Source organism: Pedobacter sp. ASV1-7, assembly GCF_040203335.1.
Lineage (GTDB): Bacteria > Bacteroidota > Bacteroidia > Sphingobacteriales > Sphingobacteriaceae > Pedobacter.
This window is the reverse complement of the sequence record NZ_JBEHBV010000006.1, coordinates 173,015-230,685: the sequence shown is the minus strand read 5'-3', so window position 1 is coordinate 230,685 and position 57,671 is coordinate 173,015. Positions and strand designations below refer to the sequence as shown.

The window sequence follows — 57,671 nt, the reverse complement described above, 5'->3', positions numbered from 1 at the left end:
TTAGATGGAGCTTGGTTTAGAGCATTCGAATATAAGCGTTGGGAGTACTGGGGATCTAATGCCGATGCAGGATGGGGTGTTTGGGGTACTTTAAGCGGATGGACACAGAGCTGGATTGTTGCTACACAGGTATTAACAACTCAAAACCAGAGCTTTTGGGAGCTGACTAAAAAATCGGAAGTAAAGAATTATATGCAACCGACAGTAGATTTAATGTTTAACACTAAAAAATAATATAAGCGTGCAATCAACTCTAGAAAATTATATTCAGCAGTATCGTAGTAACTTGCTGGAAGACGTTATACCTTTTTGGTTAAAAAATTCGTTTGATGAAGAATTTGGAGGTTTTTTTACCTGTTTAGATAGGACAGGTAAGGTTTATGATACTGATAAATTTGCCTGGTTACAGAATCGCCAGATCTGGTGCTTCTCTATGTTGTATAATCAGGTTGAAAAAAAACAGGAATGGTTAGACTTTGCTATTCAGGGAGCAGAGTTTATGAAAGTGCATGGCCGCGATAAAGAGGGAAATTGGTATTTCGCTTTAACAAGAACGGGTACGCCGCTCATTCAACCACACAGCATATTCTCTGACTGTTTTGCCAGTATGGCCTATGCACAATTGTATACGGCTACTGGTAATAAGGAATATGCTAAGATTGCTGTAGATACTTTTCACAACATTCTGAAAAAGCAGGAGAACAGCAAAGGAATTTACAATAAAAGTTATCCAGGTACAAGGCCTATGCAAGGGTTCTCTCTGCCTATGATATTATCTAACCTTGTATTAGAACTGGAAACGCTATTGGATCCTGAATTGGTGGAACGCACTATGAAAAATGCCGTAAACTCGGTTATGGAAGTGTTTTATCAACCGGAACTAGGACTGATTCTGGAAAATGTTTCAGATAAAGGTGAGTTTGTTGACTGCTTTGAAGGAAGGGTGGTAAATCCGGGACACGGATTGGAAGCTATGTGGTTTATCATGGACTTAGGCAATAAAATGTCAGACCCACAACTGATTCGTAAAGCGGTAGATATTTCATTGAATATTCTGGAGTATGGTTGGGATAAAGAGTATCAGGGTATTTTATACTTTAAAGACGTAAAAGATGCACCGCCATTGCAATTGGAATGGGATCAGAAATTATGGTGGGTGCATGTAGAAACTATGGTTTGTATGCTAAAAGGCTATATGTACACTGGCGACCAGCGTTGCTGGGATTGGTTCGAAAAGGTGCATGCCTATAGCTGGAGTCATTTTGCAGATTCGGAATATGGAGAGTGGTTTGGTTACCTGAACAGGAGGGGAGAAGTTTTATCACCTGCAAAAGGAGGTAAATGGAAAGGATGTTTTCATGTGCCACGCGGTTTATATCAATGCTGGAAAGTATTGGAAACAATTAAAGAAAAACAAAGCACCTTAACTGTATAAAAATGGCAGGTTTTAGTTCACAGAATGTAGTGGTTGAAGAAACAATATCAGCTACAACGAGCACTAAGCAGAGTTATGTTCCGGCCCTGATTTCACTGGGTGTACTCTATTTCATGATGGGTTTTATAACCTGTTTAAATGATACCCTTGTGCCCTTTTTTAAAAATAGCTTTACCTTAAATTACTCCCAATCATCATTGGTGCAGTTTTACTTTTTTCTTACTTATGGAATAGCCTCCATTCCGGCGGGTAAAATTGTTGAACGGATTGGTTATAAGAATGGAATGGTAACTGGTTTTTGTATTGCAGCTTTAGGGGCATTATTATTTTTTCCTGCATCTATATTGCACGAGTATTATATATTTCTGGCAGCGCTTTTTGTACTTGCTCTTGGAATAGTTATGCTGCAGGTTGCAGCTAACCCGTATATTACCGTTTTAGGGCCAGCAAAAACAGCCTCATCAAGGTTTACATTAATACAGGGTATAGGTTCCTTAGGCACTACCGTTGCACCTATTTTTGGGGCTCATTATATTCTATCAGGCTTAACAGAACAACAGGCTTCTTCATCAGATGCAGTGAAGTATCCTTATCTGGGGATAACTGCATTACTATTGATTATCGCAGGAACAGTTTATGTCTTGAAACTCCCGCAAATCAAGGGTGGATCAGCTGAAGCAGCGGAACAGGATATTGATCAAAATAGAGGTGTGCTTTCTTTCAGAAACTTAAAGCTGGGGATAGTTGCTCTTTTCTTTTATGTAGGAGCAGAAGTTTCAATAGGTACTTTTTTAACCAATTATATAGCAGATACCTTATCAATAAGTGAAGCAGCAGCTAATACTTATGTCGCATTTTATTGGGGAAGTATGATTGTTGGGCGTTTGTTCGGTGCGGTGATTCTCAATTATCTTAAACCCTCAAGTGTGCTTACTTTTTGTGGTATAGCAGCCATGGGATTGATTGCTATTTCACTCAGTACAGGTGGAAGCATAGCTGTCTGGTCAATGATTGGGGTAGGGTTGTTTAATTCTGTAATGTTTGCAGTTATTTTTTCTCTTGCTGTAAATGGAGTAGGAAAGTATACCACGAGAGCATCTGGGTATTTATCAACTGCCATTGCAGGTGGGGCTATCATATCTTATTCCCAAGGGCTACTCATAGATCATTACAACTGGACCATTGCTTTTACACTTCCTTTATTGTGCTATTTATACATTGTTTTTTATGGAATAAACGGATATAAAACAAATAAATAACGCTCAAAAATTAATTAATAAAACCAAATATTAACAAATCAAATCTGTATGCTTAAACAAATTCTACTCAAATTCAGGTGGAAGATGCTGTTACTGCTATTTATGAGCAGTATGGCTTCTTTCAGTGTTAATGCTCAAAATGTACTATTTAAGGGAAAAGTAGTAGATGCTAAAGGCGAGTCAATACCAGGGGTAAGTGTCCAGGTTAAGGATACGAAGATAGTAGCAATAACTAACTCCGATGGTAGATTCGAACTTTCTGCTGGTAAATCAAATGTGATCCTGGTTTTTAAGTTTATTGGATTTAAAACTAAAGAGCTTAATGCCAGTAATGCTACAGCATTAAATGTAGTGCTTGAAGAGTCCAATGAACAATTGGGAGAGGTTGTGGTGATTGGTTATGGTACACAGAAGAAAGTAACACTTACAGGTTCTGTTTCTGTAATTGATGGGAAGTCATTAACGAACAGACAAGTGGGCTCAGCCTCATTAGCGCTACAGGGTGCTGCCCCGGGTGTAACCATCAGACAGCAGTCAGGGGTTCCAGGTGGTGATGCTGGAACAATCAGTATCAGAGGGATAGGTTCCATTAATGCAGGAGCTAATCCATTGGTATTGGTAGATAACGTAGAGATGAGTCTGGATGCAATTGATCCTAATAGTATAGAAACTATCTCTGTATTGAAGGATGCTGCAGCTTCAGCTGTTTATGGTTCAAGGGCTGCAAACGGGGTGATTTTGGTAACCACTAAAAGAGGGGCTGAAGGTGTGAAGGTGAGTTATTCTGGTTATATTGCTAAGCAAAAACCTTCAGATTTACCTGTAAAGGTAAATGCACTTGATCACATGAAGCTTTGGGATGTTGCACAGTTAAATAGTGGTTTGCCTCCGGCATTTACAAATCAAATTGCCGATTACGAAAAATTTGGTGCTGATAATTTTGCAAGGTTTGATACCGACTGGAAAAAGCTGGTATTAACTAACAATGGAATGATGCAGAATCATAATGTGAATGTATCTGCAGGAACGGAGCGGATTAAAATGTTTGCATCAGGTGGGTTCTTAGATCAGAATGGTTTAACTGCAAATACTAATTTTAAACGAACTGATCTGCGTTTTAATACTGATGTAACTTTAACAAAGAATCTGTCTGCTTCGATGGATCTGGTTATGAATAAATCAGAACGAGTATGGCCAGGTAATAACTCTGCAACAGGAATTATCAGGTACATGTTGGGGTTACCTGCAATAGCACCAGGTCGCTTTGATGGTGGAGAATGGGGCGAGGGCTGGTCAAATACAAATCCTGCAGCCCAAGCTGAAGATGGTGGATTTGATAAGCTGATAAAGGATTCAAGAATACTTAGTGGAACCCTAACCTACAAGCCTATTGAGGGATTAGAATTACTTGCTACTTATAGTACGAATAAATCTGAAGATCACACGCGGAAGTTGCAGGGACAATACGATATTTATGTAGCTGATGTTGCCAATAAAAAGTTGAATTTTGCTCGGAAATGGCCAGCATTCAATGCTCTTTTTGATAATAGGTCAGAGTTTACGAACAATCTTTTCAGAACACAGGCTACTTATTCAAAGGATTTAGGTGATCATCAGATCAAAATTTTAGGAGGTTTTACAACCGAGACTTTTGATATAAGTAATGTAAATGCATTCAGACAAAATCTGATTTCTGAGGATTTACCTTATCTGGATATGGGAGATGCTATCGGCCAGACTTTAGGCGGAGGTGCCGGTGAGTTAAATATGGCTTCGGCATATAGCAGGATTAATTACAACTATAAGGAGAAATATCTATTGGAAGTGAATGGTCGTTTTGATGCTTCATCCCGTTTTATTAAAGAAAACCAATGGTCACTATTCCCTTCGGTATCTGCAGGATGGAGAATTTCAAATGAAGGGTTCTGGAAAGGAATTGCGGATAAAATAAATGAAGCTAAAATAAGAGTATCCTATGGTATGCTTGGTAATCAAGACCTTAGAAGAAATAATGTGGCTGATTATTACCCAACAAGTGCTACTTATAATGGAGGCTATCCTTACTATTTCGGCAATGCAATTAACACAGGATATGCTATTCAAAATGCTGTAAATCCTTTCATTCAATGGGAAACTTCAAAAGTATTAGATATCGGCTTAGACCTTGCGTTCTTGAAAAATAAACTGACAGTTACTGCAGATTATTTTAGAAGAGACATCAGTCATATGCTTATGGAGGATGTAATTCCAAACTATGTAGGTTTAGGGGCTCCTTTTATTAATGTTGGAACCATGCGTAACACCGGATGGGAATTGGGGATAACATGGAAAGATAAAATTAATGATTTTAGTTATCATGTTACAGGTAATATTTCCGATGTGAAAAATAAGATGATGGATTTGAAAGGCAAGCAGTATATACCTGCTGCAGGAGGATTTATTACAAAAGAAGGCTCTGCTTATAATTCTTATTATGGCTATGTTGCTGAAGGTTTGTTTCAATCTGATGCAGAAGTTGCAGCCGGTCCATTTCACTTTGCTAATACAAAAGCAGGAGATATAAGGTATAAAGATATTAGTGGCCCAAATGGTGTGCCTGATAATAAAATAGATGGATTTGACCGTACAGTATTAGGAAATTATTTTCCACGCTATGAATACAGTTTAAACCTGGGAGCAAATTATAAAGGATTTGATTTTACAGCGTTCTTGCAAGGAGTTGGTAAAATGGACAATTACTTATCTGGAACAGGATCTCAGCCATTTTATTCAGCAAGTTTTCAGGGTTCAATTTATGAACACCAAAAGGATTATTGGAGTCCGGAAAATCCAGGAGCGGCCTATCCACGTTTAACAGCAAATAGTAATACTAATAATTATGTAAGCTCTTCATTTTGGATGCGTTCTGGTGCTTATCTGCGATTAAAGAATGTGGTTGTAGGCTATACCTTACCTAAAACCATTACAGATAAAGTAAAGATTGGTTCTGCAAGGTTGTATGTGAGTGGTCAAAATCTGATTACCTGGAGCAATTATTTCCCAGGATTTGATCCAGAACAAAGGGATACTGCTGGAGAGTTCTATCCAATTATGAAAACATATACTGTTGGTTTAAATGTAAATTTTTAAGCGCATGAAAAAAATTAAATATATATCCGCACTTGTAGTCGCTTTAATTGGATTTACAGGCTGTCAGAAATTTCTTGATACAGATCCATTAGCGGCTCCAGCTACCACCACTTTTTTAAAGAATGAAAAAGAAATAAATGCTTCTCTTACTGCAATTTATAAATCCGTAAATTGGGACTTTGGATTGGTGCCTTATCAGTCGGCCACTGATGCCTGGGCTGATCTGGCTATACTAAGAGCAAATGATTTAGGCGAGGGTACTTTTGATACCTATAATGCACACCCGGCCAATTTATGGAAAAATGCTTATTTACAGATACAACGTGCAAATACACTGTTAGTAGGTATGCAAGCTGCAAAAGCTGATGTGCCGGCAGGATCCTTTAACAGGATGGAGGCTGAAGCCAGAGTGCTTAGAGCATGGGCCTATCATTATCTGGTATTTATGTTTGGTGATGCTCCTTTAATTACAAAACCCTTAGAGTTGGCGGAATTTAAAACTCAGAAACGTGCACCAAAAGCAGATATCATTGCCTTTATTTATAAAGAACTGGATGAAGCTGCTGCAGTTTTAAGCTGGGCTCCGGCTGAGCGTGGTCGTGTTAGCAGAGCAGTGGCTTTGGGACTGAAAGCAAGAACAGCATTGAACAATAAAGAATATGGTTTAGCAGCAACTGCGGCTAAATCTGTAATTGATAATTCGGGCCTTTCATTAAACCCTAAGTTCCAGGATTTGTTTACCAGAAGCGGACAGAAGCCAAATGCTGGCGGAGAAATCATGTTCGAAATTCTATATACCGATGCTGATGTAAACTCACGTACCAATTTGCCTTTAGGAAATGCTTCCAGAGCAGCGGGTGGGCAATCAGGCCGTTTCCCGGCACAACGTTTGGTAGATATGTTTGAAGCAACAGACGGAAAACGTATCGATGAATCGGCAGTGTATAATCCGCAAAAACCAAGAGAAAAACGTGACCTTAGGTTAAAGTATACTGTGGCTCTACCAGGGGATACAGTTTCTATGAACCTGGTTACTTTCATCTATGACATTTATAGCAATAAAACGAAGTTTTTAAAAGCCGATGGCACCTGGAAAGAGGAGACGAATGCAGATTTTGATAACGCATTTGGTCCTGCAAAAAGTGGTGTAGGTTATTTGTGGACTAAGTACACCATGACTGATGAAAATGCTTTCCAGTCGAAAGTAAGCTTCATTTTAATGAGATATGCTGAGGTCTTATTAACCTATGCTGAGGCTAAAATAGAAGACAATCAGATTGATAATACGGTTATAAATGCAATTAACCTGGTTCGTGCCAGAGCTAAACAACCAGCCGTACCTACAGCAATTGAAAACGATCAGCATGAATTACGTAAATTGATCAGAAGAGAACGGACTGTTGAACTTGCTGTGGAAGGTTTCAGATGGTTTGATATCCGCAGATGGGGTATTGCGGATCTGGTTATGCCAGGTCAGGTAATCGGTATTTCAAAAACAGCTACAGGTTTACCTCCAGTACCAAACTACAAGAAAACAGCGGTACATGATCTAAATAGTATTCCTGATTATACCGGACAGATCAGTCAAAGGTATGTGAGGGAAACCCGTTTTTGGTTCCCGAAATTGAATTTACTTCCTGTTCCACAGGGCGAGAGAGATATTAACCCCGGACTTAGTCAGAATCCGGATTGGTAATTTTAAAATAGATTAAGATAATTGATAATGAAGCGTAGAAATTTTTTAAGCCTCCTTGGTGTTTCGGCAACTGCCGGTGTAATTGGAGTTCCAACAACAGCTTTGGCTGAAGTGGAAAAGACAACTCTAAAAAATGGTGATGAGCAGCTAAAAGCTGATGTAGTGATAGCAGGTGGAGGCCTGGGTGGATTTGCAGCTGCAATGTCATCGCTTAGAAATAAGCAGACGGTAGTTTTAACTGAAGAAACAGATTGGATTGGTGGTCAGTTAACCCAACAAGGGGTACCACCGGATGAGCATGGTTGGATTGAAACACATGGCGCAACGCAAATGTATCGTGATTTCAGAAATGCCATCAGAGAGTATTATAAAAAGAACTATCCTTTAGTAGATTCAGCGAAGAATAATCCTTTGCTGAATCCAGGGGATGGATCTGTATCTAAATTATGCCATGAGCCAAGGGTAGCACTAGCCATAATGAATGATATGCTTGCTCCTTATATCAGCTCTGGTAAATTGGTTTTATTAACAGAACATAAGATTACCAAGGCAGCAGTCAATGGAGTAAAAGTACAATCGTTAACGGCAAAATCTATACGTACTGGTCGTTTGATTACACTTACAGCTCCCTATTTTGTAGATGCTACTGAAATGGGTGATATATTGCCATTGACAGGTACAGAACATATCACAGGTACGGAATCTAAAAAGCAAACCAATGAGCTACATGCGCCAGAGGTTGCTAATCCAAATAACAATCAGGCATTTACAGTTTGCTTTGCTATTGATTATGTTCCTGGTGGAAATTATGTAATTGATAAACCGAAAGATTACGATTTCTGGAGTAATCATGTTCCAAAATTGACCCCACCATGGGCAGGTAAATTATTGGAATTACATTATTCAGATCCTAAAACTTTGAAACCTAAACGACTTGGATTTAATCCTGATGGAAGTAAAACAGGGGCAATGTTGAACTTATGGAATTACCGTAAGATCATCAATAAAGATAATTTTGTTACTGGTACTTATACAGGTGACATCACCATCGTAAACTGGCCACAGAATGATTACATGTTGGGTAATTTAATTGGTGCTTCTGAAAAGGAGTTCAATAAGCATGTTAATGGAGCAAAGCAGTTGAGCTTATCATTATTGTACTGGCTGCAAACTGAAGCTCCACGTGAAGATGGGGGCAAAGGTTATCCTGGAGTAAGGCTGCGTAAGGATATTATGGGTACTGAGGATGGATTAGCTAAATATCCATATATCCGCGAATCAAGAAGGATAAAAGCGATGTTTACCATTTTGGAAGAACATGTGGGCAAGCAAAATAGGGCGATGGTAGCTAAACCTACTGAAAAGAATATTGCAGCTCCTTTTTATGACAGTGTAGGAACGGGCTATTACCATATCGATCTGCATCCAAGTTGTGATCAGGTAAACTATGTAGATTTTGATTCACTCAGATTTCAAATTCCATTAGGTGCTTTGCTACCCGTAAGAATGGAAAACATTCTACCTGCAAATAAGAACATTGGTACTACACACATTACCAATGGTTGTTACAGATTACATCCGGTTGAATGGAGCATAGGTGAGGCAGTGGGCCTGCTGATCCGTTTTGCCAGAGAGAAAAATGTAATACCAAGAGAAGTAAGAAATAATAAACAGTTGCTAAGTGGTTTTCAGGATTATGTTAGGTCACAAGGGATTGAAACAGCGTGGCCTAAATGAGAAATACAATAAATAAAATGATTTGTGTGGTTTTGTTTGTAACCAGCTTTACTTCGGTAAGGCTGGTTCAGGCACAGTCGGCAAATATTGAAGGTAAGTTTACCAACCTTGGGGTACAATTAACTTCTGCCAATTTACAGGCAAATTTGTTTGTGCAAGGGGCTGATGGTAAGGAATATGCTTATGCAGTAGTTAGAGGGAAACCTGGTCATCTAATAGGTTACGATATGGAATTGAAAACTGTGGTGGCCGACATAGAAATTAAAACAGCCGATGGTGCTATGGATATGGCGGCATCAACTGATCATTGGTTATACATTGGAGCCTCTAACGGGCATTTATATCGCACAAGACCAGGTAGTCAGCAAATTGAAGATCTGGGTCGTGCTTTGCCGGAAACTGCTGAAATTATGGAAATGACCGCTGGTAGCGATGGGGAGGTTTTTGGTGGTACTTATCCTACAGGGAAAGTGTTTCGTTATCATCCAAAAGATGGTTTCTCGGATGTTGGAAAGGGTAGAATGATAGCCAGTGAAAACTATGTAAGAAGCATTGCTTACCAGCATAAAACGGGTACAGTATATGCTGGTGTTGGTTCTCACGCTCATCTGGTAGCAGTTGATGTTAAAACTGGTAAGAAAGAAGAAATGCTTCCGGAGAAGTATTGGAACCAGGAGTTTATTTATTACATGGGCGTAGCAGAAGGATTGGATGGTGGCGACAGATTACTTGCCTGGTTAACGAGTACCAAGGAACGTAAAACATTGGTTTATAACTTGTCGACCCGTAAAATTGAACAAATCATAGAATCACTTGACGCCAATGCAATCGTTAAATCCTTAAATTCTAACCAGGTTTATTTTACATCCATGGGTAAATTGTATAAAAATGACCTGACTAAAATCGGGGAGAAATCTGTACTTCTGGGTAGCTGTAATGAAGCTAAAGATATGAGATGGGGCAAAGATGGTCGTTTACATATCCTTACTAAATACGGGGAAATAAGAAAGTATGATCCGCAAACCAGTCAATTTATTGAAGATAAGATAAAGGTTAGTCCGCAACCTTATGGTATTCAAACAATGATAACAGGTCCAGACGGTAAAATTTGGTCTAGTGGTTATCTATTTGGTGGTAATGCCGTTTATGACCCGGTAACGATGAAATCAAAACAGTATGGCGGACTTGGTCAGGCCGAAGGAATGGTTAATTATAAGAATAGCATTTATTTTGGGATTTATCCGAAGGCCAGATTCTATGAATACGATACCGATAAAGCATGGGATGCAAAAGGAATAAACCCTCGTATGGTCGGAGCTGCAGATGAGCAGGACAGGCCTTTTGCAACTGCTGCATTAACCGATAAGGAACAAGTATATTTTGGCACTATTTCAGGCTACGGTAAACTTGGTGGTGCCTTGGTTTCATACGATGTGAAGTCAGGTAAAGTCGAAACTTTTAAAGATGTGGTAAAAGATCATTCGGTAGCCAGTTTGTATTATGACAAGAGAACTGTATGGGCTGGGACAACCATATTTGGAGGTTTAGGTGCAGTGCCTACTCAAAAGGAAGCTAAATTGTTTGCCTGGGATCCGGATAAAAAATCTAAGCTTTTTGAATTTGTTCCTGTGCCGGGAACAATGGCTATCACCTGTTTAACAAATGGTCCGGATGGTAAAATATGGGGGCTAGCTGACGGAGTGATATTTATATTTAATCCAAAGAGCCGTAAAGTAGAAAAAACACATAAGCTTTTTGATATTCCGAAAAACCCAACACACATCTGGAGAGTTGGATTCCTGACGCTTCATCCTTCTGGCATAATTTACGGTACCGCTAACGGTGACTTTTTTAGCGTGCATCCCAAGACCATGAAAGTAACTGTGTTGAAAAAAGGAGTTGGATTACTTGCAGTGGATGCTGCGGGAATATTGTATATGAGGGATTCGGAAAATCTCTGGAGTTATAAACCTTAATTTTAAACTAAAAAAGAGTGTATGAGCATGAAAAATTACTTTAATCTAATGTTTTGCTTTTTCCTGATCGTTCTAATGGGGGCTTGCGCTAAGGAAGAACAGGGGGATGCAGCAGATCTGACTCCAGATCTTGTAAAACTCAGTTATGGCGAAATGATTAAACAAAATACAGATTTTATAAAATCGATTGTTTCTGAGGTAGTCCATAATGACTACGAAGGGATGGAAGAGGTTCATCTAAAGTTCCTGAACAAAAATGATCAGCCTCTATCTATGATTCTGCTGAATGTTAATCTGAATTCAACTGGACTGAATATAGCAGTTACTACGCCAAATAACGGACCTGAGGTAAATAGTTTACAACGTTTATCGGCCATGATTACAGCCAAAAATGCTGGCCATACGGATAAAAGAGTTATTGCAGGTGTAAATGGCGACTTCTTTGATTTTACACCAGCATCACCGCTTGGTCCAGTTCATATGGATGGACTTCAGATCAGGACTTCAATGAGTACTGGTTATAAGTTTTTTGGCCGGGTAGATAATGGTAATTACGTATTAGGTAATTATGATTTTTACCAGGCATATAAGAGCAGAATGCAGGAAGTTGTTGGAGGAAGATATCATCTGGTTGAAAATGGAAACCTGGTGCCTCAGACACTCCCGGAAATAAATCCAAGAACTGGTGTAGCTGCTGTAGATTTTAAAAAGGTAATGATTGTTGTGGTTGACGGTCGTGATGATGCACTTTCTGTCGGAATTTCTCTTACTGATTTTGGAAAGTTGTTTAAAGCCCTTGGTGCTAAAGATGCAATATGCTTAGATGGGGGAGGCTCAACTGAAATGATCATTAGGAATAAAACAAACGGACAATACGAGGTTAAGAACAAATTATCTGACGGCGCAGAGCGTGCAATTGCCAACGGATTGGTCGTAATGCAAAGTACCAGGTAGGAGGCGTTTTAATAAAACTACCCTTATACCAGAACCAACCAAGCCTATACCAAAAAACTAAACCAAACACTAAACCAAACCAATTATAGACTGTATGAAAAAAAACTACTTAGGACTTAATGTCTTTAGGGCATTATTGTTTTTGCTGTTCATAATAGCCCGGCCAGGGGATCTTTGGGCACAGCAGCTAACTGTTTCTGGGACAGTTAAATCGGCTGCTTTTAACTTGCCAATTCCTAAAGTAAAGGTATCTGCTGCGGGACAAAAGACGAGTGTAATTACAGACGAGCAGGGTAAGTTCACTATTTCTACTTCAAAGGGATCATCATTAACATTTTCCCTAAGTGGCTTCATTAGCAGTAAAGTGGAATTGAATGAGCAAAAAGAACTTCAGATAGTTTTATTTGATAATCCCCTTGGTCCTGATACAACTTACAGTACCTTGTTTGGAAATCCACAAAAAAGAAAGCTTTCTGTATCAGGTGCTTCAGAAATATATACCAATGAATTGGAGCAAACAAACTCCAGGTCGACTGCCGGGCTTTTGGTAGGCAGACTTCCTGGTTTGTTCGGTAACCAGGCTTCTGGCGAGCCGGGTGGTGATAACGTTACCCTTAGCTTAAGAGGTGCAAGCCCATTAGTAATGGTAGATGGAACACCTCAGAGTTTTGGAGCCATTAATCCGGAGCAAATTGAATCTATTACTCTGATGAAAGATGCTTTATCAAGTGTAATGATGGGCAACCGATCATCAAATGGAATATTATATATTACAACTAAAAAAGGTAGAGAAGAAGTACAACGTATATCCTTTAAGGTGCAGTCTGGTATGCAGCAGCCCTTGAAACTGCCGAATTTTTTAAATGCTTATAACTATGGTGTATTGTATAATGAGGCCAGAACAAATGCGGGTTTACAACCTACATATTCTCAGGAAGCGCTTGCTGCCTATAAAAATAATACAGATCCATTAAAATATCCCAATGTAAACTGGTATGATGAAGTGTTAAAAAAGCATAGCACTTTCAGTAGGTACGATCTTGCAGTTTCGGGAGGTGGTAAAATATCAAGGTATTTTGTGAATCTGGATTATATGGATCAGGGTGGTTTACTAAAAACTTCAGATGCAAATACTTATAATACCAATGCTGATTTTAGAAGATATGGTTTCCGTACAAATGTAAGTATAGATCTTACCAGCATATTGACAGCAACAGTTAATCTGAGCGCACAGATTCAAAATGGAAATGAGCCAGGCTCTACAGTGCCAACCATTTTTTCGAACATAATGAAAACGCCTAATAATGCTTATCCGGTAAGGAATGCAGACGGCTCGTATGGTGGAAATGATAATTATACTTCAAATATTTTAGGACAAACTATTAGTTCTGGCTATAGACCTTATACACAATCAGAATATAAAGCAGATCTGAGTTTAAAAGCAGATTTGAAAATGGTAACCCCTGGTTTATGGGCCAGGGCAACAGCTGCTTACAAAAGTTATTTGTTAGAGAATATTACGCGAACCAAGACATTTGAAGTGTTTAAAATGTCGCTCAATGCCATAGGCGATACAACTTATACCAGAAGTGGTCCTGTAGCAACCGCTATGGTAAATCAAGGTGGAGTAGGCTCGCGTTACCGTATGATCTATTCGGAGTTAGCTATGGGTTATGACAGAGATTTTGGTGCTCATGGCATTAATGTACTCTTTAATGCAAGTAATGATAATGTGCAGAGTGGTAATACTTTGGCAGACAACTACAGAGGTATTGCTGGTAGGGTGGCTTATAACTTTGAGGAAAAATACCTTGCTGAACTTGCTTTTGGATACAATGGTGTAGAACGTTATCCTACAAATAAACGTTACGGGTTTTTTCCGGCATTTGGCTTAGGCTGGAATCTTTCAGAAGAAGATTTTCTAAAAGATGTAAACTGGCTTAGTCAGCTCAAATTACGTGCAACCTATGGCCTTACTGGTAATGCCAATGCAGGCTATTTTGTATACAACCAATACTATGTTCTAGGTACTTCTTACAATATAGCTAATACACCTACTAATGCCCAAGGTATTGCACAAGGGGCATCAAATATTCCTGCCAATACGTTGATTACATGGGAAAAGGCTAAGAAATTAAATGCTGGTGTAGACCTTGGTTTACTTGATCATAGGTTAACGCTAAAGGCTGATTATTTTGTGCATAATTTTTACGATTTACTACAGGCTCCAGGAACCAGATCAGCCATATTTGGGGGTACTTATCCAAGTTTAAATATTGGTAAAATTAAACGGTCAGGTGCAGAGTTTCAATTGCTTTATCAAGACAAAGCAGGATCGGTAAATTACTTTATACAGCCTAATTTAACAGTACTTAAAAGTATTAATGTGTTTAGTGATGAGCTACAGCCTAATTATGAATGGCAAAAAAGAACGGGTTTACCTGTAGGACAGCCATTTGGTTATATAGCAGAAGGATTGTTTCAAACTAATGCGGAAGCGGCTGCTAGTTCTACTGTAGTAGGGTATAGTCCACAGGCTGGTGATATTAAATACAGAGATCTGAATAATGATGGTATAATAGATGCTAATGATGTTACAGCCATTGGTCATCAGAAGCCACTGATGTATTACGGACTTACCTTTGGTTTTAATGTAAAAGGTTTTGACCTGAATGCCTTGTTGCAAGGGGTTGAAAACAGACAAATATGGTATACTGGCAACTTTGTTTGGGAATTTGAAAATAACGGTAGATCACAGGCATTTGTCCATCATTTAAACAGGTGGACACCAGAGAATGCTGCAAATGCAACTTATCCGCGTTTAACCATTGGTACAAACATCAACAATCAGGCTAATTCTTCGTACTGGCTAAGATCTGGAGATTATTTCCGTATTAAAAGTTTAGAAGTTGGATATACAATTCCTTCTTCATTGACTCAGAAAATTGGTCTGGCTACAGCTAGGGTCTTTTTTAACGGAACAAATCTGTTTACTGGTTCTGATATGAATGCTTTGGATCTTGATCCGGAAGTGTATTCTGGTGGCTATCCAATGCCCAGAATTCTATCAGCAGGTATCAATGTTAAATTTTAATCGCTAACGAAATGAAAAGATTTATATACTTAAGCCTTTTAGCTGGTTTTCTGTTTAGTCAGATGAGTTGTTCAAAAATGGACCCCGAGAAAGAACCTCTGGACGAATATACAGAGGATTATATTTTCGATCCTAATGACCCTGCGGGTACATTAGCAATTCAGTTCTTAAATAATGTTTATACGCATTTGCCTGACGGCTTTAACCGTATAGGTAACGACATGCTGGATGCGGCAACGGATGATGCTATGCCATCGAGAGATAATAGTAGCATTGATGTTTTAAGAGCAGGTAGATTGAGCAGTGTGGTATCAAACCCAGATGGAGTTTGGAATGATCAGTATCTGGGCATCAGAAAAGCCAACATATTCCTGTCTAAAATAGATATTGTTCCGCTAACAGATGAGGTTAAAAACAATTGGAAAGCTGATGCGCGTTTTTTACGTGCCATGTTTTACTTTGAATTGGTAAAGCGATATGGTGGGGTACCTATTGTAGGTGACACCGTTTTTAATATAGGGGATAGGGTAGAGCCTAAACGCAATACTTTTGAAGAATGTGTTAATTATATTGTGAGTGAATGTGATGCCATTAAAGATATTGCCAGAAAAGATCCTGTAAGTATTACGGATTGGGGAAGGGTATCAAAAGGCATTGTGCTAACGCTAAAAGCCAAAATTCTGAATTATGCAGCCAGCTACTTGTACAATGGAGGGAATATTGCTTTAAATGACGGCAATCCTGCAAATGATGCATTACAAGGCTACCTAAATTTTGATGCTACAAGATGGGAAAAAGCAGCGCAAGCGGCTAAGGATGTGATGGATTTAGGTATCTATGATTTAGAGAATAACAATAATCTATTTATAGAACGTAGAAACAAAGAGGTGATTTTCTCTTACCTCAGGCCAACTAATCGTGATATTCCATTGTTAAATGGACCGATAGGTTTCAATACTGCTACTACAAAAGGACAGGGATTAACTAGTCCAACGCAGAACTTTATAGATGCCTTTCCTATGATTAGTGGAAAGCCAATTACAGACGCTTCTTATAATGAGAATAATCCTTATGCATCAAGAGACCCTCGTATGGATAAGGCGATTCTTTATAATGGACTAAGATGGTTAAACAGGCCTGTAGAAACTTTTGAAGGAGGACTTGATAAACCTAATATAACCAATTTGGTGCAAACTAAAACAGGTTATTATACCCGTAAATTCACAGCTCATTTTAACAACTCTGCAGAGTATAGTCTGCAGCATCTAAACTTTAATATCTTCCGCTATGCTGATGTTATGCTAATGTATGCAGAAGCACTGAATGAGTTTAATGCAGCACCGCCTGCAGATGTTTATCAGCAACTTAAAAGTATCCGGACAAGAGCAGGAATACAGGCTGCAAGTAATTATGGAATCCCTGTTACAATGACTAAAGAGGAAGCCCGATCTTTTATCAGGAATGAGCGCCGAATAGAACTTTTTCTGGAAGAGCAGCGCTACTGGGATGTACGCAGATGGAAAATTGCAGAACAGGAATTTAATAAAGACCTGGAGGGTATGAAGATCACTAAGGTAGGCTCCACTTTTACTTATCAGCGATTTATAGCCGGCAAAATTGTATTCAATAATCCACGGATGTACATGTACCCAATTCCTAACAGCGAAGTGCTAAAGAATAAAAACATGGTTCAGAATTCAGGCTGGTAATTATTTAAGAGAAACAACGATGAAAAAATATACAATTTTAGTTTTCATATGTATCGTTTGTATAGCTACGGCTTATGGCCAGCAACGAAAGATAACAGGTACGGTAGTTGACCAGACCGGCCCTTTACCGGGGGCCATGGTTATTGAGAAGGATGTAACCTCTAATGGTGACGCCACCACTAATAGCGGTTCCTTCTCTCTTACATTGAAAGGTAGTACACAGACTATTATAGTTAAAATGGTTGGTTATCTGACACAAGAAATAAATATGGCCGGGAAAAGTAATGTCAATGTTAAACTAATGCAGGATACCAAAGGATTGGAAGAGGTTGTGGTGGTTGGTTTTGGTACCAAAAGTAAAATCACCAATACAGGTGCAATCAGTCAGATTTCAGGTGCAGAAATTCGTCAGAATCCATCAGCCAGTATTCAGAATACATTAATGGGCAGACTACCTGGCTTTACCAGTCAGCAACGTAGCGGACAACCCGGTAGTGATGCAGCTGGTTTTAGCATCAGGGGTGCAAACAGTTATTTAGGTGCAGTTACTCCATTGGTAATTGTGGATGATGTAGAATATCCCTTGGCATTGAGTGATCTTGATGCAGATCAGATAGAGAGTGTCACTATCTTAAAAGATGCATCTACTCTTGCTGTTTATGGTGTAAAAGGTGCAAATGGTGTGGTGCTGATTACAACAAGGAGGGGACAGATGGGGAAACCTCAGATTAGTTTCAGGTCGGAAGCAGGAGTACAGGCACCTACAGTTCCATTGAAGTTTTTAAACTCTTACGAGACAGCTTTATTGGCAAATCAGGCAGCATCAAATGTGAATAGTACTACCATGCCTTTTTCGGATGAAGCTCTTACAGCTTTTAGATATGGAACTGATCCTTATGGTTATCCAGATGTGGATTGGTCTGAAACCATATTGAAAAAATATTCCACACAAATTAGAAATAACCTGAATATCTCTGGAGGAACTGAAAAAGCAAAGTATTTCGTAACTGTTGGTCAGTTGTACCAAAATGGGATTATGAAAGACTTTAGTACGGAAGCGTCTGAGTTTAATTCTAATTACTATTATAAAAGATATAATTTTCGTTCCAACATCGATATTAAGGCAACTAAGGATATTACCATAAGCGTAGACCTATCAGGTTATACAGGTGAACAGAACAATCCTTGGTTAAGAGGGACCTCTAACAACCCTTTTTTTGAGTTGAACGACTATATGAGGTTACCGCCATTTGCTTATCCGGTTTACAATCCAGATGGCTCTTATGGAGGAAATAATTCAGCTCAATTGGCAAGATTAGCTTATAATGTTGTGGGTAGGATGACTCACATGGGATACCAAAGAAAGTATAGCAATGGTATTATGGCTAACATTTCAGGAAAGGTGGATTTATCTTCTATAACCAAAGGTCTAACATTAAAAGGCGTTTTTGGTTATAGTACTGCACATGGTTATAACCGTAATTTAACAAGACAAGCCTTTCCGTCTTTTGTTTATGATTCTAAAACTGATTCCTATTCGCCATTTGATCCAGCAACTATTAGAATGCCTAAATTAGATTTAGAGTATACCTCAGATGACATGATTAAACGCATGAATATGCAGGGGAGTGTAAATTACGACCGCACATTTGGAGAAAAGCATCACGTTTACGGTCTGGTACTTACCAATTTCTATGCTAATGAAGCGGGTGAGAATCCCCCTACAAATTTTAGAGGATATAGTTTTAGGACAGGCTATGATTTTAATAAGAAGTATATCGCTGAGTTTACAGCAGGGTATAATGGAACAGATAAGTTCTTGAATGCGAATCGCTATGCGCTGTTTCCGGCCGGATCAATTGGATGGAATGTATCTGAAGAACCATTCTTTAAGAATACATTCAAATTTATTGACCTGTTTAAGATCAGGGCTTCTTATGGACTTTTAGGTAATGATGATGTGGGTTTGTCAAGCTATGCTTTCGAACAGATTTATACCCGTACCACAGGTGCTTATTCTTTTGGCGAATCTGCAGGGAGCACAACGCCTAATGGAGCCAGGTTAAATGAAGGAGTACTTGAAAATTTAAATGTACGTTGGGAATTGGAACGTTCTGCGAATTTGGGTGTAGACCTGAATGCTTTTAAAGGGAAATTTAAAATATCTGCAGATATATTTGAACGCTATCGCTATGATATTTTAAGAGCGAGACAAAGTATTCCTGTGTACTCGGGTGTAGCTTTTCCTATCTCTAATAATGCAAGTTTAAAGATGAGAGGGATGGAGATTGATGCTACTTATAGAGATAGAATTGGTCAACTGGATTTCTCTGTGAATGGAAACGTTTCTATTTCTGAGAGTACAATTGTAAAAGCAGATGAAGCTACTCCAATTGTGCCGTGGCAGGCCCAAACAGGTGGATCACTCGGTCGCCCTTTAGGGTATTTGTATGACGGTTTTTATAAAGATGCAGCAGATGTGGCGAATAGTCCGAAGCCAGTTGGAGTGGCAGTTGCACCGGGAGATTTGAAATATATTGATCTGGATGGAGATGGGGTGATTGATCAGAAAGATAGAACCCGACTTCAATATTCTAATATGCCGAATACCATTTATGGGGTAAACCTGGGCCTTTCCTATAAAGGATTTAGTATGGCGCTGACCTTACAGGCAGCAACTAATTTTGCGATAAGAGCCATTTCTACTCAGATTGTGCCATTTGTGTCTAACCTTCGTGAAATACATCAAAATGCTTGGACACCTGAAAATCAGAATGCAGAACTTCCACGATTAATGCCAAGCTGGATAGGCACAGTGAATGATCCAAATACCTTCCTTTCTGATTTCTGGAATAAGCGAGGTGATTATCTGAGAATAAAAAGTGCTGAGATTTCTTATAATATTCCAAAGGAATGGGCTAGAGGTATTCATTTAAATGGTATAAGGATTTATGCAAATGGGAATAATCTATATACCTGGATGCTTGTAGATAAAAATATCTATAATCTGGACCCCGAAAGTGCACCTGCATCAGGTATACAGGCTTATCCACAGCAAAAGATATTCAATTTAGGGCTACAGGTTACATTTTAATTAAAAGGACATGACTAAAATAAATATAGGTTTATTAATCGCAGTTTTTGTACTAGGCCTTTCAGCTTGTAGAAAAGGAGCCGATTTATTAGATAAAACCGAAACAACTGATTTAAATAAACAAAAAACTTTTTCAGATAGTACGCTTACTCACGAGTTTTTAACCGGACTGTATGCTGACGTAGCTTTTAACTGGGAATATAGAAAATATCCGAGCACCAGAAGCGGCAATAGTGATGTTTCAGATGATGCGATTAGTGCCAGCATTAATAATGGTGCAATTCACCCTATTGTAAGTGGAACGTTATCGCCTATGTCAAATAGTCCATATACTACTTCCTGGAGTGTTCCTTATAAAAGCATCAGGTTGGCCAATGTTTTTCTGGCCAATGTAAGTCGCTCTCCTTTATCTGTCAATAAAATTAAAAGACTGACTGCCGAAGCAAGGTTTTTAAGGGCATGGTATTATGCTTGTTTGCTTAGGTATTTTGGTGGAATACCCATTATTGGAGATGAAGTGATTGACGTGAATCATGAGTTTAATGAAAAAAGAAGTACATATGAAGAAACTGTAAATTACATTGTTTATGAATTGAATGCTGCTGCGGTTGATTTGCCAACGGGGTATACGGGGAATGATTTTGGTCGCGCCACTAAAGGTGCTGCACTTGCTTTAAAATCCCGTGTTTTACTATATGCGGCAAGTCCTTTGTTCAATGGTGGGAATATTGGTGTGGAACTAGGGGCTGGTGCAGAGAAAATTGCTTTGGCAGGATATCCTGGTTATGATAAGAATAGATGGTTATTAGCACAACAGGCAGCATTTGAGGTAATGGATATGCATATGTATGATTTGTATGAAGCACCTGATGCAGCAACTAATCCTCCTGGATATAGTTTTAGTCGTATGTTTTTAAAGCGGATGAATAATGAGTATATCATGCAATATAATTTGCCGTTGAACAGAGATCTGGAGGCAGACTTTTTTGCGCCAAGTAGAAACTCATCTTTACGTTCTATGCCGACTCATAATTTGGCAAAATCATTTGGAATGATCAATGGTAAAGCGATCACTGAATCAGGCTCGACATATGATCCTGCTAAACCTTTTGTCAATCGCGACCCACGTTTTAATTATACCATTGCTTATAATGGTACGATGTGGTATGATGGTACTACCAGTACTAAAAAGCCCGTGTATACTTATGTTGGAGCTGCACTTGATGGCTTTAATAACAGGCAATACCATACTGGTTATTTCTGGAGAAAGATGCAAGAAGAAAATACAGCATGGAATGGAGGTAGTCAAACAGAAAGATGTTTACCTATTATTCGCTATGCCGAAATACTGCTCTCTTATGCTGAAGCCAGCAATGAACTTAACGAGACGGATAAAGCTTATGATCAGTTAAAACTGATTCGTAAACGAGCTGGTATTTTACCTGGTATTGATGGTTTATATGGCTTAAAAGATAATATGACTGTTCAGGAAATGAGGATTGCATTACAGAACGAAAGACGTGCTGAACTTGCTTTTGAAGAACATCGTTTTTGGGATGTTAGACGTTGGAAAATAGCTGAACAAGTCTTAAATGGATTGCAATTAGAGGCCTTAAAAATAACTATGGTATCTACTAACGTGTATACTTATGAGGTTTTGCCTATAAATCATGCGAATAGTAAACTTAAATTTCTTAAAGCCAATTATTTGTTTCCGATAGATCAGATTGAAATTGATAAAAATAGGGGATTGATTCAAAACCCCGGCTATTAAATGCTAGTTTTACAGGAGGTGTATTATTGATACATCTCCTCTTTTAATTAATGATAATAATGAAGGATCTTTTGAAAATGGCAGGCATAATGTGTTGCCTGGTTTGTTTATCGTTAACTTCTTGTACTGGTCAATTTAAGGTGCTGAATAAGGGGATTGGTGGTAATAATTCTAATGATTTATTAAGAAGGCTGAATGCTGATGTGCTGCAGGAAAAACCTGACCTGGTGATAATGATGGTGGGGTCAAATGATATGGTTAATTCTAAGAAACTGATTGATTATCAATTGTTTAAAGATAATTATCAGCAATTGATCGATCAGGTAAAGTCGACGGGGGCAAAGATAGTGTTGATGAGTCCACCTCCAGTTGATACTGGATATATATATAAACGCCATGACCGCAAGGCTTATAAAGAACCGCTTAATTATAAATTGGATTCCTTAAATAAGCTGGTAAAGGAAATAGCAAGGACTAATCATATACATTTTGTGGATTTATATTCTCTTTTTAAATCCAAAGGATCTCCTAACCGTGAAATCAGCTCTTTAATTTTAAACCAAAATAATTTTGGAAAGGAGGATGGTATTCATCCTACCAAACAAGGTTATCAACTCATTGCTGAAACCGTGTACAGTTACCTTAAGAAAAACAGATTATTAAAAAAAGGAAATAAATTGATCTGTTTTGGTGACAGCATTACTTATGGTGCATATATGTCAGGAGAGGGGACTGCAAGTGGAGATACCTATCCAGCTTTTCTGAGCAGATTGATTAATAATTAAAACCGTGTTGCTGTTGTATTGATCTGATAGCTGTGAAATAAAATATAATATTATACAATATTGAACAGCCTGTTTCTAGTGAGCAGACAAGCGCCAAAAATACCCCCTCTTTCTCCCAATGTAGAAATCTTTAAGGCTGTATCGGTATTCATTAAGCTTAATGAATATTTGTTGATTGCACTTTTAATTGGAAGTTTTATGTAATCTTCAGTTGCGGAAAGACATCCTCCAAGTATTACCAGTTCCGGATTAAACAAGTTAATTAGTAAGGCAATACCCCGTCCCAGATTATCACCTATTTTTGCAATCATTTCAATTGCAAGTACATCATCATTATTGGCTGCGGCAATAATGCTTTCCATATTTAAATTTGGGTTAGCATTTTTTTGTGTTAAAATAGATGTAGCTCCCTCTTTTAAACGTTCCTTTAACATACGGGTAAGTGCCCATCCTGAAGCTACGTTTTTTTCAAATGTAACTGCACCAACTGAAAACTCTCCGTAGGCCATAGCTCGGGAATCATTTTCCAGAAATACCCGTATACCAATTCTCGATTCAATGATTTTGCTCAAAGGTTCTTCACTAAAATGGAAGAAGCTATAGCTGTATCCAGTAGCATAATTTATTCTTCCTGAAAGGTTAATGCCGATGCCCAGCAATTTTTCACGGGGTATTGTAAGTGTTGAAATAAAATCATTAATCAAAGTAATCAATGCTTTTAATGATTCTTTGTTGTTTTCGAGCTGATAAGGTAGTTTTTCCGACACTTTGATCAGATTTTTTTGTAAATCTGAAAGGCCTATATTGATGTGGTTTTGTTTAATGTCAACACCAATGAAGAATGCTGATTCAGGAACAAGACCGTATAGATTAGGTTTACGACCACCTGTAGAATCTACTTTTCCGTAATCTTTAATCAGTTCATCCTGGATCAGGTCTGCTAATAATGCTGTGATTTTTGGAACACTTAAATTTAATTCTTTACAGAGATCAGCTATAGTGGCATTGCCAACATTGGTAAAATAGCTGAGTAATTTCTTTTTAAGACTAAGATTTTTGTAGGCAACACCAATGATGTTTTCACTGTTCAATTCTTCAAAAAAAGTTTTACCCATTTTATTAATTAAAATTTTATGATTGAGTTAGTTTGATCCAATATGATTGCTGCAAAATAACTGTAATTTATTAATAATCAAGATCAAGGCGATGGTTTGGTGTCTAATGTTAATCTTGGTTAATATGATATTACCAAATGATTATAAAAACTAAGTATGTAATTTTCATAATGATCGAATAAAACAGGTTGATGTAATATATCTGTTATCTACTTAATAATAAAAAATAGTATATAGCATTTAGTTATTAAAAAATATCTATATTCACATGCTGAATGTGTGAAGGCTTGTTATTTGTGTTTAAAGAGCTTTTTAATAGGTTATGAAATATGCTGCTAATTGAATTGGATATTTTTTCCGTTGGAGATATTTAGAATATCTTAATAATAAAAATTAAAATATGAATAAATTAAAATACATATTGATTGCGGTTTTCGGATTGGCAGTATTTTCAGCAAAAGGACAAGATTTGTTGTTGCTTAAATCTTCTGCTTTAAAAACAACAGATAGTGTGTTGGTTTATAAACCGGCAAGTTATGATGTAAAAGTTAATTATCCTGTAGTATATTTATTGCATGGTCATTCGGCAAATTATAAAACCTGGACCAGGCTTTCTAATCTGCAAAGTATGGCAGATACCTATAAGTTTATCGTGGTTTGTCCAGATGGATTAAAAAGAAGCTGGTATATGAATTCGCCTAATCCTGATAGTACGCAACATGAGGACTTCTTTATGAAAGAGTTGATGCCAGCAATTAACACTTCTTATAGAACAGATCAGACTAAAGTTTTTGTAACTGGAGCAAGTATGGGTGGTTTTGGGGCAATGTATCTTTTTCTGAATCATCCTGATGTTTTTTTAAGTGCAGGTAGTACCTCTGGTGTACTCAACTTGAGGCATTCTGGTTTTAAAAAAACAACTATAGCATATTTATTGGGTGCATATTCTGAAGAAAATAAAGCGTTTGATGCGTATTCACCTGTAAACAGATTGGAGCGTATCAAGGGCTTGAAAAAGACACTTATTTTTGACTGTGGAACTGAAGATTATTTATATAAAGCCAATAATCAATTCCGTCAGAAATTAGATGAGCTAAAAATAAAAGCCACTTATATTGCTCAGCCGGGGGCGCATACAGGAACTTATTGGACAAAAAGTATTAAAGCGCATTTCGACTTCTTTTATGAGTTGGCTAATAAGGCTTAAAGATTTTACGGGTGTTAAAGAATCATTTTTAATTAAGAACACAAAAAACAAACAAATGAAATACAAAAACTTAAAAACTACATTGAGCCTGGCGCTTATTTGCGGTGCCATGCAATTGAATGCACAGACCATTAAAGTGGAAGATGCAGCGAACTTATTAAAGGCAAAGCAGGGCAGCGTTGTTTTATTGAACGACTTTTTCGCGGTTAAACCTGCTGACATTAAGTATGAAAAAATGGTTTTGCCTGGCCCGCAGTTTATTATTTCTGATGATCCGGAATACATCAGGATTCCAGAGGCAATTGCTTTACAAGAAAATGTGCAGCCAGGTTCGGTTAGGTTGTATGTGTATAATGTGAACGGTGTGAAAGAACCTGTTAAGATAGATCGTAAAATTACTGCTGTAATTAAAAATACAGGAAAGAAAAAAATGCATATCCGTATGCTAAAGTATTCTTCACAGAAACCTAGTGCTAATTATTTCCAGATCGGTAAACAAGGTTTGTCAGATTATTTTGCTTCTAATGGATCAGATGAAATTCGTGTAGTTGAGCCAGGGGCAGCAATTGCTATTGATGAGAAATTAGAACGTAATGTTGTTAAATATGATGAACTGACTCATGGTTTTTATGATTTTGTAATTGATCAGCCTGGGCAAATCAGTATCATTCAAACGGATCTTAAAACATCAGGTCCTGTCGCTTTAAGTAGAATTAAAACAGTTATTCCAACAGGACATAAAAATGCAGGCCGTGGTTTATTTGGTGTAAGTAATTATAAAATCACTGCTGTTGATGTATTGGATACAAAAAATGGTGCTGCTGAATTTATTGTAGCTGATGGAGTGAAAGATCCATGGGTTAAAGGTATTGAAGGAACAAGTGGAAAAGAATCTACACTTGCTGGAAACTATGGTGTAATATATGATATGGAGTTGAAGTGGAAAAGTACAGATGGTAAGGGTTTGGCTTTGGTTACATGGAACTCTCGTTCAGCAGACAATCAATGGTGCAATGGTATGGCTGCCACAATGATTGTAAGTAAAGGAAAGTTTAAAGAAGGGATCATCCAGTTACCTAACGATAGATTAGTTACTAAAGCTGCTCCCGAAGCCATATTGGTTCAGGTATTTCCACCGGCTAAAAACGGAGAGGAGCAAACAATTAAGTTAACTTATTCTCCGCCGGGAGCATCATGCTTACCAACTCCGCTGGTATTTATTCCAGTAGATATGGATAAGTTAAAATAATTAGATAGAATATTCTAAAAGTCTTTTTCTAACTAAGAGGCAGGCGCCCATAACGCCTGCTTCTTCACCAAGCTTTGAAAGCTTTAATTGTGTGTCGCTATTCACAAGGCTTAATGAGAATTTATTTAAAGCGCTTTTAATAGGTAAGTGCAAATGTTCGCCGGTTGAGGCTAATGCTCCACCTAAAATAACCAGCTCAGGGTTATAAATATTAATCAATAAGGCAATACCACGTCCCAGTTTCTCTCCAACCTTAGCAATCAGCTCAATCGACAATACATCATCATTGTTTGCTGCATTGATAATGTCCTGCATTTGAATGTTGTCGTCTGCCGTTTTATTCAATGAAGAAGAAGAGCCTGTAAGTAATTTTTGCTTAAATAGTTCTATTAATGCACGTCCTGAAGCCTCAGTTTCTAAACAACCTTTTTTACCGCAATGGCAAATAATCTCGTTGTTAAATAAGGGGATATGGCCTATTTCTCCGGCAAAACCAGATTTTCCATAGTAGAGCTCATTGTTGATCAAAACCCCCATACCGAGTCCATAATCTAAATTCAGGAAAAGCACATTTTTCTCTTCTTTTACTACGCCGCAATTAAACTCTCCGTAAGCCATAGCTCTTGAATCATTTTCAAGATAGGTTTTTAGGTTAAGTTCTTTTTCCAGTAGTTTGCTTAATGGATCTTCGTTGAAGTGGAAAAAACTATAACTATATCCAGTGGCATAATTAATCCTTCCTGAAAGGTTTAATCCAAGGCCCAGTATTTTATCTTTTGCAATGGCTGATTCTTTAATGAAATCTTTGATCAATTGACAAAGTGATGCAAGAGATTCAGATGTGTTATTTAAGTTGTAGGGTACGTCTTTAGATATTTTAATAAGTTTTTTCTGCAGGTCGATCAGGCCAATGTTAATATGATCATGCTTAACATCAACACCCAGGAAAAAACCTGAGTCAGGTGCCAATCCATAGATGTTTGGTCTTCTGCCTCCGGTTGAACCAACTTTTCCAAAATCCTTTACCAGTCCGCCAGAAATTAGTTCGGTAATCAGTGTGGTAACTTTAGGTACACTTAGATTTGTTTCTTTACATAGTTCGGCAATAGTTGCGTTGCCAGCGTCAGCAAAATAAGAGATGATCTTTTTCCTGATATGTATATTCTTGTAAGCGACTCCGGTTAATATATCGCTGTTATCATCAAAAAAATCAGTTTTCATAGCGTTGGTTGTATTGGTTAATTGTACTGTATTGTAATCTTGTTAATAATTATTAATAATGCCATCAATATTTGATGAAAAAGTATTGTTTTAATCAAAGTTAAATAAAAACACTCAGCTTATCTGTATAATGTATTATTTAGGTGTAAAAATGTGCTTTAGTCATTAAATAGATTAGGTTATGTATAAATATGAGGTAAATATTTATGATTTTAAGGGGATGGATTTGAGAGAATGTTAGTAATTATTTTCATGTATAAATTTGTGTTTTGATATGTTTGTAAAAATTTTAATATAACTGATGGGTTGTTTTTAATATATTTAATAAAGTTATTATATTTACTGCATAACCAAACCATTATGAACATAAAACTAAACTTTGCCATTATCCTTGTTGCAGCAGTGTCAATATTGTCTGCATGCAGTAAATCTAAAGAAGGGAAATATCATCCCGACAAACCTGTAGTGGATTCAACACCTCTGGTGAGTTTGTCTTCCAATTGGAAGAAATCAATCCAGTTAATGGGCGGTTTCCCTAATGGGGTGCAGGTCTATGAAAATCATACGCCTATAAATGGAAAGCCGGTATTAGCGTATACTGTTATTTTTGATCCGAAAGCTGATCTGGAATTAAAACCTGTATTGCTGAACGCTGGGAAAACAGTGTCAAACTTTTATAATGATGAACCTGGTGATAAATATGCCACTATCAATGGTGGTTTCTTTACTACTGGAAGTTCTTTAAGCTTATCTATGTATAAAGGCATAGTAGAAGCAATAAATATTAAATCTTTAAATCGTACATATAATGGTGTAAGTACACCTTATTATCCAACCAGAGCCGCCTTTGGTATTTCGGCTAAAGGAGTGCCTGATGTGACCTGGATTTATCATGTGGGTACAGGCAACGGGACTATTTTTTCTTATGCTGCTCCTGCTGCAAATTTATTAGGTTCAGCACCACTTCCTGTGCCTACTGCAGTAATACCATCTGTTGGGGCTTCATGGGATGTTAGTGCTGCAATCGGAGGCTCACCAATGCTGATAAAAAATGGAGAAATAAAAATTACAGATGAAGAAGAATTGATAGTAATAGATAATACTTCAGCTCGCGCCCGCTCTGCAATAGGTTATACCCAAAATGGTAAAGTAATCATTCTGGCAGTTGAGGGTGGTAATACTACTACAGGTGTTGCAGGACTAACTCTTGCTCAAATTGCACAGATGATGAAAGATATGGGCTGTGTAGGTGCTATAAATCTTGACGGTGGAGGTTCTACATCATTAACTGTAAATGGGAAGCAAACTGTCAGACCTTCGGATGCAGGAGGGGTTGAAAGGAAAGTAGTGACTGCATTAATTGTTAAGGAAATACCTTAGAAAATAAATTTCAATATATATAATTACTTAAGTTAAAATGATTCAATCTGGATTTATGAAGGGACTTTTAGTCGCACTAACGTTATCTTTTACCGCTCTAACTATTTCTGTCTCTGCTAAAGAGTATCAAACACAATTGCTGGTAATTGGTGGTGGTGCAAGTGGAACTACCGCCGCTGTACAGGCTTCAAGAATGGGTGTGAAAACCCTGGTTATTGAAGAGACTGAATGGTTGGGGGGAATGTTAACTTCCGCAGGTGTGGCTGCTATAGATGGGAATCATCAAATGCCATCTGGTTTATGGGGTGAATTCAGACAGAAACTATATGATTATTATGGTGGGCCCGTAGCTGTAGAAACCGGATGGGTAAGTAACACTTTATTTGAGCCATCTGTGGGCAATAAAAAGCTAAAAGAACTAGCTACAAATCCTAATTTGACCATCTGGTATAAAACAGAATGGAGAAATGTCACTCGTAATGGAAACAAATGGACTGTTGAAGCTTATGTAAAAGGAAAACGGTCTGTGATTACTGCTGATCTGATCATAGATGCAACTGAGCTAGGGGATGTAATGGGCTTTTTAAAAATTCCTTCTCGTATAGGTATGGATAGTCGTCATGATACTGGAGAGTCTTTTGCTCCTGAAAAAGCAAATGATATTATCCAGGATTTAACTTATGTAGTGGTATTAAAAGATTTTGGTAAAAATGCCAATAAAACTATTGCTAAGCCTGCAGGTTACGATCCAAAGGAGTTTGATTGCTGCTGTGATGTTACTGATCCATCAGCTGATGCTAGTCAAAAGCGTTCGATAGACTGTAATGTAATGATCACTTATGGCAAATTGCCAAATAATAAATATATGATCAACTGGCCAAAATGTGGAAATGATATTTATATGAATATCATAGAGTTGAGCAAAACAGACAGAGAGAAAGCGCTTAAAGAAGCAAAATTACATAGCTTAAGATTTATTTATCATTTGCAAACCAAGCTTGGCTTTAAAAACCTGGGAATTGCAACAGATGAATTTCCTACAAAAGATAATTTACCTATGATTGCTTACCACAGGGAAGCAAGAAGATTAGATGGTAAAGTGACCTTAACGGTTAACGATGTAGCTGCTCCATATCAGCAAAAAACAAGTTTGTATCGTACTGGTATTGCAATTGGTGATTATCCTATTGATCATCACCACTTGAAAAATCCAGCGGCACCAGAAATTGACTTCATCAACATCAAAGTTCCTTCTTATAACATTCCTTTAGGTGCTTTAGTTCCTAAAAATGCTGATGGAATTATTGTAGCTGAGAAAAGTGTGAGTGTAACCAATATTGTTGCTGGAGCAAGCAGATTACAACCTGTGGTATTAACAATCGGGCAAGCTGCTGGTGCATTGGCAGCAGTAAGTATTAAAAATAATCAACAGCCTGCTGATGTAAATATCCGTGAGGTACAATCTGCATTATTAGAAAGCAAAGCTTATCTGATGCCATTTATTGACGTGAAGCCTGAGGACAAAAACTTTGTGGCGATGCAGAAAATTGGCGCTACAGGAATATTGAAAGGAACTGGAATTGCTTACAAATGGGCTAACCAGACCTGGTATTATCCAGAGCAGCCAATTAATGAGTTTGCACTGGTAGAAGGTTTTAAAGCTTTTTATCCGGTAATTGAAGATTTAACGCCATCCGGGAAAATGGTAGATGCAGCATTTGCAGCAAAACTATTGTCGTCGGTTGCAAAAAAGGAAATTACAATTTCAGCAATTTCTAAAATTATAAATGAAAGTATTGCTAAACAAGAAGTAAATGGAGAGACTGTTTTATCGAGAAGAGCATTGTCTGTATTGATAGATCAGATCTTAAACCCATTTGCAAAGGAAATTGATTTTAACGGATCAGTTAAAAATAAATAAACCAAATAATCAAACTAACCAAATTCATTATGCTACAAGTATTTATAAAAAAGAAGGTTTGGCTTATCAGCGGGATAAGTCTACTTTTTTTGATGTGCATTTCTACAGTTTCATGGGCCCAGGAACGAACGGTAACAGGGGTAGTTAGTGATCTGCAGGGCGGACCACTTGTGGGTGTAATTGTGCAAATAAAAGGAAGTAAAACCACTACAGCAACATCTTCAAAAGGTGACTTCTCAATTAAAGTACCAGCAGGAGCTCAGACTCTTGTCTTCAGGTATATAGGGTTTGAAGATAGAGAAGTTGTGGTAAACCAGAATACAACGATTAAAGTTACTTTAAGAGAATCAGTGTCTCAATTAAATGATGTTGTAGTAATCGGTTATGGTACAGCTACAAGAAAAGATTTAACAGGTTCTGTTGGAACAGTGAGTATGGCCGACTTAAATAAGGCTCCTGTAAAATCATTTGATGAGGCTTTAGCTGGTCGTGTGGCTGGTGTTCAAGTTGTTTCTAGTGAAGGACAACCGGGTGCACCAATTGAAATCAACATCAGGGGTAATAACTCAATTACACAATCAAACTATCCTTTGGTGGTTATTGATGGTTTTCCTATGGAAGATCCAAATAATGCTGTGGTGAATCCTTTAAATACACTTGATCCAAATGAGATTGAGTCGATCGATATTCTTAAGGATGCTTCTGCAACTGCTATTTATGGTGCAAGAGGTGCAAATGGGGTGGTAATGGTAACGACTAAAAGAGGAAAGCTAGGTGCACCTGTAATTACTTATAATGGCTATTTTGGATTACAGCAGAATAACAAAAGAATGAAGTTGCTGAATCCTTATGAATTTGTGAAACTGCAGAATGAGATTGATCCTGTAAAAACAAAAAACCTTTATTTTAAAGATGGTTTAAGACAGGAAAGTTACAGAAACGTTGATGGTATAAATTGGGAAGATGAGGTAACACGTATTGCGCCAATGCAAAATCATTATTTGTCTTTAGCAGGTGGATCTCAAAAAACAAAATATAGTGTTTCCTTGGCCCATGTTGGTCAGGACGGGATAATTATAAACTCTGGGTTTAAACGTACACAAGGAAAAGTTTCAATAGATCAGGAAGTATCTAATAAACTTAAAGTAGGTGCTAATGTTACTTATGCTGATTTAAAACGTTATGGTACTCCTACCTCAACAGGTAACTATAGTAATGAATTAAATATGCTTTTTAGTGTGTGGGCTTTCCGACCTGTAGTTGTTGATCCTAACATTAATTTGGTCGATGAACCATTTGACCCTGAGGTTGAACAAGGAAGTAACAGTACGTTTAACCCAGTGATGACGGCAAAAAATGAGTTGCGTGAGAACTTTTCGACAAGTTTTACTGCAAATGGTTATTTAGAATACACAATAATTAAGGAGTTGAAATTCAAATCAACTGCTTCATATAGCAGAGGGATAAGGAGAGATGATGTGTTTAATGGTCCTTTCTCGAGAAGTGCAACTATAGGTAACTATGGAATTAATGGAAGTCAAACTCACTTCAATTCAAATAGTTGGCAAAATGCAAATACTTTAACTTATGCAAAGAGGTTAAATAAAAGTCATTATTTCGATGTAATGGCTGGCTGGTCTCTGGAATCTAATTCTAATGCCGCTTTTGGTGCAAATGGGATCTTAATACCGAATGAAAGTTTAGGCTTAAGTGGTATTGATGAAGGTGATCCATTGAGTATTAATTCTGTAACTTCTAAGTCGAGCATGGCTTCCTTTATCAGTAGAGCGAACTATAAATTGTTAGATAGATATGTATTTACTGCTACTTTCAGAGCTGATGGTTCATCCAGGTTTCTTGGAGATAACAAATGGGCTTATTTCCCATCAGCAGGTTTTGCATGGCAAATTAATAATGAGCCTTTCGCAAAAGATATTAAGTATCTTTCTAATGCTAAGTTAAGAACTTCATGGGGTAAAACAGGAAATAATGGTGTTCCCAATTTTGGAGCTTATTCAAGCATGGGTTATGTAAATACGGATCCAACTAATCCTTTTAATAGTAATCCGGGTTATATGTTTGGTAATACCTATTATAAAGGTGTAATGTATACAGGTTTAGGGAATTCTGAGTTAAAATGGGAAACTACAGATCAGTATAACATAGGTTTAGACCTTGGCTTTTTTAAGGAAAGGTTTACACTTGGCTTGGATTTATATCATAAAAAAACTTATGATTTATTACTGAATGCGGTAATGCCTCCTGTGAGTGGATACAGTAGAAATATTAAAAACATTGGCTCTACACAAAATAGAGGGATGGAAATTACCTTAGGGATTACCCCAATAGAAAACAAGGATTTTTCATGGAACGCATCCTTTAATATTGCTTTCAACAGAAATAAAATCCTTGGATTGAGTGAAAATCAATTGATGATTGCTACTGCTCAAAATTGGGGAGATGATTGGAAAAATATTCCAGGCTATGTAGCTAAAATCGGAAGTCCTATTGCTGAGTTTTATGGGTTAATTTATGACGGCGTTTATGGTTATGACGATTTTATTAGAGTTGGAAATACCTATACCTTAAAGGAAAATGTTCAGGCGCATGGTGGAGCAAGAGCTAACGTTCAGCCTGGAGATATAAAATACAGAGATTTGGATGGCGACCTTCAAATTACTGAAAATGATAAAACTGTAATTGGAAGTCCTTATGCTAAACATACTGGCGGTTTTAACAATAACTTTAATTATAAAGGATTTGATTTGAACGTGTTTTTCCAATGGTCTTATGGTAATGATATTATCAATGCCAACAGAATTATGTTCGAATCATCTTATAAATATGGATACAATCAGTTTGCGACTTATGCAGACAGATGGACTCCTGAGAATACAAGTTCGAATATACCAGGTGTTGCTGCTGGAAGGGGCGGCTCTTTGAAAGCTTACTCTACAAGAACAATTGAGGATGGTTCATTCCTTAGATTAAAAACCGTTTCACTTGGTTATAAGGTTCCTGTAGATCTTTTAAAAAGAACAAAAGTGATTAAATCAGCAAGGGTTTATGTTTCTGCACAAAATCTTTACACATGGACAAATTATTCAGGTTATGATCCAGAAGTTTCTGTAAGAAACAGTGCCTTAACACCAGGGTTTGATTACTCTGCTTACCCAAGAGCACGTACAATTACTTTCGGAATTAACAGTACTTTTTAATAAAATATAAGTTATGAAACGTATATTATATAGCATAGCGATAGCGGCAATGGCATTAACTTCATCATCTTGTAAGAAGTTTCTGAGCCCGGGACCAACTGATTTTACAGTACAAAAAGATTTTTTTAGAAATGAAGCTGAAGTAAATGCAGCTTTAACAGGTGTGTATGATATACTTGGTAAGTCCGCCACTTATGGAAGGTACATGTTCTTTGAAATGGATGTAGCTGATGACAGCTTTATTCATCTTTCAGGTTGGACTCAGGATATAGCTTTATACAACTATAGCCCTTCTGATACAAAATTAACAGATAACTGGACTGCATTATATAATGGAATCAACAGAGCGAATATGTTGATAGAGAACATTGATAAAGCAGTAATGGATGAGAATAAAAGAAAGATAGCGCTTGGTGAAGCTATTTTCTTAAGAGCGTATTACCATTTCATCCTAACCAGTAACTGGGGAAATGTACCCTTGAAAACAAAATCTACTACATCTGGTTTAGAGGTGAATTATAAAAATTCACCTTATAAAGTGAATTACGAGTTTATTGTAAGCGAAATGGAAAAGGCGGCAGATATGGTAGCTCCACATTTCACTTATACCTATGGTAGCAGAGTTACTCAATCTGTTGTCTGGGGAATACTGGCAAGAGTAAATTTGAAAATGGCAGGCGCACCACTTAGAGATGCCTCACGTTATGCAGAAGTTGTAAAATGGGCAAAGAAAGTGCAGCAGGCTGGCCACTCTTTGAATCCAGACTATAAGAGAGTCTTCATAAACATGAGCGAGAAGAAATATGATACTAAGGAGGTAATTTGGGAAGTTGAGTTTGGTAAGAGGAATGGTACTCAGGTTGAGGAAGGTTCTGTAGGGGTGATTAATGGAATTGCAGCAAATGAAAAGATAGGATTTAGTTATGGTGGAAAACATGTTACAAATGCTTTCTTTAATTCTTTTGATACTGATGATTTAAGAAGAGATTGGAATATTAATAATTACTATTATAGTGAAGCTGCACCAGGTGGTAAAATTGGATATGGCCCAACGCAGATTTATAATCGTGCTGATGCCAAATGGAGACGTGAATACGAAACTACAGCTCCAAAGTTTAATGGTACATCAACAATTAACTTTCCAATATTGCGCTATTCAGATGTACTTTTAATGCTTGCAGAAGCTGAAAATGAAATAAATGGGGTTACTTCAGATGCAGTTGATGCAGTAAATGAAGTGAGGCGCCGTGCGCATGGAAAGCAAATGTCAGGAGAAGTAGTGAAATCCGTTACCATTACTAATGGTGGTGCTTACACTGAGGCTCCAACTGCTATTTTTTCTGGTGGTGGTGCAGGATCAGGTGCTGCAGCTACTGTAGTGGTGTCTGGTGGAAAAATTTCAGGAATTTATATGATAAGTGGTGGTTCAGGTTATACCACTGAACCGACAATAGTTCTGGTAGGTGGTAAAGGTGCCGGAGGTGCAGTTTTAACACCTGTAATGAGCAAAAATGCAACTAATAATTATGACTTGACTACGGCAGAAAAGGATTCTCCAGACAATTTAAGAACGGCAATCAGAAAGGAAAGATCTTTGGAATTATGTTTTGAAGGTTTAAGGCGTTTTGATTTAGTAAGATGGGGTCAATTTTATTCGGCTATGAAAGCTTATGAAAATGAAATCAAAACTACATTACCTGCTACTGGTTATGATCACGCTATAAAATCAGCGAGAAACGTTTCTGAAAGGGATACATTATTTGCTATTCCTGCAGCAGAGCTTAATTCTAATGGTGATATCATTCAAAATAAAGGGTGGTAATTTTAACTCATAAAAGTAAATAACATGAAAAAGTTGAAATATATATTGGGCGCTTTATTATTGCCTGCTATGGTTGCCTGTCAGAAGTCTGAACCAGAAAAACCAACATTTAATGTAACTACAGCGCAACAAGAATATAAAATAGGGGATACAGTTTTGTTTTCTATAAGGGGATATGCAGATTTGATCTCTTTCTATTCTGGTGAGCCTGGTAAAGAATATCGTTTTAAAGACAGAATTGAATCTGATGATACTAAGTTAAAGCTGAATATCAGTACACAAAGTCTTTATGCTACTCAAAGAAATAATTTGAGCTTGTTGTATTCTACAGATTTCAAAGATGTATATACTCCTGAGGGCATTGCAGAAGCTACATGGATAGATATTACAAGTAGATTTAAGTTAAGCCCGGATGAAGTTCCAGGAACCAATTATCCTGTTACTCCTTCAGGGGAGGTGGATATTGCTGATCTTCCAGTTGCAAATACCCCAATTTATTTTGCTTTCAAATTTGTTGGACAGCCAAGTGCTACAGCTTTTGCAGGTGCAAGGACCTGGAGAGTTCCAGTTTTTGATCTCTATAATGTAACTGAGGACGGCAGAAGGACTACTGTTGCTGATGTTAAGACTGCAGGTTGGTTGGGTATTGATGTTCAAAATCCAGTTAATAAATGGACTATTCAGGCAGTTACTCCATTCTTATTTTTTGCGCCTGCCAGTACACTACTGGCTAGTGAAGACTGGGCTGTTAGTAAGGCTTTATTGCCAAACGCTGCAAAGCCTGATGTTGGTGTAGGGATTAAAGATTATCTAAAACCAATGAAGGATTATAAATACGTGTTTATGCAAGAAGGTAATTATACGATTACGTTTGTTGCCAAAAACGTAAATAACCGTGGCGAGGAAACAATAATCAGAACCTTAAATATTGCCGTTAAAAAATAATCTGATAAATATGAATATCAGTTAATGGTTAGGATTAACTGATATTCATTCTAATACAATCACACAAAAACACAAATGAAACTATTTATAAAATGTACATTTGCTCTTTTCTTCATCTGTCTTTTCGGACAAGTGAATGCACAGCAAAAGAATCTCTTGTATTTTGATGCGACAGCTAACTATAAGCGCTTCGCAAATAAAGACTCGATCATTTACTACCTTCAAAAATCAAAAGAAGTAGGAGTAACTGATGTTATTGTTGATGTAAAACCAATTTCAGGAGAGGTATTATACCCAAGTAAAATAGCGCCTGTAATGAAGGAATGGCGTGGTTATACCAAGACAGGTAATTTTGATCTGCTGGAAACATTTATCACTGAAGGTCATAAACTTGGTTTAACTGTACATGTAAGTGTTAATATTTTTAGTGGCGGTCACAATGCCTTTAAAAGAGGAATCGTATTCAGCGATAAAAAGAAATCTAAATGGCAGTCATTAAATTATACTGCAAAGGGATTAACACCTATTACACAGATCGAAAATAAATGGTCGGCCATGATTAACCCAGCAAATAAAGAAGTGCAGGATTATGAGCTTTCTATCATATTGGAAATCGCCGCAATGTATCCTAAATTAGATGGTATTATATTGGATCGTGTACGCTACGATAGCATTGAAGCAGATTTTTCACCTTTATCACAACAGCTATTTGAAAAATATATTGGTGCGAAAGTAAAGAAGTTCCCTGCTGATATTTACACTTATGACGTCAATAAAAAACGTGTTCCGGGAGTACATTTTAAGAAATGGATAGAGTGGAGAGCAAAGGTAATCCACGACTTTTTCTATACTGCAAAAGCAGCATTAAAAAAGAGCCAGCCACAAATGATATTTGGAGATTACACAGGTTCATGGTATCCTACTTATTACGAAGTTGGTGTAAACTGGGCAAGTAAGGAATACGATCCTTCATTAACGTTCGATTGGGCTACACCTGAGTATAAAAACTTTGGATATGCTGAAGCTCTGGATCTTTATACTACAGGAAGCTATTACTACGAAGTGGATAAAGCTGAAGCTGCAAATATTGATGTAACTAAAGTTAACAGAATTGAAGCAGGGCAGGGTAAGGGTAAAGACGACTGGTATACAGTCGAAGGATCTGCAGAAATGGCTATGGAGATTACCAAAGGTAAAGTTCCTGTTTATGCCGGAATTTATGTAGAACAATACAAACAGGATGAAAAGCAATTTATAAAAGCCTTGAAAATGTGTCGTAAAAAATCAGACGGTGTAATGATTTTTGATATTGTGCATGTGATTGAAAAAGGCTGGTGGGAAGGTTTGAAAACTGGTTTAACAGAAGCAATTAACAACTAAGCATGAAAAAAAGAGAAGAAGCCTTAGATGCACTGAGAGGACTAGCTATACTGCTGATGGTTTTATCCAGCAGCATTTCTTTCGGAATCTTACCTGCCTGGATGTATCACGCACAGGTGCCACCACCACAACATATTTTTAAACCAGAATTACCTGGAATTACCTGGGTAGATCTGGTTTTTCCTTTTTTCCTGTTTACAATGGGAGCGGCAATTCCACTGGCATTACAAAAGAAATTAGCATCGCAATCTGTGTTTAAAACTGCCGGACAACTTGTTCAACGTTATTTTTTACTGGTTGTATTTGCATTGTTTACCTTTTATGCACGTGCATGGGTAATGAGTGGTACTCCAGGATGGCAGGAACATCTGTTGTCTATCGCTTGTTTCTTTGTGCTGTTTTTAATGTATGCGCATTTCAATAAGCTGGAAAACAAGATGATTGCTACAGGTATTAAGGTTGTTGGCTTTGCACTTGCAGCTGCATTTCTATTGTGGTATCCTTTTAAAAATGGATTTAGCTTAGGATCAAGTGATATCATCATTATTGTACTGGCTAATATGGCATTTTTTGGAACGTTGATCTGGTGGTTAACCCGTAACAATCCAATGTTGAGAATCGGTGTTTTACCATTGCTAATGGCTTTGTTGCTGACAGGTAAAGATGTTGGCACATGGAATAGCTTGGTGTTTAACTGGTCGCCAGCCCCATGGATGTATAAGGTATATTACCTTAAATATTTGTTTATAGTCTTGCCCGGGACATTTGCAGGTGAATGGTTGTTAAAAAGAAGTGCATCGACTGTTCAAAATCTAGTAGAAGGTGCAAAAACAAAACTATTAACAGTAGGTGCCTTATGCTGGGCATTAATGATTTGTAATGTGGTTTGCTTGTACATGCGTTGGTTGGTTCCAAATCTGTTTATCTCGGTCGCGCTTGGCCTTTTGTTAATGCAAGTGTTAAAAGGGGTTAAAGAGGGGGCTGATAAAACCTTATTTACAAAATTTGCAAACACCGGAATTTACCTGTTGATATTAGGATTGTTTTTCGAAGCATTTGAAGGTGGAATAAAGAAAGATATATCAACTTTCAGTTATTACTTTTTAAATACCGGACTGGCTTTTCTGATACTTTTATCCTTCACTATTTTTGAAAAACTAGGATATTTCTCTGCTGTAATTACTTTCTTAGGAAATAACGGTAAGAATCCAATGGTAGCTTATACAGCCGGAAACTTATTACTGATTCCTTTATTAAAACTTACCGGTGCCGAGGTTTATTTAGACAGTGTTGCTGGTTTACCAGCAGGAGGACTGATAAGGGGATTGATATTTACTGGTGTTGTATCACTCATTACGCTATATTGTACAAGAGCAAAACTGTTCTGGAAAACCTAAAAAGCAAACCTGATTACTAATATTTAAATAAGAATTTTGTGTCAAAATTAAAAACCAAAAACCTCAATCCCATTTACTGGATACCAACTACTTGGTTCGCTATGGGATTACCATTTGTTGCATTATCAGGAGCAAGTTCCATTATGTACAAAAACATGGGGATCTCGGATGCTAAAATTGCATTCTGGACTTCCTTGATCATGTTCCCCTGGACTATAAAACCACTTTGGGGACCATTCCTTGAAATGTATAAAACAAAGAAGTTCTTTGTTTATACCACTCAGATTTTTACGGGTGTATTGTTCGGGCTTTTGGCCTTAACCTTACAAATGGATCATTTCTTTGCTTTCTCCATAGCCATTCTAACGATTATCGGATTAAGTGGGTCTACGCATGATACCGCTGCGGATGGAGTTTATCTGAATGAACTCACACCTAAACTGCAAGCTAAGTTTGTGGGTTGGCAAGGTGCTTTTTATAACATTGCAAAGGTTTTTTCTGGTGGTGTTCTGGTTTATTTTGCTGGACAATTGGAAAAGGAAATAGGTATACATAATGCCTGGATGGTTGTCATGTTTGCCTATGGAATTATCATGGTAGTGTTAGGGCTATATAACATGAGGGTTCTGCCGGAAGGTAACGAAGTTAAAACAGTAAGTTCTGTTAAAGAAGGATTCGCAACGTTAAAAGATGTAATTATCACATTCTTTCAGAAAAAGAATATTTGGTTCAGTTTGTGTTTTATTGTGTTCTATCGCTTTGCGGAAGGACAAGCTATTAAGATTGTTCCTTTATTTTTCAAAGCTTCAAGAGAGTCTGGTGGATTAGGATTAAGTACATCAGAAATAGGTTTGTTATATGGTGTTTTTGGTTCTATAGCTTTCGTGTTGGGGTCTATCGTTGCAGGATATTATGTTTCTAATAAGGGCTTAACTAAAAGAACTCTACTTATTTTATGTACGTTCTTTAACCTGCCATTCGCTGCTTATGCTTTCCTTGCAATAGCTATGCCTCACGAATTATGGATTATTGCTTCTGCTGTAGCTATCGAGTATTTTGGTTATGGATATGGTTTTGTGGGCTTGATCTTGTTTATGATGCAGAATATTGCTCCAGGGAAATATAAGATGGCTCACTATGCATTTGGTAGTGGATTGATGAATTTAGGATTTATGATCCCATCGATGATCAGTGGTGTACTGAGTGATTATCTGGGATATAAGGAATTCTTTATCTGGGTGTTAATTGCTACAATTCCGGCATTTATTGTAACCTGGTTAGTGCCATTAATGGCACCTGAAAAGGAATCTGAAGAAGAAGTGATTGCTGAGTAAATAATATGATTAAGCTGAATACAATGAAACGTCTTTTTTTAATTGGAACATTCCTGGTGTCATTTTTTCATGGCTTTGCACAGGAGGTAGTAGTGGATAGCAGTTATGCAAATGGCCACTACCTGCAAAGACTGGATTTCTTTAAAAAGATGCCCGATCAGAAAAATGAGATCGTCTTTTTAGGCAACAGTATTACTGAAGGTGGGAAATGGCAGGAGCTTATTCCCAAAAAGAATGTAGTAAACCGTGGTATTAGCGGCGATGTAACTTTTGGCGTTATTGCCAGGATGGATGAGGTGCTAGCTTCAAAACCTGAGAGGATTTTTATTCTGATAGGGATTAATGACATGAAGCGGGGAACGCCACCACGTGTAATCCTGAATAACTATAAGAGGATCATTGCTAAGATAAAGGAGGCTTCGCCCACAACGAAAGTATATGTGCAAAGTATCCTTCCGATAAATAAAAGGATGTTACCTGTGTCTTATGAGAAATTATCTAATGCAAATATTCTGGAGTTCAATCTTAAGTTAAAAGGGTTTTGTGAAGCGCAAGGACTGAATTATGTAAATCTGCATGAGGTGTTTGCAGGAGCAGATGGTGAGCTGAAAAAGGAACTGAGTATAGATGGTCTGCATTTAAGATCTGCAGCCTATATTTTATGGGCGGGATATTTAAAGAAACTTAATGTTTTATAAGATGAAATGTATAAAAATATTTGCATTGACCTGTGGTATGGTCTCAGCGGTTGTTACTGCAAAAGCTCAAACTCCGGTAAAGATCGACAGCGGTTACGCTAATTCTTATTACCAGCAAAGAGTAGAGTATTTCAATAAAATGTCTCATTTTAAAAATGAAGTCATTTTCTTGGGAAATAGTATTACAGAACGTGGAGAGTGGCAGGAGATTTTATCAGGCTATCGTTATCCGATTGTTAACCGTGGTGTAGGTGGCGACAATTCTTTCGGTATCCTTGCTCGTATGGACGAAGTGTTGATCGCAAAGCCTAAAGCCATCTTTTTAATGGATGGAATAAATGACTTGTTCAGAAAGCTGCCATATGAAGTAAGCATCAATAATTACAGAAGAATCATCAGGAAGATTAAAAAACAATCACCTAAAACAAAGATCTACATTGAAAGTGCATTGCCTATAAATGAGGAAATGACTAGTGCTTCTTATACCAAAGGACGCAGCGCAATGGTACCGGTGTTAAATGAGAAAATCAAGCAGTTGGCTAAAGAAGAGAAAGTAACTTATATAGATATCGTTCCTCTATTTGCGGATGAGAAGGGTAATTTAAAAAGAGAAATAACAATGGATGGTGTGCATCTGAAAGCCAGTGCATACATCACCTGGGTAAACTATTTAAAAGAACAAAAATACTTATGAAGATAACGGGAACTTTTCTAGACGAGATCTCGCATGATATTCCCCATCAAAACTGGGGTAGAGTAGAGTGGGATAGAGATTTCGCTCACATGAAATCGGTGGGGATTGATACAGTAATTATGATCAGAAGTGGCTATCGTCGCTTCATTACATACCCTTCAACTTATTTACAAGATAGCTTTGGCTGTTATCGTCCGCCTTTGGACCTTGTTGAGTTGTTCTTGCAACTTGCAGATAAATACAATATGAAGTTTTACTTCGGGCTGTATGATAGTGGTAAATATTGGGATACAGGAAATCTGCAGCATGAAATTGATTCTAATCGTTTCGTTATTGATGAGGTGTGGAAGCAATATGGACATTATAAGAGCTTCGGTGGCTGGTATTTAAGTATGGAAATCAGCAGAAAGACAAAAGGTGCAACTGAAGCTTTCAGGACTTTAGGGCAACAATGTAAAGATGTTAGTGGTGGATTGCCAACCCTGATTTCACCCTGGATTGATGGTAAAAAGGCTGTTATGGCTGCTTCTTCTGCTTTAACAAAAGAAGATGCGGTTTCTTTGCTAGAGCATGAAAGAGAATGGGGAGAGATATTTCAGGGAATAAGTGGAGCTGTTGATGCAGTTGCTTTTCAGGATGGGCATATAGATTACCACGAGCTGGACGACTTTTTTGCAGTGAATAAGAAAATTGCTGATCAGTATGGTTTGCAATGCTGGACCAATGCAGAGAGTTTTGACAGGGATATGCCGATAAAGTTCTTGCCGATAAAGTTCGAGAAATTACGTTTGAAACTGGAAGCAGCCAGAAAAGCTGGCTATGATAAAGCTATAACTTTTGAATTTTCACATTTTATGAGCCCACAATCTGCATATCCGCAGGCAGGCCATTTGTTTAACAGATATAAAGAATACGTTGAAGGATTAAAACTTTGAGTTTACTGATCAGATGATCATAAGTATAACTTGAAAAATACAATACATTTTGATGAATAACTATAGAGAGATTTACGAGCAGGAATTAGTAAATAATGTGATTCCATTTTGGATGAAGCATTCAAAAGATGAAGTGAATGGTGGGTATTTTAACTGTCTGGACCGTACGGGTGATGTGTATGATACAGATAAATTCATGTGGCTGCAGGCCCGTGAAGTATGGACTTTTGCTACTTTATATAATGAGCAGGAAGCCAGACCGGAATGGTTGGAGATGGCTAAGCATGGAGCTGATTTTATAGAAAAGCATGGCCGTGATGCAGAGGGTAACTGGTATTTTTCTTTAGATAAGGAAGGTAATCCTTTGGTTCAGCCTTATAATATTTTTTCTGATTGTTTTGCTAGTATGGCATTTGCAGCATTGTACAAAGCTGATCCGCAAGAGCGTTATGCGAAAATTGCTAAAGATACTTTTAACAATATTTTAAAACGTCAGGATAATCCAAAAGGTAAATACAATAAAGCTTATCCTGGTACACGTAGCCTTAAGAACTTCGCTTTACCAATGATTCTGAGTAATTTGTCGCTGGAAATGGAGCACTTGCTAGATAAAAATACAGTTGATGATCTTTTAAAGGCTGTAATCCACGAGGTAATGGAGGTGTTTTATCAGAAGGATAGTGGTTTAATACTGGAGAATGTAAATGTTGATGGTTCTTTCTCTGATTCTTTTGATGGTAGATTGATCAATCCAGGTCATACGATCGAAGCTATGTGGTTTATGATGGATCTTGGTGTTCGTTTAAATGATCAGAAATTAATCGAAAAGTGTACTGAGATTGCTTTGCGTACATTGGATTATGGATGGGATAAGGAGTTCGGAGGTATACTTTACTTTATGGATATTAAAGGTCAGCCGCAACAACAGCTGGAATGGGATCAGAAGTTATGGTGGGTACACCTGGAAGCACTGGTTTGCATGGCTAAAGGTTATGAGTTGACAGGCAATGATAAATGTATGGAATGGTTTGAGAAGTTACATGATTATACTTGGAATAGATTCAGAGATCCGGAACATGGCGAATGGTTTGCTTATCTGAACAGGAGAGGTGAGGTACTATTGCCTTTAAAAGGTGGCAAATGGAAATGTTGTTTCCATGTGCCAAGAGCATTGTTTCAGGTTTATAAGGCGTTTGAGAAGATTAAAAGTAAAAAATAACCATTCTCCTCTGAGTCTAGCATCTTTTGCTGAAAAAGCAAAAGCGCCTCAGGCCTCTTCGGAGAAGGTGATCTTTTCTTCAAGCATGATGGCTAGCTGAATTGGTTAGCCATTTTTTATGAATCATTTTTAATTTTTATAATTTATTTAGCGTTAGTTATCTATTTTTTTAGATATGTGTTCTTATTTTAAATTATTTAATCGATAGGTTCTTGTTAGATTTTAATTATATTGGTCTAACCAAATTAAAACCAAACTAAATTGTATGAAACGATCTTTTATTATTTTGCTCTCTTTTTTATCTGTTTGCTTTATTGCTTGTAAGGAAAACACAACGGATGGAATGTATGAAGACAAAATAGGCTTTTTAAATAGTGGCGAACAGCTGATTGGTGCCTACATAGCTAATACTGAAATTGAGTTTGAATCTCCTGTTTATAAAAGTGGAATAGGTACAGGACAAGCCAATGTAGTAGCGAGTCTGGATGAAGCAACTCTGGATGAGTATAATCTTGCAAAAGAAACAGATTATGAGATGATGCCTGCTGATTGTTATACCATTACAAATAGTGATTTTGTTTTAAATAAGGATAATAAAAATGGTGTAGTTAAAATTAAGATCGATGTAAAGAAACTGCAGGCATTGCAAGGGGTAATGAATCAGAAATATGTGGTTGCCTTGAAATTAGCTGTAAACGGAGATATTGCGTTAAATAGCAGCAAGTCAACCATGATATTAATTCCTGAAATTACCGGTGGTATTCGTCCGAATAGTGCTAAGGTACTTTGGAATAAAACCTTCCTTGATATGGGGATTCCCAATGATAATAACGCAGGAAGTTTTGCTGTAACAAGCCAATATGTATTTGTTAATGGAAGGAGTGCGGATTTGAAATATTTTGATAGGTTTACTGGTGCATATGTTGGTAGTGTTGTGTTACCTTTTAAAGGGAACCTAACCAATTTTACTATAACAGCAGATAGTAAAGATAATTTGTTGATTACAAATCTAAGAAATTCGGCTACTGGTAATGCTTTGCAGACTATTTATCGAATAAAAGGAACAAGTGCACCAGTTAAGTATATTGATTTAAGTCATGCTTATCCAAATGGTAGGAAGCTGTCTGTTACCGGTGATCTGGATCAGGATGCCATTATAACCGCCACTGTAGAAAACTCCTCAAGGGTTATATATTGGTTGGTTAAGAATGGTGTTTTAGTATCTCAGACTCCACAAGTTTATACAGCTGATGCAACAAGAATAACATGGGCTACTTTTGCTGATGCAGTAGCTTTAGGAACAGATCTTGAAAAAGGTATGTTCATTGTTGGTAATGGTACCAGGTCGAATTTAGGCTTCTTTAGCAAGAACGGAGATAGCAATGCTGAATATGATTTGTTGGGGGGAGGTCTGGATCCGGCCAGTTTCAGATCTCAATCTTTGTCTTACGCTACATTTAATGGTGCCAGTTATTTGGCTGTTGCAGCACAGAAAACGAATACAGAGATGTTAGCAGTGCTTTTCGATGTCACTAAAACAAGTAATTTAAAATTGGACCCAAATAGCCAGAAATTAATAGCTTACAGATCGCCTTCAATGACGACTTTAAATAATGGAAATTTTACAGCGGATGTGCATTTAAAGGTATCTGACGACTTAAATACCATGGTTTTATATGGACTAGGAACAAACGGGAGTGTATATGCTGTTCAATTTGATAATGATGTGCCCTGAGGGCAATAACCCTTTTTAATATGAAGAATTTGTTACTGGGGATGATGCTTCCCTCAGTTTTAGCGGTGTATGTTGTAAGTCAGCAACCAAAGTTAATAGAAATTGAAAATGTTATCCCGAAAGATGGGATAACATTTTTTAAAAATGAAGTTAGACCAGAAAAGAACATGCCTTGCTTTAATGGGGCCTACTACAGGAAAGCTGTGTCTAGTAAGGATGTCTGGGTAGGTATCTCGGGAACCGTTTTGCTTCCGAAAATAACATTTGATCCATCCAGAAAGAATGATCAGAATCCGGGTCAGTTTTTAGATAACCCTTCTGTTTATATGGGGGGAAGTATGAACGGACAGGAGACGGATGTTGGTATGACATGGGCGGTAGTCAAGGATGAAAAAGGTAACATTAGTGCCGAAAGAAAAGCCTTCAGACCATTCTTTAGGAGAGCATCTTATCCACAAACCGGGCAAAAAGACAGATGGCAGGATGCTCCGGCAAGTAAAGAGTATTACTGGTATCCGGGTGAAGAAATTAAAATGTCTGTTCGTGTGGTTAGTGATGGTAAACTGAGGTTTACTGTTGAAGGTGCTGGAAAGCATTTTGAAGCTGATTTTGAAAGTGATGGTTATAAAATGAATGGTATCGGAGAGTTTAAACGTGTGAATGCCATTGACCAGGTAAGGAACGAAGGGAAAGCTGCTCAGCCTACCAAAACACGTGTAGAAAATGCGGTTTGGAAAGAAACGAATTTATTCAGAATGCAAAATGGAAAGGTAATACAGGTTCCATTGCATAAAGACAGGTTTACAGATATGCGTTGTCCGGATCCAAAATTCATTAAAATCACAGCGAATAAAAAGCAACAAAAGATAGGTGCTGAGACCATTAGCATCAACGGAAACGTACAATAAGCTTATCATATAATTGATACATCGAATATGAGCACATTTGATATATCATTATTAACTTTGCGCCAACACTAACTAATATATTTATATGAAAAAAATAGTTTACTTGCTGTTGTGCGCAATGTTATTATCTTTTGCAACTACAGTAAGAGCAGACGAAGGGATGTGGATCCCGATGCTGATCGGTAAAAACCAGGAGCAAATGAAGAAACAAGGGTTTAAGCTTACTGCTAAAGACCTTTATAATGCGAATGGATCTAGTTTAAAGGATGCTATTGTTCACTTTGGTGGCTTTTGTACCGGAGAAATTGTTTCTGATAAAGGATTGATTTTTACCAACCACCACTGTGGCTATGATGCAATCGCTTCCAATTCTACTGCTCAGGATAATATTTTAGACAATGGATTTTATGCAAAGAATTATGGTGAAGAAAAACCTATTGCTGGTCTGTTTGTTCGTTTCTTGCAAAGAATGGAAGATGTAACCACTAAGGTTAATGAAGCGACTAAGGGCTTAACTGGTGCTGAAAAAGAAGCCAAAATGACTGAAGTGTTTAATGCTATTTCTAAGGCTGCAATTACAGGGCCTATGATTGAGGCTAATGTTAAAGATTTCTATAAATCGAACCAGTTTATTCTTTTTGTATATGAACGTTTCGATGATATTCGCTTGGTAGGAACCCCACCTCAAAATATCGGTAAATTTGGGGGTGATACAGACAACTGGCAATGGCCACGTCAGACTGGTGACTTTTCTGTATTCCGTGTTTATTCATCAACAGGTAATCAGCCTGCAGCATACAATGTGCAGAATGTACCATACAAGCCAAAGAAATTTCTTCCTATCTCCCTAAAAGGAGTACAGAATGGTGATTTTGCTATGGTTTATGGTTTCCCTGGACGTACAGATAGATACCTGACTTCTTATGGTGTTGATCTTGCTACTGAAAAGGTTAGTCCTACAATTGTTAAACTTCGTGATATCCGTTTAAAAGCATGGAGATCAGAGATGGACAAAGATGTAAGCTTCCGTTTAAAAATGTCTTCTAAGTATGCGCAGATTGCCAATTACTGGAAATACTTCATCGGACAAACTGAACAGTTAAAAGGTTTGAAAGTTGCTGATAACAAGCGTACAGAAGAAAAAGCTTTCACGCAATGGGCATCTCAGAAAACTGAGTTTGCAGGTTTGATGGATCAGTATGAGCAGATTTATGCTGATATAGATCCAATTTCTGTACAACGTACCTATATTAATGAGGGTTTTAATGCTTCACAATGGGCTGTTAATGCGTCAGGAATAGGTAGAGCATTAATTAACTTCTCTAAAGGTAAATATGATGCTGCAGCAACTAAGCAGATTCAGGAAAACCTGACTAAAGCAATAACTGCTTATCAGGAAACTTATAATGAGACAGCTGATAAAAAGATTTTTGCAAGAATATTGAGTTCGTTTTATGCAGATGTTCCTGTAAAATCACAACCTAAATTCTTTGCTGAAATTGCTGAGAAATATTGGACAGGTAATCCGGAGTCAACATTCGAGAAATTCGCGAATTATCTTTGGGAACGTAGTAACTTTATTAATCCAGAGAAGCTGAAAGCATTTGTTGCCAGCAATCCTTCTGCAGATGCAGTGACTGATGATCCTGGTTATCAGTATGCTTTGAATATCATTCCTGCTGATTATATTAAAACAAACTTTGGTTCAACGGTGGCTGATTTCGAAAAGAAAAAAGCAGAACTTGATCATTTGTATTTAAAGGCAATTCTTGAAAAGAATGCTGGTAAAATGATGTATCCTGATGCAAACTCCACTATGAGACTTTCTTATGGAAATGTGCAGGATTATTCTCCAAAGGATGGTATCGTTTATAAAACTACGACTACCATTGATGGGGTAATGCAAAAGTATATTCCAGGTGATACTGAGTTTGATTTGCCGGCTAACCTGATCGAGAATTATAACAAAAGAAATTTCGGTCAGTATGGTAATGATGGTACTTTGACTGTTGGCTTTGTGACCAATAATGACATTACTGGTGGTAACTCCGGTTCGCCTGTTATCAATGGTAATGGTGAATTGATCGGTCTTGCTTTTGATGGCAACTGGGAAGCAATGAGTGGTGATATCGCTTTTGATAAAAAGTTTAAACGTAGTATTAATGTTGATATCCGCTATGTGCTTTGGTGCATTGATGTGCTGGGTGGTGCAAAGAATATCATTAATGAGCTACAGATTAAAAAGTAAAAAATAACCGTTCTCTTTAGAGTCTGGCATTTTTGCTGAAGAAGCAAAGCGCCTTTGGTCTCCTCAGAGAAGGTGATTTTTTCTTCAAGCAGGGTGGCCAGGCAAGATGATTGTTTGGCCATTTTGTTTTTTATATTTTAGTAGCATTATTGAGCGTTATGACACAGATAGAAAAGAAACCAATATTTTTAAATCACATTGCAGTACATGTGTCAGATTTACAAAGAGCTGCTGATTTTTATAGTGCGGTATTTGATTTGGAGAGTATTCCAGAGCCATTTAAGCTGGGAAGACATGCCTGGTTCTCATTAGGTGCTGCGGGTCAGTTGCATTTGATTCAGAATGAGAAAAGTAGTATGCAGCATGATAAACATGATCATATTTGTTTTAGTGTACCTTCAATAGAGGCGTTTATCCAAAAACTGGATGCTATGAAAGTCATTTATGAAAACTGGGAAGGTGATCAGAATACGATACAAATAAGGGTTGATGGTATAAACCAAATTTTCTTTAAAGATCCTGACGGTCATTGGCTGGAAGTGAATAACGACTATTTTATGTAAAATGCTTGTTATATAATAAGAAAAATATAAAAGATCGTATTTATAGTGTTTTAATATTAAATAGTTGTTTTGATTGTGTTTACACTTATAGGTAATTTATCGAATCGTTATTTTTCATTTTTTTTATTTAATCGTTGATTTTAGTTCATTTGCCTAATCTTTATATGTTAACTACGTGTCTTTTAATTATTAAAAAATATACAAAAGTATTTGTAGATAGTTAAAAAACTAATATATTCGTTGGTGCTATTAAAAGTAGTGTGTAGTAGTTGGTCCAACTGCAACGAACTAAATTAAAATCATATATGTTTATCGACAGGTGGAGGGGGGCGCTTCCAGTATTCTTAAATAGAGGTTGTATTATTTTTTCGGTTTTTGTAATCGTAGCAATCTTGGGGGCTTGTTCTGGTCAGAAGCAGAATTCAGTAACGCAAAACTATGTTAAGTTTGTTGATCCGTTAATTGGTTCAGGTGGACATGGTCATGTGTTTGTTGGTGCCTCTGTACCGCATGGTATGGTGCAGGTGGGACCAAATAATTTAACTAAAGGTTGGGATTGGTGTTCCGGTTATCATGATTCAGATTCAACAATTATAGGATTTGCACAAACGCATTTGAGTGGAACGGGTATTGCCGACCTGGGCGATATTATTTTTATGCCTGCAACTAATGTTTCTGTTAATGGACTTAACGATACAACTAGTTTTGCAAATTCTTACGTGTCAACATTTAAAAAAAGTAATCAGGTCGTTTATCCTGGTTATTACTCTGTTTATTTAGATCGCTATGCAGTGAAAGCTGAATTAACTGCCACGACAAGGACAAGTATTCAGAAATATACTTTTCCTAAAGATAGTAATGCCCAGGTGATCATTAATTTAGAAGAAAGTGTACAGTCGTTAGAAGCACGCAAAGGAACTTTAATGTCTGGTTTAACAATTGTTAACGATAGTACTGTGACTGGCTATAGGGTTTCTGATGAATGGGCGAAAGATCATAAGGTTTATTTCACAACTATATTTTCAAAGCCAGTTTTAAGTTCCTATTTTGTAAGCGGGACTAAAGTAAGTAAGGGGGTAGCTATTGAAGGTTTGAAGCTTAATGGGGTTTTTAGCTTTAATAACTCTGAAGAACCGCTTCTTGTTAAGACCGGTATATCTTATGTATCTGAAAAGGGTGCATTAGCAAATTTACAAAATGAATTACCGGGCTGGAATTTTGAGGATACGAAAGAAAAAGCTGTAGAAAAGTGGAATCAAAGTTTATCTAAATATGATTTTAAGGCCAAGGATTCTTTAGCTGTCACAAAATTTTATACCGCACTTTATCACACACAAATTTCCCCATCAGTCTTTAATGATGTTGATGGAAAATACCGTGGGGCTGATGGCGAGATTTATATGGAGAAAAACTTTACTCCTTATACTGTATTCTCACTTTGGGATACGTATAGAGCAGTTCATCCGCTTTACACTTTAACAGATACTACTGTAGCTGATTATGCCAAATCTTTATTGGCTATAAATACACAACAGAAGCGTATGCCTGTTTGGCATTTGGTGGGTAATGAGACAGATTGTATGGTTGGGACACATAGTATTCCAGTCGTTATTGATGCTTATCTGAAAGGGTTTAAGTTAGATCAGAAACAAGTATGGGATGCTGTAAAAGATTTTGATCAATATAACCAGAACGGATTGAACCAGATTCGTGAGACAGGATATATCGCGGCTGAAAAAGAGCCTTGGTCGGTGGCTAAAGGATTAGAATCTGCTATTGACAGTTATGCTATAGCTCAACTTGCTAAAAAATCGGGCAATCAGGCTGCTTATGATAAATATCAGAAATACGCAAAAAACTACCATCACTATTTCGATAAGGAAAGCGGGTTTATGCGTGGTAAGCTCTCAAATGGTAGCTGGAACTCAAATTTTAACCCCTTTTTTAGTAAGCATTTAGAAGATGATTATGTGGAAGGAAATGCATGGCAATATACATGGCTGGTACCTCATGATGTAGAAGGTTTGATTGCTTTGTTTGGTGGAGAGCAGAAGTTTAAGCAGAAACTAGATAGCCTATTCCTGGTTAAATCTGAATTAAATGAAGGGGCTTCTATAGACATTACAGGCATGATTGGTCAGTATGCACATGGTAACGAACCAAGTCACCATATTCTATATCTATATCCATTTGTAGGTGAACAATGGAAAACAGCGGAAAAGGTCAGAACTGTTTTTGATAAATTTTATAAAGCTACTCCCAATGGCTTGATTGGAAATGAAGATTGCGGACAGATGTCGGCGTGGTATATTTTCTCTTCATTAGGTTTCTATCCTGTTAACCCTGTAAATGGAGTATTTGTCTTCGGCTCACCACTTGCTGATGAGGTAAATATTAAATTAAATAATGGCAAAGCTTTCAGCATAAAATCAAATAACAATAGCGCTCAGAATAAATATATACAATCCATCAAGTTAAACGGAAAACCTTATACGAAATCCTACATCACCTATCAGCAGATTATGCAAGGGGGGGAGTTGATTTATAGTATGGGAAAAACACCTAATTACGAGTTTGGTAAAAATAAGGCCGACCGGCCTGTCTCAGATCTTTAGAGCGTTCGAATAAACAATTATATGAAGAATTTACAAAAACAAAACTTCTACAAAAACCAATTATAGTCCACATGAATAAAACTCTAACTTTAATTTTATTCCTTTTTCTTGTGGGTTCTGCTAAAATTTATGCGCAGAATGCAACATTTAAAGGGACAGTGTCCGATGATCAGGGTACATTACCTGGTGTAAGTGTATTTATCAAAAATACAAAAGTAGGGACCACTACGGATGGGAGTGGTCAGTTTCAATTACAGGTAAAAAATGGCGAAGAAGTTACTTTTTCAGCCATTGGTTATGAAACAAAATCTATCATTTATTCAGGTCAGCAAAACCTGAAAATCGTATTAAAGGGCGTAGCGCTTTCTCTTGAAGAAACCGTAGTTGTAGGATATGCCAAACAAAAGAAAGCGACATTAACAGGTTCCGTTTCTTCAATTACTGGAGATAATCTTAATCAGCGCAGTGTAGCCTCTTTATCTACTGCATTACAGGGAAAAATGCCGGGTGTTACTGTGCAGCAGTCCTCTGGTCAGCCGGGTAGTGATGGTGCAAAAATCCGTATTCGCGGTATTGGTTCAATCAAGTCTACAACTGACCCATTGGTTCTTGTTGATGGTATCGAAACAGATATGAACCAGGTAGATATGAATACTGTGGAATCTGTTTCCGTGTTAAAGGATGCTGCATCAGCATCTATTTACGGTTCAAGAGCATCAAATGGTGTGGTGTTAATTACCACAAAGAGAGGTAAAGCAGGCGATGTGAAAACCAGCTATAATGCTTATACCACATTGCAAAGGCCTACAAATATGCCGGTTGCTGTTCATGCATATGAGTATCTGCAGGCAGAACTTGATGCTTTTGATAATGCAGGTATCTCTGTGTCACCATCACAAAGGGAACAGCAGTTAAAAATGATTGCAGATCAAAAGAATCTGCAGCCAGATAACTGGAACCGTTACGATACAGATTGGAGATCGGCTACTATGAAAGCTAATTCATTAATGCATAGTCATAACGTAACGATGAGTGGAGGAAGTGAAAAACTTACCTATTATGGCTCTGGTTCTTATCTGGGACAGAATGGTCTGATTCCGAACAATAATTATAACCGTACCAATTTGTTGTTAAATGCAGATGCTCAGCTTTTATCATGGGCTAAATTCTCATTAAACACTACTTTACGTCAGTCTAATACATTAGCGCCTGGTGTAAGTACACCAAAAAGTATCATCAATAAATCATTATATATGTTGCCGACTTTATCTGCAGCGAGAGAACTGGATGGTAATTGGGGTTATGGTAAAAATGGTGATAATCCAGCTGCAATAGCTAATGACAGTGGTGAACAGAGGAGAAAATCTTCAGAAGCTATTGTGAATGGTACCTTGACTTTAAATCCTTTAGCAGGATTGGAATTGTTGGGTCAATACTCTTTAAGAACATTAACAGTAAGAGACAGAAATTTAGTTACTCCATACACTACTTCATTAAAAGGAACTGTGATGGGAATTTATCCATCTGAAGATGGATTAAGAGAAGGTTGGGATCAGGCGATACGTAATTTTTATCGTTTCCAGTCTTCATATGAAAAAAATATAGGTAAGCATTCAGCTAAAGTATTAGTAGGTTATCAGGCAGAAGATCATAACTATAGTTCATTCTTTGGTACCAGCAAAAACTTCGAATTAGACAGGTATTATTTGAGTAATGGAGATGGGGCAACGGCAACTTCTGGTGGCGGGGCTAACAGTTGGGCAATGATGTCTGGTTATGCTCGTTTGAATTATAACTTCGATTCAAAATATTTATTAGAAGTGAATGGAAGATACGATGGATCTTCACGTTTTACTGCTAGCAATCGCTGGGGATTCTTCCCTTCAGTTTCTGCTGGATGGGTGCTTTCTCAGGAAAACTTCATGGCTAAAACAAAGGATTTTATAGACATCTTAAAGATGAGATTGTCCTACGGTCTTTTGGGTAATCAGGATATTGGTAATTATCCTTATGCTGCAACCATTAACACAGGTTATGGTTATTACTTAGGTGATGGTAAAGAACTTGCTTCAGGTGTAGCGCAAGTTGCACTAGCAAATTCAAATATCACCTGGGAAAAATCGAAGCAATTCAATGTTGGGGTTGATTTAACTATGTTCAGAGATAAGATAACCTTTACAGCAGATTATTATATCAAGAGAATTGACGATATGTTGTTGCAATTCCCTTTACCTTATTATGCAGGTATGCAACCGGCCTTCAGTAATGCAGGTGATATGGAGAACAGAGGTTGGGAAATTGCTTTAGGATATAAAAATAAAATCAATGATTTTACCTATGGTGTAACTGTATCCTTAAATGACAATCGTAATAAAATTACCAATCTAAATGGATTAAATTCTCAGGATCGTACGATGGTTGAGGGCTATCCAAGCGGAGGTGTCTGGGGTTATTTATCAGATGGTTATTACCAGGATTGGGCAGATGTAGCCAATTCACCTAAACTGAGTGGTTCAGCTCGTCCGGGTTATGTGAAATACAAAAAAATATATCAAGGTGCTGGTGTGGATCCTCTTTTATTAGATTCAAGAGATATCGTTTACATTGGTGATCCGTTTCCACACTATGAGTATGGTGTAAACTTAAATGCTGGTTGGAAAAATTTTGATTTCACGGCATTCATTCAAGGTGTGGGACAACGTTCTGCATTTTTAAGTGGAGTAGGCTTAAAGCCATTTGCTAATGGTTCGAACTTATTTACTCACCAATTGGATTCCTGGACAGAAAGTAATCCAAATGCTCAATATCCGATTTTAGTGCCAGAGGCTAACTCTGCAGATAACTTTGTGAAGTCTGATAAATGGGTTAGAAATGCAGCTTACGCAAGGTTAAAGAATGTGGTTGTTGGTTATACACTTCCAAAAGAATTTACTCAAAAGCTTAAAATAGCAAGTTTAAGAGTTTACTTAAGCGGACAAAACTTATTTACTGTAAGTAATTTCTATGATGGTTATGATCCTGAGGTAGATTACGGTACTCCTGGAACTGGTACAGTGGGAGGAGAATTTTATCCAATTATGCAAACTTATACATTCGGATTAAATCTTAGTTTTTAATAGCCCTGGGCTTTATAAAAAGAAATAAACCGATAATGATAAATTATATTCCAATGAATAAAACGATATTAAAAACCAGTTTTGCTGCTTTAGCTTTAGCAGTAATGACTTCAATGTCTGGTTGTAAAGACTATTTAGATAGAGAACCACTTAGTGATTATTTATCATCCAATTTTTATAATAACGAAGGCGCTATTAAGCAAGGAGCGAATGGCTGCTACCAAATGTTAAAAATGAACCATGGTAGCAGTAGCAATATTCCATTATCCATACTGTACGATATGTATACCCCCTTTGGTATAGAACGTGCAGATAATGCCAGTATTGGTGTGGGTAGTATTGATTTGAGAACAAATTTTGCACAGGAAACAATCTGGGCAACTTTAAGTACTTCTGTGGCACGTTGTAATTCTGTACTTGCGGGAGCTGAGCCATTTTATGGAGAGTTAAACGACAAAGCAAAACAATACCTTGCCGAAATCCGTGTGCTTAGAGCATATTATAATATTCACCTGGTGACTTTGTTTGGTGATATCCCTTATTTTGAAGCACCAGTTACTGAAGCTGAGCTGAAACAGGTTAAGCGTACACCATGGGAAACTGCTGTAGATGCTATTTTAGTAGATTTAGACAAGGCAACTGCAAACTTACCATGGGTTGCAACAGAATGGGGTAGAGTAGATAAGTCAGTAGCCTTTGGTTTAAAGGCAAGAATTGCTTTGTATGCAGGATCATGGAATAAATTTGGTTTCGGCGTAAAGGCAATTAAAAACCCTGCAAAAGCAGATCAGTATTTTAGAATTGCTGCGGATGCTTCGAAGAAAGTTATAGACGAATCGGGTAGAGGATTAGCTACTAATTACGGTGATTTGTTTACCAGGGTCGGACAAATGAAAGGGGACACCAAAAGAGAAACTATGATGTTTATGATGTTCTCAGATTTTGGTGATATCAATTCTCATTATATGTCGCTGGGTGAGCAAGTTCGTATGATTGGCCAGAGTGGAAGGTTCCCTACACAACAGCTGGTTGATACTTATGAAACATCAAATGGAAAACGTATCGATGAAACTGGTTCTGGTTATAACCCGAAAACACCTTTCGTAAACAGAGATCCACGTTTAAAAGCTACTATTTATACACAGGGTGATACTATTATTGGAAATACTGGTAGTAGCAAACTGAAATTTTTAATGGAGGTATACAATCCACTAACAAAATCATTTGATGCAAGTGGTAATGTGAAGCTGATTGATAATAAAGATTACACAGGTTCTGTGGCTGCTTTTGGTTATGTACAAAGTGGTGTTGGTTTTGCCTGGAAAAAGTACAATCATTATGATGATGAAAGTTCGGCAGTACCGACTTATAATATCGGCATTATGCGTTATGCAGAGATTTTGTTGACTTATGCTGAAGCAAAAATTGAATTGGCTGAGTTAGATCCTACAGTAGCCGATGCGATTGATAAAGTTCGTGCCAGGGTAGGAATGCCAGGTATACTTGTTTCAGATCCTTCAAGATCAGGAAATCAGGATAAAATGAGACAAATTGTTCGTCGCGAGCGTAAAGTAGAATTAGCTAAAGAATCATTGCATTTCTTTGATATGAGACGCTGGAGAATCGGAGCCCTTCAAAATGCTGAGCCAACTTATGGTTATCCATTGGCAACAGGTGTTGTTGCAGGTTCTAATATCTATCCGAATGGCTATGATCAGGTTACACCAGATATGGTTCCGTCATTTGGGGGAGCTGGAACTGAACGTGATTTAAATGATATTGCAAGTTATAAGGCTTATGCAAGCAAGCTTAGAATGAGAGATAAAGACCGTAGATGGGAAGATAAGTTTTATGTGTGGCCAGTTCCACAAACAGAACTTAATAAGGCACCATGGTTAGGTCAGAATGACGGTTATGGTCAATAAGAATATTATTTAAAAATTAAAATTAAAGAAATGAAATTTATAAATTCTTATACATCCAGAATCAGTGCTCTCATGCTGTTTATGGTTGTTCTATTTACAGGTTGTGATAAAAAAGATGAACTGGATAGAATGTATGAAGGTGTTAAAATTGTTGGTGTAAAGCTAAATAGTGAACTTTTTACAC

The 57,671-nt window shown here is 37.4% G+C and carries 37 protein-coding genes (2 of these 37 running past the window's edge); 35 read left to right on the top strand and 2 right to left on the bottom strand.

The annotated features are described in order from the left end of the window. The 13 genes from ABDJ41_RS15345 to ABDJ41_RS15285 all read left to right on the top strand — a co-directional run. Window positions 1-234, top strand: partial view of a hypothetical protein gene (locus tag ABDJ41_RS15345; protein WP_349786953.1) — the 3' portion only. The gene continues 1,854 nt to the left of window position 1, outside the view; only the last 234 of its 2,088 coding nucleotides appear in the window; its start codon lies off the left edge, out of view; it ends in the stop codon at window positions 232-234. 7 nt (window positions 235-241) lie between these two features. Then, window positions 242-1,435, top strand: coding sequence for a n-acyl-d-glucosamine 2-epimerase (locus tag ABDJ41_RS15340; protein ID WP_349786952.1), 1,194 nt, complete (start codon window positions 242-244; stop codon window positions 1,433-1,435). Window positions 1,436-1,437: 2 nt separating this feature from the next. After that, window positions 1,438-2,694 carry a sugar MFS transporter gene (locus ABDJ41_RS15335; RefSeq protein ID WP_349786951.1) on the top strand — a complete coding sequence of 419 codons (1,257 nt, stop codon included), beginning with the start codon at window positions 1,438-1,440 and terminating at the stop codon, window positions 2,692-2,694. Between the two features lie 48 nt (window positions 2,695-2,742). After that, a complete protein-coding gene (locus ABDJ41_RS15330; protein WP_349786950.1) occupies window positions 2,743-5,823 on the top strand; it encodes a SusC/RagA family TonB-linked outer membrane protein in 3,081 nt (1,026 codons plus the stop codon). Between the two features lie 4 nt (window positions 5,824-5,827). After that, entirely contained in the window at window positions 5,828-7,519 is a 1,692-nt protein-coding gene (locus ABDJ41_RS15325) for a RagB/SusD family nutrient uptake outer membrane protein (protein ID WP_349786949.1), read from the top strand. Between the two features lie 27 nt (window positions 7,520-7,546). Then, entirely contained in the window at window positions 7,547-9,256 is a 1,710-nt protein-coding gene (locus ABDJ41_RS15320) for an FAD-dependent oxidoreductase (protein ID WP_349786948.1), read from the top strand. Beyond that, window positions 9,253-11,232: a ligand-binding sensor domain-containing protein gene (locus ABDJ41_RS15315; RefSeq protein WP_349786947.1), complete on the top strand. Its 1,980-nt coding sequence runs from the start codon at window positions 9,253-9,255 to the stop codon at window positions 11,230-11,232. The genes ABDJ41_RS15320 and ABDJ41_RS15315 overlap by 4 nt, the downstream gene beginning before the upstream one ends. 21 nt (window positions 11,233-11,253) lie before the next feature. After that, window positions 11,254-12,186, top strand: a complete 933-nt coding sequence (locus ABDJ41_RS15310) for a phosphodiester glycosidase family protein (protein ID WP_349786946.1) — start codon at window positions 11,254-11,256, stop codon at window positions 12,184-12,186. Between the two features lie 94 nt (window positions 12,187-12,280). Next, entirely contained in the window at window positions 12,281-15,280 is a 3,000-nt protein-coding gene (locus ABDJ41_RS15305) for a SusC/RagA family TonB-linked outer membrane protein (protein WP_349786945.1), read from the top strand. A gap of 11 nt (window positions 15,281-15,291) precedes the next feature. Continuing rightward, window positions 15,292-16,989, top strand: coding sequence for a RagB/SusD family nutrient uptake outer membrane protein (locus tag ABDJ41_RS15300; RefSeq protein ID WP_349786944.1), 1,698 nt, complete (start codon window positions 15,292-15,294; stop codon window positions 16,987-16,989). Between the two features lie 19 nt (window positions 16,990-17,008). After that, the gene (locus ABDJ41_RS15295) at window positions 17,009-20,083 is read left to right on the top strand and encodes a SusC/RagA family TonB-linked outer membrane protein (protein WP_349786943.1); all 3,075 of its coding nucleotides are present in this window, start codon (window positions 17,009-17,011) and stop codon (window positions 20,081-20,083) included. A 10-nt stretch (window positions 20,084-20,093) separates the two neighbouring features. Further along, on the top strand, window positions 20,094-21,857 hold the full coding sequence (locus tag ABDJ41_RS15290) for a RagB/SusD family nutrient uptake outer membrane protein (RefSeq protein ID WP_349786942.1): 1,764 nt from the start codon (window positions 20,094-20,096) through the stop codon (window positions 21,855-21,857). Between the two features lie 59 nt (window positions 21,858-21,916). Then, the gene (locus ABDJ41_RS15285) at window positions 21,917-22,642 is read left to right on the top strand and encodes an SGNH/GDSL hydrolase family protein (protein ID WP_349786941.1); all 726 of its coding nucleotides are present in this window, start codon (window positions 21,917-21,919) and stop codon (window positions 22,640-22,642) included. Window positions 22,643-22,692: 50 nt separating this feature from the next. Here the strand turns inward: ABDJ41_RS15285 and ABDJ41_RS15280 are convergent, their stop codons facing one another. Beyond that, window positions 22,693-23,757, bottom strand: a complete 1,065-nt coding sequence (locus tag ABDJ41_RS15280; RefSeq protein ID WP_349786939.1) for an ROK family protein — start codon at window positions 23,755-23,757, stop codon at window positions 22,693-22,695. A gap of 400 nt (window positions 23,758-24,157) precedes the next feature. Between ABDJ41_RS15280 and ABDJ41_RS15275 the strand changes: the two genes are divergently transcribed. Then, complete coding sequence (locus ABDJ41_RS15275; protein WP_349786938.1) at window positions 24,158-24,964, top strand: alpha/beta hydrolase; 807 nt, start codon at window positions 24,158-24,160, stop codon at window positions 24,962-24,964. A gap of 55 nt (window positions 24,965-25,019) precedes the next feature. Continuing rightward, the gene (locus ABDJ41_RS15270) at window positions 25,020-26,213 is read left to right on the top strand and encodes a copper amine oxidase (protein ID WP_349786937.1); all 1,194 of its coding nucleotides are present in this window, start codon (window positions 25,020-25,022) and stop codon (window positions 26,211-26,213) included. Here the strand turns inward: ABDJ41_RS15270 and ABDJ41_RS15265 are convergent, their stop codons facing one another. After that, window positions 26,214-27,434, bottom strand: a complete 1,221-nt coding sequence (locus tag ABDJ41_RS15265) for an ROK family transcriptional regulator (RefSeq protein WP_349786936.1) — start codon at window positions 27,432-27,434, stop codon at window positions 26,214-26,216. Window positions 27,435-27,794: 360 nt separating this feature from the next. On the opposite strand from ABDJ41_RS15265, the gene ABDJ41_RS15260 reads away from it, so the two are divergent. From ABDJ41_RS15260 to ABDJ41_RS15165, 20 genes are all read left to right on the top strand, one after another. Then, complete coding sequence (locus ABDJ41_RS15260) at window positions 27,795-28,814, top strand: phosphodiester glycosidase family protein (protein WP_349786935.1); 1,020 nt, start codon at window positions 27,795-27,797, stop codon at window positions 28,812-28,814. 55 nt (window positions 28,815-28,869) lie between these two features. After that, window positions 28,870-30,735: an FAD-dependent oxidoreductase gene (locus tag ABDJ41_RS15255; RefSeq protein WP_349786934.1), complete on the top strand. Its 1,866-nt coding sequence runs from the start codon at window positions 28,870-28,872 to the stop codon at window positions 30,733-30,735. Window positions 30,736-30,764: 29 nt separating this feature from the next. Then, window positions 30,765-33,953, top strand: coding sequence for a SusC/RagA family TonB-linked outer membrane protein (locus ABDJ41_RS15250; RefSeq protein WP_349786933.1), 3,189 nt, complete (start codon window positions 30,765-30,767; stop codon window positions 33,951-33,953). A 13-nt stretch (window positions 33,954-33,966) separates the two neighbouring features. Then, window positions 33,967-35,775 (top strand): RagB/SusD family nutrient uptake outer membrane protein, encoded by a 1,809-nt coding sequence (locus ABDJ41_RS15245; RefSeq protein ID WP_349786932.1) that lies wholly within the window; start codon window positions 33,967-33,969, stop codon window positions 35,773-35,775. Window positions 35,776-35,799: 24 nt separating this feature from the next. Beyond that, window positions 35,800-36,720 (top strand): DUF5017 domain-containing protein, encoded by a 921-nt coding sequence (locus ABDJ41_RS15240; protein ID WP_349786930.1) that lies wholly within the window; start codon window positions 35,800-35,802, stop codon window positions 36,718-36,720. Window positions 36,721-36,795: 75 nt separating this feature from the next. Further along, window positions 36,796-38,100, top strand: coding sequence for an alpha amylase family protein (locus ABDJ41_RS15235; protein ID WP_349786929.1), 1,305 nt, complete (start codon window positions 36,796-36,798; stop codon window positions 38,098-38,100). Window positions 38,101-38,102: 2 nt separating this feature from the next. Beyond that, a complete protein-coding gene (locus tag ABDJ41_RS15230) occupies window positions 38,103-39,497 on the top strand; it encodes a DUF5009 domain-containing protein (protein ID WP_349786928.1) in 1,395 nt (464 codons plus the stop codon). 38 nt (window positions 39,498-39,535) lie between these two features. Further along, on the top strand, window positions 39,536-40,831 hold the full coding sequence (locus tag ABDJ41_RS15225; RefSeq protein WP_349786927.1) for an MFS transporter: 1,296 nt from the start codon (window positions 39,536-39,538) through the stop codon (window positions 40,829-40,831). 23 nt (window positions 40,832-40,854) lie between these two features. Then, on the top strand, window positions 40,855-41,529 hold the full coding sequence (locus ABDJ41_RS15220) for a GDSL-type esterase/lipase family protein (protein ID WP_349786925.1): 675 nt from the start codon (window positions 40,855-40,857) through the stop codon (window positions 41,527-41,529). A 1-nt stretch (window position 41,530) separates the two neighbouring features. Continuing rightward, complete coding sequence (locus ABDJ41_RS15215; protein WP_349786923.1) at window positions 41,531-42,223, top strand: GDSL-type esterase/lipase family protein; 693 nt, start codon at window positions 41,531-41,533, stop codon at window positions 42,221-42,223. Continuing rightward, window positions 42,220-43,158 carry a DUF4434 domain-containing protein gene (locus tag ABDJ41_RS15210; protein WP_349786922.1) on the top strand — a complete coding sequence of 313 codons (939 nt, stop codon included), beginning with the start codon at window positions 42,220-42,222 and terminating at the stop codon, window positions 43,156-43,158. Before ABDJ41_RS15215 ends, ABDJ41_RS15210 begins: the two co-directional genes overlap by 4 nt. 52 nt (window positions 43,159-43,210) lie before the next feature. Then, on the top strand, window positions 43,211-44,377 hold the full coding sequence (locus tag ABDJ41_RS15205) for a n-acyl-d-glucosamine 2-epimerase (protein WP_349786921.1): 1,167 nt from the start codon (window positions 43,211-43,213) through the stop codon (window positions 44,375-44,377). A gap of 265 nt (window positions 44,378-44,642) precedes the next feature. After that, on the top strand, window positions 44,643-46,112 hold the full coding sequence (locus ABDJ41_RS15200) for a DUF5018 family protein (protein ID WP_349786920.1): 1,470 nt from the start codon (window positions 44,643-44,645) through the stop codon (window positions 46,110-46,112). Between the two features lie 20 nt (window positions 46,113-46,132). After that, window positions 46,133-47,020 carry a hypothetical protein gene (locus tag ABDJ41_RS15195; RefSeq protein WP_349786919.1) on the top strand — a complete coding sequence of 296 codons (888 nt, stop codon included), beginning with the start codon at window positions 46,133-46,135 and terminating at the stop codon, window positions 47,018-47,020. Between the two features lie 85 nt (window positions 47,021-47,105). Further along, on the top strand, window positions 47,106-49,268 hold the full coding sequence (locus tag ABDJ41_RS15190; protein ID WP_349786918.1) for a S46 family peptidase: 2,163 nt from the start codon (window positions 47,106-47,108) through the stop codon (window positions 49,266-49,268). 158 nt (window positions 49,269-49,426) lie between these two features. Then, complete coding sequence (locus tag ABDJ41_RS15185) at window positions 49,427-49,831, top strand: VOC family protein (RefSeq protein ID WP_349786917.1); 405 nt, start codon at window positions 49,427-49,429, stop codon at window positions 49,829-49,831. Between the two features lie 305 nt (window positions 49,832-50,136). Further along, a complete protein-coding gene (locus tag ABDJ41_RS15180) occupies window positions 50,137-52,446 on the top strand; it encodes a GH92 family glycosyl hydrolase (RefSeq protein WP_349786916.1) in 2,310 nt (769 codons plus the stop codon). Between the two features lie 71 nt (window positions 52,447-52,517). Next, a complete protein-coding gene (locus ABDJ41_RS15175) occupies window positions 52,518-55,562 on the top strand; it encodes a SusC/RagA family TonB-linked outer membrane protein (protein ID WP_349786915.1) in 3,045 nt (1,014 codons plus the stop codon). Window positions 55,563-55,615: 53 nt separating this feature from the next. Beyond that, a complete protein-coding gene (locus ABDJ41_RS15170; RefSeq protein WP_349786914.1) occupies window positions 55,616-57,487 on the top strand; it encodes a RagB/SusD family nutrient uptake outer membrane protein in 1,872 nt (623 codons plus the stop codon). A 30-nt stretch (window positions 57,488-57,517) separates the two neighbouring features. Then, a protein-coding gene (locus ABDJ41_RS15165) for a DUF5018 family protein (RefSeq protein ID WP_349786913.1) crosses the window boundary here: on the top strand, window positions 57,518-57,671 show its 5' portion. It continues 1,655 nt past the right edge of the window; the window shows 154 of its 1,809 coding nt (coding positions 1-154); the start codon lies at window positions 57,518-57,520; the stop codon falls past the right edge of the window.

What these genes read in the sequence shown, in the direction of transcription:
- ABDJ41_RS15245 (WP_349786932.1), top strand. Translation starts at nt 33,967, where the DNA reads ATGAAACGTATATTATATAGCATAGCGATAGCGGCAATGGCATTAACT.
- ABDJ41_RS15275 (WP_349786938.1), top strand. Translation starts at nt 24,158, where the DNA reads ATGAATAAATTAAAATACATATTGATTGCGGTTTTCGGATTGGCAGTA.
- ABDJ41_RS15210 (WP_349786922.1), top strand. Translation starts at nt 42,220, where the DNA reads ATGAAGATAACGGGAACTTTTCTAGACGAGATCTCGCATGATATTCCC.
- ABDJ41_RS15285 (WP_349786941.1), top strand. Translation starts at nt 21,917, where the DNA reads ATGAAGGATCTTTTGAAAATGGCAGGCATAATGTGTTGCCTGGTTTGT.
- ABDJ41_RS15220 (WP_349786925.1), top strand. Translation starts at nt 40,855, where the DNA reads ATGAAACGTCTTTTTTTAATTGGAACATTCCTGGTGTCATTTTTTCAT.
- ABDJ41_RS15200 (WP_349786920.1), top strand. Translation starts at nt 44,643, where the DNA reads ATGAAACGATCTTTTATTATTTTGCTCTCTTTTTTATCTGTTTGCTTT.
- ABDJ41_RS15330 (WP_349786950.1), top strand. Translation starts at nt 2,743, where the DNA reads ATGCTTAAACAAATTCTACTCAAATTCAGGTGGAAGATGCTGTTACTG.
- ABDJ41_RS15305 (WP_349786945.1), top strand. Translation starts at nt 12,281, where the DNA reads ATGAAAAAAAACTACTTAGGACTTAATGTCTTTAGGGCATTATTGTTT.
- ABDJ41_RS15185 (WP_349786917.1), top strand. Translation starts at nt 49,427, where the DNA reads ATGACACAGATAGAAAAGAAACCAATATTTTTAAATCACATTGCAGTA.
- ABDJ41_RS15175 (WP_349786915.1), top strand. Translation starts at nt 52,518, where the DNA reads ATGAATAAAACTCTAACTTTAATTTTATTCCTTTTTCTTGTGGGTTCT.
- ABDJ41_RS15335 (WP_349786951.1), top strand. Translation starts at nt 1,438, where the DNA reads ATGGCAGGTTTTAGTTCACAGAATGTAGTGGTTGAAGAAACAATATCA.
- ABDJ41_RS15190 (WP_349786918.1), top strand. Translation starts at nt 47,106, where the DNA reads ATGAAAAAAATAGTTTACTTGCTGTTGTGCGCAATGTTATTATCTTTT.
- ABDJ41_RS15270 (WP_349786937.1), top strand. Translation starts at nt 25,020, where the DNA reads ATGAAATACAAAAACTTAAAAACTACATTGAGCCTGGCGCTTATTTGC.
- ABDJ41_RS15300 (WP_349786944.1), top strand. Translation starts at nt 15,292, where the DNA reads ATGAAAAGATTTATATACTTAAGCCTTTTAGCTGGTTTTCTGTTTAGT.
- ABDJ41_RS15310 (WP_349786946.1), top strand. Translation starts at nt 11,254, where the DNA reads ATGAGCATGAAAAATTACTTTAATCTAATGTTTTGCTTTTTCCTGATC.
- ABDJ41_RS15280 (WP_349786939.1), bottom strand. Translation starts at nt 23,757, where the DNA reads ATGGGTAAAACTTTTTTTGAAGAATTGAACAGTGAAAACATCATTGGT.
- ABDJ41_RS15320 (WP_349786948.1), top strand. Translation starts at nt 7,547, where the DNA reads ATGAAGCGTAGAAATTTTTTAAGCCTCCTTGGTGTTTCGGCAACTGCC.
- ABDJ41_RS15265 (WP_349786936.1), bottom strand. Translation starts at nt 27,434, where the DNA reads ATGAAAACTGATTTTTTTGATGATAACAGCGATATATTAACCGGAGTC.
- ABDJ41_RS15235 (WP_349786929.1), top strand. Translation starts at nt 36,796, where the DNA reads ATGAAACTATTTATAAAATGTACATTTGCTCTTTTCTTCATCTGTCTT.
- ABDJ41_RS15325 (WP_349786949.1), top strand. Translation starts at nt 5,828, where the DNA reads ATGAAAAAAATTAAATATATATCCGCACTTGTAGTCGCTTTAATTGGA.
- ABDJ41_RS15315 (WP_349786947.1), top strand. Translation starts at nt 9,253, where the DNA reads ATGAGAAATACAATAAATAAAATGATTTGTGTGGTTTTGTTTGTAACC.
- ABDJ41_RS15195 (WP_349786919.1), top strand. Translation starts at nt 46,133, where the DNA reads ATGAAGAATTTGTTACTGGGGATGATGCTTCCCTCAGTTTTAGCGGTG.
- ABDJ41_RS15290 (WP_349786942.1), top strand. Translation starts at nt 20,094, where the DNA reads ATGACTAAAATAAATATAGGTTTATTAATCGCAGTTTTTGTACTAGGC.
- ABDJ41_RS15180 (WP_349786916.1), top strand. Translation starts at nt 50,137, where the DNA reads ATGTTTATCGACAGGTGGAGGGGGGCGCTTCCAGTATTCTTAAATAGA.
- ABDJ41_RS15205 (WP_349786921.1), top strand. Translation starts at nt 43,211, where the DNA reads ATGAATAACTATAGAGAGATTTACGAGCAGGAATTAGTAAATAATGTG.
- ABDJ41_RS15230 (WP_349786928.1), top strand. Translation starts at nt 38,103, where the DNA reads ATGAAAAAAAGAGAAGAAGCCTTAGATGCACTGAGAGGACTAGCTATA.
- ABDJ41_RS15295 (WP_349786943.1), top strand. Translation starts at nt 17,009, where the DNA reads ATGAAAAAATATACAATTTTAGTTTTCATATGTATCGTTTGTATAGCT.
- ABDJ41_RS15260 (WP_349786935.1), top strand. Translation starts at nt 27,795, where the DNA reads ATGAACATAAAACTAAACTTTGCCATTATCCTTGTTGCAGCAGTGTCA.
- ABDJ41_RS15215 (WP_349786923.1), top strand. Translation starts at nt 41,531, where the DNA reads ATGAAATGTATAAAAATATTTGCATTGACCTGTGGTATGGTCTCAGCG.
- ABDJ41_RS15240 (WP_349786930.1), top strand. Translation starts at nt 35,800, where the DNA reads ATGAAAAAGTTGAAATATATATTGGGCGCTTTATTATTGCCTGCTATG.
- ABDJ41_RS15250 (WP_349786933.1), top strand. Translation starts at nt 30,765, where the DNA reads ATGCTACAAGTATTTATAAAAAAGAAGGTTTGGCTTATCAGCGGGATA.
- ABDJ41_RS15170 (WP_349786914.1), top strand. Translation starts at nt 55,616, where the DNA reads ATGAATAAAACGATATTAAAAACCAGTTTTGCTGCTTTAGCTTTAGCA.
- ABDJ41_RS15255 (WP_349786934.1), top strand. Translation starts at nt 28,870, where the DNA reads ATGAAGGGACTTTTAGTCGCACTAACGTTATCTTTTACCGCTCTAACT.